Annotated in this window: 59 protein-coding genes (1 of these 59 cut by a window edge); 23 read left to right on the plus strand and 36 right to left on the minus strand. The window is 58.3% G+C overall.

Annotated features, from left to right (window positions below; translation table 11 throughout):
- From alr to ADS46_RS17740, 11 genes are all read right to left on the minus strand, one after another.
- Positions 1–834, minus strand: an 834-nt coding sequence (gene alr / locus ADS46_RS17690) for an alanine racemase (protein WP_066322383.1), incomplete at its 3' end; no start/stop codon positions are given.
- Positions 835–944: 110 nt separating this feature from the next.
- Positions 945–1,913: an RNA polymerase sigma factor RpoS gene (rpoS, locus tag ADS46_RS17695; RefSeq protein ID WP_066322384.1), complete on the minus strand. Its 969-nt coding sequence runs from the start codon at positions 1,911–1,913 to the stop codon at positions 945–947.
- Between the two features lie 147 nt (positions 1,914–2,060).
- Positions 2,061–3,092, minus strand: coding sequence for a peptidoglycan DD-metalloendopeptidase family protein (locus tag ADS46_RS17700; protein WP_066322386.1), 1,032 nt, complete (start codon positions 3,090–3,092; stop codon positions 2,061–2,063).
- Positions 3,093–3,099: 7 nt separating this feature from the next.
- Complete coding sequence (locus ADS46_RS17705) at positions 3,100–4,071, minus strand: DUF368 domain-containing protein (RefSeq protein ID WP_066322387.1); 972 nt, start codon at positions 4,069–4,071, stop codon at positions 3,100–3,102.
- Complete coding sequence (locus ADS46_RS17710) at positions 4,068–4,745, minus strand: protein-L-isoaspartate(D-aspartate) O-methyltransferase (protein ID WP_066322389.1); 678 nt, start codon at positions 4,743–4,745, stop codon at positions 4,068–4,070. Before ADS46_RS17710 ends, ADS46_RS17705 begins: the two co-directional genes overlap by 4 nt.
- Entirely contained in the window at positions 4,732–5,478 is a 747-nt protein-coding gene (surE, locus tag ADS46_RS17715; RefSeq protein WP_066322391.1) for a 5'/3'-nucleotidase SurE, read from the minus strand. The genes ADS46_RS17710 and surE overlap by 14 nt, the downstream gene beginning before the upstream one ends.
- 43 nt (positions 5,479–5,521) lie before the next feature.
- Positions 5,522–6,556: a tRNA pseudouridine(13) synthase TruD gene (gene truD, locus ADS46_RS17720; protein WP_066322393.1), complete on the minus strand. Its 1,035-nt coding sequence runs from the start codon at positions 6,554–6,556 to the stop codon at positions 5,522–5,524.
- Positions 6,549–7,037 carry a 2-C-methyl-D-erythritol 2,4-cyclodiphosphate synthase gene (ispF, locus tag ADS46_RS17725; protein WP_066322397.1) on the minus strand — a complete coding sequence of 163 codons (489 nt, stop codon included), beginning with the start codon at positions 7,035–7,037 and terminating at the stop codon, positions 6,549–6,551. The genes truD and ispF overlap by 8 nt, the downstream gene beginning before the upstream one ends.
- Positions 7,037–7,744 carry a 2-C-methyl-D-erythritol 4-phosphate cytidylyltransferase gene (gene ispD, locus ADS46_RS17730; RefSeq protein WP_066322400.1) on the minus strand — a complete coding sequence of 236 codons (708 nt, stop codon included), beginning with the start codon at positions 7,742–7,744 and terminating at the stop codon, positions 7,037–7,039. Before ispD ends, ispF begins: the two co-directional genes overlap by 1 nt.
- Positions 7,737–8,078 carry a cell division protein FtsB gene (ftsB, locus tag ADS46_RS17735; RefSeq protein WP_066322402.1) on the minus strand — a complete coding sequence of 114 codons (342 nt, stop codon included), beginning with the start codon at positions 8,076–8,078 and terminating at the stop codon, positions 7,737–7,739. Before ftsB ends, ispD begins: the two co-directional genes overlap by 8 nt.
- A 101-nt stretch (positions 8,079–8,179) precedes the next feature.
- A complete protein-coding gene (locus ADS46_RS17740; protein ID WP_066322405.1) occupies positions 8,180–9,325 on the minus strand; it encodes a GNAT family N-acetyltransferase in 1,146 nt (381 codons plus the stop codon).
- A gap of 241 nt (positions 9,326–9,566) precedes the next feature.
- Between ADS46_RS17740 and ADS46_RS17745 the strand changes: the two genes are divergently transcribed.
- From ADS46_RS17745 to ADS46_RS17755, 3 genes are read left to right on the plus strand one after another with little or no spacing between them, the layout of a single operon-like run.
- Positions 9,567–12,173, plus strand: a complete 2,607-nt coding sequence (locus ADS46_RS17745; RefSeq protein ID WP_066322410.1) for a GAF domain-containing protein — start codon at positions 9,567–9,569, stop codon at positions 12,171–12,173.
- The gene (locus tag ADS46_RS17750; RefSeq protein ID WP_066322414.1) at positions 12,170–13,927 is read left to right on the plus strand and encodes an EAL domain-containing protein; all 1,758 of its coding nucleotides are present in this window, start codon (positions 12,170–12,172) and stop codon (positions 13,925–13,927) included. The genes ADS46_RS17745 and ADS46_RS17750 overlap by 4 nt, the downstream gene beginning before the upstream one ends.
- On the plus strand, positions 13,927–14,787 hold the full coding sequence (locus tag ADS46_RS17755; protein WP_066322417.1) for a MurR/RpiR family transcriptional regulator: 861 nt from the start codon (positions 13,927–13,929) through the stop codon (positions 14,785–14,787). The genes ADS46_RS17750 and ADS46_RS17755 overlap by 1 nt, the downstream gene beginning before the upstream one ends.
- On the opposite strand, the gene ADS46_RS17760 is transcribed toward ADS46_RS17755, so the two are convergent.
- The gene (locus ADS46_RS17760; protein WP_066322422.1) at positions 14,784–15,143 is read right to left on the minus strand and encodes a RidA family protein; all 360 of its coding nucleotides are present in this window, start codon (positions 15,141–15,143) and stop codon (positions 14,784–14,786) included. The two genes, ADS46_RS17755 and ADS46_RS17760, sit on opposite strands and share 4 nt — an antisense overlap.
- 37 nt (positions 15,144–15,180) lie before the next feature.
- Complete coding sequence (locus ADS46_RS17765; protein WP_066322428.1) at positions 15,181–15,522, minus strand: TraR/DksA family transcriptional regulator; 342 nt, start codon at positions 15,520–15,522, stop codon at positions 15,181–15,183.
- 91 nt (positions 15,523–15,613) lie between these two features.
- On the opposite strand from ADS46_RS17765, the gene ADS46_RS17770 reads away from it, so the two are divergent.
- The gene (locus tag ADS46_RS17770; RefSeq protein ID WP_066322429.1) at positions 15,614–16,807 is read left to right on the plus strand and encodes an MFS transporter; all 1,194 of its coding nucleotides are present in this window, start codon (positions 15,614–15,616) and stop codon (positions 16,805–16,807) included.
- Here the strand turns inward: ADS46_RS17770 and ADS46_RS17775 are convergent.
- The gene (locus ADS46_RS17775) at positions 16,804–17,658 is read right to left on the minus strand and encodes a universal stress protein (RefSeq protein WP_066322430.1); all 855 of its coding nucleotides are present in this window, start codon (positions 17,656–17,658) and stop codon (positions 16,804–16,806) included. The two genes, ADS46_RS17770 and ADS46_RS17775, sit on opposite strands and share 4 nt — an antisense overlap.
- A gap of 149 nt (positions 17,659–17,807) precedes the next feature.
- On the opposite strand from ADS46_RS17775, the gene ADS46_RS17780 reads away from it, so the two are divergent.
- Positions 17,808–18,197, plus strand: a complete 390-nt coding sequence (locus ADS46_RS17780) for a fluoride efflux transporter FluC (RefSeq protein ID WP_234346875.1) — start codon at positions 17,808–17,810, stop codon at positions 18,195–18,197.
- Entirely contained in the window at positions 18,194–18,577 is a 384-nt protein-coding gene (locus ADS46_RS17785) for a fluoride efflux transporter FluC (protein WP_066322435.1), read from the plus strand. The genes ADS46_RS17780 and ADS46_RS17785 overlap by 4 nt, the downstream gene beginning before the upstream one ends.
- Before the next feature lie 21 nt (positions 18,578–18,598).
- Here ADS46_RS17785 and ADS46_RS17790 read toward each other — a convergent pair whose 3' ends face one another.
- From ADS46_RS17790 to ADS46_RS17805, 4 genes are all read right to left on the minus strand, one after another.
- Positions 18,599–19,570, minus strand: coding sequence for an arsenic resistance protein (locus ADS46_RS17790; protein ID WP_066322438.1), 972 nt, complete (start codon positions 19,568–19,570; stop codon positions 18,599–18,601).
- Between the two features lie 54 nt (positions 19,571–19,624).
- Positions 19,625–20,785, minus strand: a complete 1,161-nt coding sequence (cfa, locus tag ADS46_RS17795; protein ID WP_066322442.1) for a cyclopropane fatty acyl phospholipid synthase — start codon at positions 20,783–20,785, stop codon at positions 19,625–19,627.
- A 150-nt stretch (positions 20,786–20,935) separates the two neighbouring features.
- Positions 20,936–21,796 carry a universal stress protein gene (locus ADS46_RS17800; protein ID WP_066322632.1) on the minus strand — a complete coding sequence of 287 codons (861 nt, stop codon included), beginning with the start codon at positions 21,794–21,796 and terminating at the stop codon, positions 20,936–20,938.
- A 35-nt stretch (positions 21,797–21,831) separates the two neighbouring features.
- Positions 21,832–23,322, minus strand: coding sequence for a SulP family inorganic anion transporter (locus tag ADS46_RS17805; RefSeq protein WP_066322443.1), 1,491 nt, complete (start codon positions 23,320–23,322; stop codon positions 21,832–21,834).
- A 550-nt stretch (positions 23,323–23,872) separates the two neighbouring features.
- On the opposite strand from ADS46_RS17805, the gene ADS46_RS17810 reads away from it, so the two are divergent.
- Complete coding sequence (locus ADS46_RS17810) at positions 23,873–24,886, plus strand: isocitrate dehydrogenase (RefSeq protein WP_066322444.1); 1,014 nt, start codon at positions 23,873–23,875, stop codon at positions 24,884–24,886.
- Between the two features lie 12 nt (positions 24,887–24,898).
- Here the strand turns inward: ADS46_RS17810 and ADS46_RS17815 are convergent, their stop codons facing one another.
- Complete coding sequence (locus ADS46_RS17815) at positions 24,899–27,037, minus strand: heavy metal translocating P-type ATPase (protein ID WP_066322452.1); 2,139 nt, start codon at positions 27,035–27,037, stop codon at positions 24,899–24,901.
- Between the two features lie 68 nt (positions 27,038–27,105).
- Here ADS46_RS17815 and ADS46_RS17820 point away from each other — a divergent pair, with 68 nt between their 5' ends.
- Entirely contained in the window at positions 27,106–27,570 is a 465-nt protein-coding gene (locus ADS46_RS17820) for a MerR family transcriptional regulator (protein WP_066322455.1), read from the plus strand.
- Positions 27,571–27,582: 12 nt separating this feature from the next.
- Here the strand turns inward: ADS46_RS17820 and ADS46_RS17825 are convergent, their stop codons facing one another.
- From ADS46_RS17825 to ADS46_RS17835, 3 genes are all read right to left on the minus strand, one after another.
- Positions 27,583–28,362, minus strand: a complete 780-nt coding sequence (locus ADS46_RS17825) for a ZIP family metal transporter (protein WP_066322458.1) — start codon at positions 28,360–28,362, stop codon at positions 27,583–27,585.
- A 48-nt stretch (positions 28,363–28,410) separates the two neighbouring features.
- Positions 28,411–28,995, minus strand: coding sequence for a TetR/AcrR family transcriptional regulator (locus tag ADS46_RS17830; RefSeq protein ID WP_066322463.1), 585 nt, complete (start codon positions 28,993–28,995; stop codon positions 28,411–28,413).
- 222 nt (positions 28,996–29,217) lie between these two features.
- Positions 29,218–30,204: a sulfurtransferase gene (locus ADS46_RS17835; RefSeq protein ID WP_066322465.1), complete on the minus strand. Its 987-nt coding sequence runs from the start codon at positions 30,202–30,204 to the stop codon at positions 29,218–29,220.
- Between the two features lie 253 nt (positions 30,205–30,457).
- Between ADS46_RS17835 and ADS46_RS17840 the strand changes: the two genes are divergently transcribed.
- The 3 genes from ADS46_RS17840 to ADS46_RS17850 all read left to right on the plus strand — a co-directional run bounded on the left by ADS46_RS17840 (position 30,458) and on the right by ADS46_RS17850 (position 33,708).
- On the plus strand, positions 30,458–32,749 hold the full coding sequence (locus tag ADS46_RS17840) for a PqqD family peptide modification chaperone (RefSeq protein ID WP_066322467.1): 2,292 nt from the start codon (positions 30,458–30,460) through the stop codon (positions 32,747–32,749).
- Positions 32,750–32,806: 57 nt separating this feature from the next.
- Positions 32,807–33,058 (plus strand): hypothetical protein, encoded by a 252-nt coding sequence (locus ADS46_RS17845; protein ID WP_066322468.1) that lies wholly within the window; start codon positions 32,807–32,809, stop codon positions 33,056–33,058.
- A 77-nt stretch (positions 33,059–33,135) separates the two neighbouring features.
- A complete protein-coding gene (locus tag ADS46_RS17850) occupies positions 33,136–33,708 on the plus strand; it encodes a DinB family protein (protein WP_066322469.1) in 573 nt (190 codons plus the stop codon).
- Here ADS46_RS17850 and ADS46_RS17855 read toward each other — a convergent pair.
- Positions 33,674–34,498 (minus strand): sterol desaturase family protein, encoded by an 825-nt coding sequence (locus tag ADS46_RS17855; RefSeq protein WP_066322470.1) that lies wholly within the window; start codon positions 34,496–34,498, stop codon positions 33,674–33,676. The genes ADS46_RS17850 and ADS46_RS17855 overlap by 35 nt on opposite strands.
- Positions 34,499–34,512: 14 nt before the next feature.
- Entirely contained in the window at positions 34,513–35,169 is a 657-nt protein-coding gene (locus ADS46_RS17860; protein ID WP_066322471.1) for an ArsR/SmtB family transcription factor, read from the minus strand.
- A gap of 112 nt (positions 35,170–35,281) precedes the next feature.
- On the opposite strand from ADS46_RS17860, the gene ADS46_RS17865 reads away from it, so the two are divergent.
- On the plus strand, positions 35,282–35,626 hold the full coding sequence (locus tag ADS46_RS17865; RefSeq protein ID WP_066322473.1) for a DsrE/DsrF/TusD sulfur relay family protein: 345 nt from the start codon (positions 35,282–35,284) through the stop codon (positions 35,624–35,626).
- A gap of 86 nt (positions 35,627–35,712) precedes the next feature.
- Here ADS46_RS17865 and ADS46_RS17870 read toward each other — a convergent pair whose 3' ends face one another.
- A complete protein-coding gene (locus ADS46_RS17870) occupies positions 35,713–36,771 on the minus strand; it encodes a L,D-transpeptidase family protein (protein WP_082926140.1) in 1,059 nt (352 codons plus the stop codon).
- A gap of 256 nt (positions 36,772–37,027) precedes the next feature.
- Between ADS46_RS17870 and ADS46_RS17875 the strand changes: the two genes are divergently transcribed.
- From ADS46_RS17875 to ADS46_RS19135, 8 genes are all read left to right on the plus strand, one after another.
- On the plus strand, positions 37,028–37,585 hold the full coding sequence (locus tag ADS46_RS17875) for a carboxymuconolactone decarboxylase family protein (RefSeq protein WP_066322476.1): 558 nt from the start codon (positions 37,028–37,030) through the stop codon (positions 37,583–37,585).
- A gap of 60 nt (positions 37,586–37,645) precedes the next feature.
- Positions 37,646–37,954: an EthD family reductase gene (locus tag ADS46_RS17880; protein ID WP_066322477.1), complete on the plus strand. Its 309-nt coding sequence runs from the start codon at positions 37,646–37,648 to the stop codon at positions 37,952–37,954.
- A gap of 55 nt (positions 37,955–38,009) precedes the next feature.
- Positions 38,010–38,576 carry a sigma-70 family RNA polymerase sigma factor gene (locus ADS46_RS17885; RefSeq protein ID WP_066322479.1) on the plus strand — a complete coding sequence of 189 codons (567 nt, stop codon included), beginning with the start codon at positions 38,010–38,012 and terminating at the stop codon, positions 38,574–38,576.
- 156 nt (positions 38,577–38,732) lie between these two features.
- Positions 38,733–39,164, plus strand: a complete 432-nt coding sequence (locus ADS46_RS17890) for a DoxX family protein (RefSeq protein WP_066322481.1) — start codon at positions 38,733–38,735, stop codon at positions 39,162–39,164.
- 33 nt (positions 39,165–39,197) lie between these two features.
- Positions 39,198–39,458: a hypothetical protein gene (locus ADS46_RS17895; RefSeq protein ID WP_066322483.1), complete on the plus strand. Its 261-nt coding sequence runs from the start codon at positions 39,198–39,200 to the stop codon at positions 39,456–39,458.
- Between the two features lie 49 nt (positions 39,459–39,507).
- A complete protein-coding gene (locus ADS46_RS17900; protein WP_066322484.1) occupies positions 39,508–39,708 on the plus strand; it encodes a zf-HC2 domain-containing protein in 201 nt (66 codons plus the stop codon).
- 10 nt (positions 39,709–39,718) lie between these two features.
- A complete protein-coding gene (locus ADS46_RS17905; RefSeq protein ID WP_066322487.1) occupies positions 39,719–40,375 on the plus strand; it encodes a DUF3047 domain-containing protein in 657 nt (218 codons plus the stop codon).
- A gap of 238 nt (positions 40,376–40,613) precedes the next feature.
- Positions 40,614–41,885 carry a PAS domain-containing methyl-accepting chemotaxis protein gene (locus ADS46_RS19135; RefSeq protein ID WP_066322489.1) on the plus strand — a complete coding sequence of 424 codons (1,272 nt, stop codon included), beginning with the start codon at positions 40,614–40,616 and terminating at the stop codon, positions 41,883–41,885.
- Between the two features lie 90 nt (positions 41,886–41,975).
- Here ADS46_RS19135 and ADS46_RS17915 read toward each other — a convergent pair whose 3' ends face one another.
- Complete coding sequence (locus tag ADS46_RS17915) at positions 41,976–42,626, minus strand: peroxiredoxin (RefSeq protein WP_066322491.1); 651 nt, start codon at positions 42,624–42,626, stop codon at positions 41,976–41,978.
- Positions 42,627–42,781: 155 nt separating this feature from the next.
- Positions 42,782–43,834: a CNNM domain-containing protein gene (locus ADS46_RS17920; protein WP_066322493.1), complete on the minus strand. Its 1,053-nt coding sequence runs from the start codon at positions 43,832–43,834 to the stop codon at positions 42,782–42,784.
- A 634-nt stretch (positions 43,835–44,468) separates the two neighbouring features.
- Between ADS46_RS17920 and ADS46_RS17925 the strand changes: the two genes are divergently transcribed.
- The 3 genes from ADS46_RS17925 (at position 44,469) to ADS46_RS17935 (ending at position 49,035) form a co-directional block, all read left to right on the plus strand.
- On the plus strand, positions 44,469–44,831 hold the full coding sequence (locus tag ADS46_RS17925) for a hypothetical protein (RefSeq protein ID WP_234346876.1): 363 nt from the start codon (positions 44,469–44,471) through the stop codon (positions 44,829–44,831).
- A 21-nt stretch (positions 44,832–44,852) separates the two neighbouring features.
- On the plus strand, positions 44,853–46,961 hold the full coding sequence (locus tag ADS46_RS17930) for a putative bifunctional diguanylate cyclase/phosphodiesterase (protein ID WP_066322497.1): 2,109 nt from the start codon (positions 44,853–44,855) through the stop codon (positions 46,959–46,961).
- A 103-nt stretch (positions 46,962–47,064) separates the two neighbouring features.
- On the plus strand, positions 47,065–49,035 hold the full coding sequence (locus tag ADS46_RS17935) for a diguanylate cyclase (protein WP_066322498.1): 1,971 nt from the start codon (positions 47,065–47,067) through the stop codon (positions 49,033–49,035).
- A gap of 83 nt (positions 49,036–49,118) precedes the next feature.
- Here the strand turns inward: ADS46_RS17935 and phnE are convergent, their stop codons facing one another.
- The 9 genes from phnE to ADS46_RS17980 form a co-directional block, all read right to left on the minus strand.
- Entirely contained in the window at positions 49,119–49,919 is an 801-nt protein-coding gene (gene phnE / locus ADS46_RS17940; RefSeq protein WP_066322499.1) for a phosphonate ABC transporter, permease protein PhnE, read from the minus strand.
- Positions 49,920–49,930: 11 nt separating this feature from the next.
- A complete protein-coding gene (gene phnC, locus ADS46_RS17945) occupies positions 49,931–50,737 on the minus strand; it encodes a phosphonate ABC transporter ATP-binding protein (RefSeq protein WP_066322500.1) in 807 nt (268 codons plus the stop codon).
- A 113-nt stretch (positions 50,738–50,850) separates the two neighbouring features.
- The gene (gene phnD, locus ADS46_RS17950) at positions 50,851–51,732 is read right to left on the minus strand and encodes a phosphate/phosphite/phosphonate ABC transporter substrate-binding protein (protein ID WP_082926143.1); all 882 of its coding nucleotides are present in this window, start codon (positions 51,730–51,732) and stop codon (positions 50,851–50,853) included.
- A gap of 26 nt (positions 51,733–51,758) precedes the next feature.
- Entirely contained in the window at positions 51,759–52,808 is a 1,050-nt protein-coding gene (locus ADS46_RS17955) for a porin (protein WP_082926144.1), read from the minus strand.
- Positions 52,809–53,079: 271 nt separating this feature from the next.
- Positions 53,080–53,547, minus strand: coding sequence for an S-ribosylhomocysteine lyase (locus ADS46_RS17960; protein WP_066322502.1), 468 nt, complete (start codon positions 53,545–53,547; stop codon positions 53,080–53,082).
- 52 nt (positions 53,548–53,599) lie between these two features.
- A complete protein-coding gene (locus ADS46_RS17965) occupies positions 53,600–53,947 on the minus strand; it encodes a putative quinol monooxygenase (RefSeq protein ID WP_066322503.1) in 348 nt (115 codons plus the stop codon).
- Between the two features lie 87 nt (positions 53,948–54,034).
- Positions 54,035–54,493, minus strand: coding sequence for a DUF302 domain-containing protein (locus ADS46_RS17970; protein ID WP_066322504.1), 459 nt, complete (start codon positions 54,491–54,493; stop codon positions 54,035–54,037).
- Positions 54,494–54,509: 16 nt separating this feature from the next.
- A complete protein-coding gene (locus tag ADS46_RS17975) occupies positions 54,510–55,187 on the minus strand; it encodes a haloacid dehalogenase type II (RefSeq protein WP_066322506.1) in 678 nt (225 codons plus the stop codon).
- 115 nt (positions 55,188–55,302) lie between these two features.
- Positions 55,303–56,179, minus strand: partial view of an aminotransferase gene (locus ADS46_RS17980; protein ID WP_066322508.1) — the 3' portion only. It continues 557 nt past the right edge of the window; only the last 877 of its 1,434 coding nucleotides appear in the window; its start codon lies off the right edge, out of view; its stop codon occupies positions 55,303–55,305.

Genomic DNA, 56,179 nt, shown 5'->3' on the forward strand with positions numbered 1-56,179 from the left:
GTCGTAGCCATCGCCATAGCCCCCGGCCACCACCGCGATGCGCGAGGGACGCGGTGCCCGCCAGCGGCCGCCGTAGCCGACCGGTTCGCCCGCCTCAACGTCACGCAGGGCAATGATTTCAGAACGCAGCGTCATTACCGGGCGCAACCGGTCCGTGGCAGGGGTAGCGGTTTCCAGCGGATTGCTGCCATACAGCATAATACCGGGCCGGTTCCAGGCGCCGTGGGCCACCGGCCAGGCAAGGGTCGCGGGGGAATTCGCCAGACACAGCGGCGCATCAAGCTTAGTGGCAAGCGCTTGCAGCAGCGTCATCTGCTGTTGGAAGTAGCGGCTATCCGCGGCGTCGGCGGTGGCAAAGTGGCTCATCAGGTGCAGCCCTGTGGCCTCGGGCGCCTCGCTGAGCCGTTGCCAGACGGCGCAGACGTCTTCGGGGGCAAACCCCAGGCGATGCATGCCCGAATCCACCTTGACCCAGACGGGAATCGGCGCTCGCGGCGAAAAGGCCAGCAGCGCCTCAACCTGCCAGGCACTGTGCACCGCCATCCATAGCCGGTGGTCATCCACCAGCGCCAACTCGTCAGCACTGAAGATACCTTCCAGCAGGATAATCGGTGCTGTGATGCCACCTTCGCGCAGCGTCACTGCCTCTTCCAGGCACGCCACCGCGAATGCCGAGGCATCGTGCGCCAAGGCACGCGCGCATTCAAGCGCGCCGTGACCATAGGCGTCTGCCTTGATGACCGCTACGGAGCGGCTATGTGGCGCGCACTGACACGCCAGCTGATAGTTATGACGCAGTGCGTCCAGATCGATATGGGCCACCAGCGGGCGCATGAGTTTTCTCGCTTGTTGCTTGCCAATCGGGGTCGAACATTATCGCTAAATAAAGTCACCGGGCGCATGGCCCGGTGTTGGGGGAACTCACAAGGGTTAGAGAAAGACGGTTAACTTTCAAAAATCGACGACAGCGACAACCCCTGCTTCTCCAGCGACCGGCGTAGTTTCTTGAGCGCCTCAACCTGAATCTGACGCACCCGCTCTCGGGTCAAGCCGATCTCGGCGCCCACTTCTTCCAGGGTGGCCGCTTCATGGCCACGCAACCCGAAACGACGTACCACCACCTCGCGCTGTTTTTCATTGAGCTCGTCAAGCCAGTGGTCAACGTGTTCCTTGACATCGCCATCTACCAGGGAGGCCTCGGGGCCGTGGTCCTCCTCATCAGACAGCGTATCGATGAGGGGTTTGTCGCTTTCGCCGCCCATGGGGTAATCAACCGACGAGACCCGTTCGTTAAGGCCCAGCATTTTCTTCACTGTGCCAACCGGCTTGTCGAGGTGCTCGGCAATTTCTTCCGCCGTGGCTTCGTGGTCGAGCTTTTGGGTCAACTCACGGGCAGCCCGCAGGTAAATATTGAGTTCCTTGACCACATGGATCGGCAGACGAATGGTGCGTGTCTGGTTCATCAACGCCCGTTCGATGGTCTGCCGTATCCACCAGGTGGCGTAGGTGGAAAAGCGGAAGCCGCGTTCGGGGTCGAATTTCTCGACGGCCCGAATCAGGCCCAGATTACCTTCCTCAATCAGATCCAGCAGGGTCAAACCACGATTGAGATAGCGACGGGCAATCTTCACCACCAGGCGCAGGTTGGACTCGATCATCCGCGAGCGCCCCAGCGGATCCCCCTTGCGGGCCAGGCGCCCGTAATAGACTTCCTCTTCCGGCGTCAGCAGTGGTGAAAAGCCAATTTCGTTGAGGTAAATCTGTGTGGCATCAAGACTTTGATGCTGACGGTCCTCGCGCCCTAACGCTTTTTCGAAGGCCTCTTCAGCGGCGGTAACGTCCTCGCCGTCGTCAAGTGCTTCCTCCACAGCGTTCAGGTCTACTTCCTGTAGATCTTTTTCCAGCATACTCATGCGTCTTACCCCCGTTATATCGCCTATCCGCCCTTAAAAAACCAAATGGGTCGCTTGGGCTTCCCATCGTTATTGTTATACAAAGCGTTCACGCCGTTACCTGTCGAGTGGGTCGTGGCAACGCACGTTGTACATGGCTGATACCGGTTAGCGTGACGGTAGAAACTCCAGGGGATCTTGTGGTTGCCCTTCGCGGCGTACCTCGAAATGCAGTCTCACGTCTTCCGCGTCACTATCGCCCATAGTGGCAATGACCTCACCGGCTTCTACAACGTCGTTCTCGCTGACATTGAGGCTGTCGTTATGCGCATAAGCGCTGAGAAATTCATCGTTGTGCTTGAGCAGGATGAGGTTACCGTAACCGCGCACACCGCTGCCTGCATATACCACAATGCCAGAACCAGCGGCCCTTACAGGTTGCCCCTTTTCACCAGCGATATCAATACCGGCGGTGATGCTATCGCCCTGGCCAAACTCGCCTACCACATCACCGTCGCTGGGCCACTGCCAGTCGATGGTCTCGGCAGGCGTATAGGTGCGCCCATCGCGCTCGGATGATGCGTCATCCCGGGCGGCGGTTTGCTCAGTGGAATCATCAGCTTCGGGCGCCGACGCCGTATCCGCCTGGGACGGTTCGGTTTGACCGGATTCGCTTTCCGGCTCAGGGTCCGGCGCGGTTTCGGCGGCCACGACGTCTTCTCGGGGCGCCTCGGAAGCGGCGTCTTCTTCCGCGTCATCGGCCTCACGCTCGGCGCTTAGCCGTTGATTACGCTCGATGGCGGACTCGTCGGGCAGCAGCCAGTCCATCTGCTGGTCGTCGTTTGACGCCGCGGCATCGGGCGCCAGGCCTCGGGCCACGGCGCCGCTCGAGCCTGCATCGGATGATGCCGTGGCGCTTTGCGACGACGTTTCCGCTCCCTCGCGCAGGGCAATCGTCTGCCCGGGATAGATGCGATAAGGGGGGTCGATGTCATTGATTGCCGCCAGGTCACGGTAATCGAGATTATGCTGCCAGGCGATGCCGTACAGGGTGTCACCTTCCTTGACCTGGTATTCGGGGGAGCGCTCGACCGCTTCACGGGCGTCGCTCAAATCACGCACCTGCGGGCCGCCGCCCTGCTGATTGGCACAGCCAGCAACGGCCAGCGCCAGTGCGGACATCATCACTATCTTACGCATGCAAAGCCTACTCCTTTTCAGCAGCGGAAGCGGTTTGGGGAGACGTAGGCGGCGTGCGCCTCAGCCCACGCCGATGTAACATGACAACCAGCAAGGCGCCAAACGCCATCAGCGCGATGACACCGATTAACTGTGCGGGCTCGCCCGTCAACTGCGCATAGTCACCGGGCAATAAATAGCGATAGTCCAACGGGATCATTTCACCATCACTACCCAGTTGATACCGAACCAGTTCTCGCCACGGCCAAATAACGGGCAGTGATCCCACGATGAAACCTAACAATAATTGAAGCGTTGAACCACGATGGCGGCGCAGCAGCCAGGAAAGCACCCGTGAGAAAAGCGCCAGGCCAATGAGGCAGCCGCTCCCGAATAGCAGGATGGTCGTCATATCAAAACCGCGCACAGCTTCCATCACCGTACTGTAAAGCCCCATGGTGAGCAGTAAAAAACTGCCTGATACGCCAGGCAGCAACATGGCACTGATGGCAATACTTCCCGCCACTACCAATATCAGCGATTCATTACCCAATGTTGACACCAGGGGCATCAACCCAGGTAACCATTGAGCCAGCAGCAGTCCAGCCCCCAGTGGAAACAGGTAGCGCCACTTGAAGCGCGTTCGCGAATCACTCACCACGAGGGCCGAAGCGGCCACCAAACCAAAGAAAAAACCGTCCAGCAGCAGCGGGTGTTCTTCCATCAACCACAGCGCCAGGTGCGCCACGCTGAAGACGCTGATCACAATACCGGCAAGCAGCGGTACCAGAAATGCCAGGTTAAGGTGCTGGCTCAGCCCACGCAGCCCGCCATGACGCCATGCGCCAAAGGCGCTCGGGCCAAACTGCTTGATGGTCAGGATCAGTTCTTCATAAATGCCGCTGATAAATGCAATGGTCCCACCTGACACGCCCGGCACTGCGTCAGCGGCACCCATCCCGGCACCGGTTAATAACAATCGTACGGGTTGACGCTTCAATCGACCACTCCTTGCAATAAGGGAACAAAACGAACCGGTTCCAGGCGGCGTTTTTCAAACGCGTTGCCGACGCGTTTGATCTGGGTAAGCCATTGGCTGCCGTCGGATGCCTCTAAAGGGGCAATCAATACGCCATCGGGGCTTAACTGCTCGAGTAGCGGTTCTGGCAGCGTTTGGGCACAGGCGGTCAGCAGAATGACGTCAAATGGCGCGGCGCCGGGCCAGCCTTCGCCACCGTCAGCAACGGCCAGCGACGCCCGGGCCCCCAGGCGGCTAAGCCGGAAGGCCGCGCGCCGGTGCAGGGCCTCGATGCGCTCAAGGGAAAACAGCCTATCGACCAGTCGGGCCAGAATAAGTGTTTGATAGCCAGAACCAGTGCCCAGTTCCAAAACCCGTTTGGGCTCGGCACGCAGCACCAGTTCGGTCATGCGTGCCACGATGAGCGGTTGCGACAACGTCTGGCCAAACCCGATGGGCAGGGAGGTATCTTCGTAGGCGCGGTGGGCCAGCGCTTCATCCACAAACAGATGGCGCGGTTCCTTGGCCATGACCTCAAGCACCCGTGCATCGCCAATTCCTTGGCGCATCAGGCGTTGGACCATGCGGTCACGGGTACGCTGCGAGGTCATTCCAGTGCCGCGCAGCTCTTCCGGTGACAGTTCAGGCGAATGCATCCAGCCAGTCTCGAACGTCGTTGAGCGCCTGATGGCGCGTTAAATCCGTTTGCAAAGGGGTAATCGACACAAAGCCCGCTTCGACGGCCGCAAAGTCTGTATCGTCACCATCGTCGGCATTGGCCGCCACCGGGGCGATCCAGTAACGGGTGCGCCCGCGCGGGTCTTTAATGGCCTGCGGCTGCTCGGCAGGGCCGCGATAGCCAAGCCGGGTGACTTTAACACCCTTGATTTCCTCCCAGGGCACATCGGGTACGTTGACGTTGAGCAACGTGCGAGGCGGCAGCGACAACTGGTCCACCGCCCCCACCAGGCTCGCCGCCAGGTGGCCGGCCGTGGCAAAGTGCCGGTGACCGCAGAGCGACATGGCAATCGCCGACATGCCCAGGTTGCGCCCTTCCATGGCAGCGGCAACGGTCCCCGAATACAGCACGTCATCGCCCAGGTTACCGCCATGGTTGATGCCGGAAATCACCAGGTCGGGTTTTTCATCCCACACGCCGTTGACCCCCAGGTAGACACAGTCCGCCGGGGTGCCGTCGACACTGTAGAACCCGCTGTCCAGCGCGGTCATCGCCAGCGGTCGCGAGAGCGTCAGCGAGTTGCTCGCCCCGCTGCGGTCACGGTCCGGGGCAACGACACGCAAATTGGCGTGCTTGGTCAGCGCATCGTAAAGCGCCTTGAGCCCCGGCGCATGAACACCATCGTCATTGGATAGCAGCAAACGCCGCATGGAAAACTCCTTAGTTGGTTACACCCACCCCGGCTCGCGCCCATCAGTCCGGCGACGCAATCAATTCGCTGACCACTGCGGTGGCGAAACTACCCCGCGGCAGAGCGAATGAGAGTACCACGCTCTGGGCTTCCCGGTTTAGCTGTGGCTCGCTCAAACGCATGCGTAACGCCCGCTGCCCACGCTTGACCCCGCTGCGCAGCAAGCCCTCGCACAGCAATGGATAACGGTCCAGCAACACTGCCTCGTAGTCACCGGCCACCTGCTGGCGGGTAGTACCTACGCCCCACAAGGGGCCTGTCGGATGCACATCCAGTGCATCGGCACGCGCGCAAAGCGTGGCGTCTACCTGGTCGACATCGAACACGCTCCGGGTGCCGTCCAGCATCAGCGTATCGCCGTTAACTGGCTGTTGCCACTGGTCTTTCTCAATTCGTTCGCTAAGCAACTCGTTGAACAGAAAGCTGCGTGCGGTGGACAGCAGGATACCGTGACGATCGTCACGCTTGCGCCACCCGCGCGCCAGCAATGCTTCTGCGCGCTGTAGATTGCGCCCCGCTGGCCCGAAGCGTTGCGCCCCAAAGTAGTTGGGCACGCCCTGCTGACATAGCAACTGCCAACGCTGACTGACATCGTCCGTCTCTACCGCCTCACCGCTAAGCCGCAGTTGAAATCGATTGTAACGATGCACGCCCCGCTTCAGCTTGCGGGGGTGGCGGGCGTGCTGCAAAACATCGACGCCGCCATCGGCGAGAGCCTGCCTCAACCCCTCAGGCGCCTCCTTGCCGGGCAAATGCACGCTCAACCATTGGCGAGTCACCGCGACACGGTCTTTCATCCCCGAATAGCCCACGTCACGGGGCGCAACACCACAGCGCTGGCTGAGCATTTTAACGACCTCCAGGGTCGTCAGGTTGCGCTTTTCAATATTCAACCAAAGGTGTTCCCCGTGGCCTTCCGGGACAAAATCCAGCACCTCGTCGACCACAAAGTCGTCAGGCGCCAGACGAAACCGGCCGGGTTTTGGCGGGCCGAGTGTCGCATCAAGGCTGCGTTGCCAACGGGGCAATTCAAGCATGAGGCCTCTCAAGGGGGCCGAGCAGCACCACCGCTTCGGCAGCGATGCCTTCACCGCGCCCGGTAAAGCCCAGCCGCTCGGTAGTCGTGGCTTTAACATTCACCTGGCCCGTGGCCACACCCAGGTCCGCCGCGATCACTTCGCCCATGGCGCCCACAAAGGGGGCGAGTTTGGGCGCCTGGGCCATCACCGTGGCATCGATATTGATAACGTTATACCCTTCGGCACGCACCAGGGCGATAACCTGGCGCAAGAGATCGCGGCTGTCCGCCCCTTTCCACCTCGGGTCGGTGTCCGGGAAATGATGACCAATGTCGCCCAGTGCACAGGCGCCCAGCAGGGCATCGCTCACTGCGTGCAACAGCACATCGCCGTCGGAGTGGGCAATGAACCCTTGCTCAAACGCCACCTTGACCCCGCCAAGCATCAGGTGATCGCCGGGGCCAAACCGGTGGACGTCAAACCCATGACCAATGCGCATTAAAGGCTCCTCTCGGTGGTATCACGCTGTGAGGTAAGAATCGCGGCCGCCAGTGCCAGATCATCGGGGTGGGTCACTTTAAGGTTATCCCGTCGCCCGGACACCAGTTGGGGGGCATCACCCAGCGCCTCCACGGCGGAGGCTTCATCGGTCACCAGCGTATGCCGGTTTCGCGCCTCGACCAGCGCCCGGTAAAGCTGGCGATAGCGAAAGCCCTGCGGCGTCAAGGCATGCCACAGCGCGTCGCGGGGTTCACTACGCAGGCTGGCGCCGCTTGGGCTGGCGCGTTTCATGGTGTCGGCCACCGGCATTGCCAGCAGCGCGCCCGCAACATGGCGCTGCACGGCCTGGTGGAGCGCCAGCAGATCCTCACGGGTTACACAGGGGCGGGCAACATCATGGACAAGCACCAGATCGTCATCCCCCGCATCGATAACCGTGAGCGCGTTGAGCACGCTGTCCATGCGCTCTTCGCCACCGGTGACACGCTGCCAGTCGGCAAACGGCACCCATTCTTCGGCGAACCAGTGGTCGTCGTCATCCAGGCACAGCACTAGCCGTGCGTCCGGAAAGGCGCTATGCAAGCGTTCCAGGGTATGCACAAGCAGCGGGCGTCCCAGCAACGTCAGGTACTGTTTGGGCCTGTCTGCCTCCATGCGGCGCCCTTGACCGGCAGCGGGCACCACTAACCATAAAGGCTCACTCATCGGGCGACTCCGGCCTGACCACCGAACGGGCGTTGATGCCGATCAATTCTTCCTCGATGGCAACACCTGGCACCCAGAAAAACTGTTCGTCGGTGCGTACCATGCCCATATCGCTGCGTGCGCGCTCTTCAATCGCATCCAGGCCGCCCTTGAGATCGGTCACTTCAGCCGCCATTCGGGCATTGCGCTCGCGCAGGGGCACATTCTCTGCCTCCTGAGCGGCAACGCGCTGTTCGAGTCGCTGCAAGTCACGCCAGCCGCCATCGCCAAGCCAAAGCTGGTATTGCAGCATGCCCAGCACCAGCAGCAGCGCAATCAATAGCCATCTGCGCATGACCGCTCTCCTTAAAGCCGACTACCCAAGGTCATCGAACCGGTAATGTGGATAAATTGGCGCGCATTATGCCATTAAGCGGCTCGGCCAGCGAGTTGCTTTCACTTGTAGGGCAGCGCCTCAAAGGCGGCATCGCGGTAGGCGGCCACTTGTTGCCCCTCTTCGCGGCAAAAGGTCGCGACCGCGTTTGCCAGGCCAGGATGGGCCAGGTAATGCAAGGAGCGCACGCGCTGCGGTGCAAAGCCGCGTAGCAGCTTGTGCTCGCCCTGTGTGCCCGGATCAAACAGTGTAAGCCCTTGCTCCAGGCAAAACTCGATGCCCTGGTAATAGCAGGCCTCGAAATGCAGGCAGTCCGCCATTACTTCGCTGCCCCAGTAACGTCCATAAAGCGTCTGAGCGCCTCGAAAGTAAAGCGCGGCCGCTACGGGTCGCCCGTCAAGGCGCGCCTGCACCAAGACCAGCGACTCGGGCATGGCATGATAAATCCGGGTAAAGAAATCCTGGGTCAGATAAGGCGGCCGACCGCGTTCCTGGTAGGTAATGGCGTAACAGCGGTAAAAATGCGCCAGGTCAGCAGGCGTGATCTGCTCGCCGACCAAGCGCACCACCTCCAGACCCTGCTCGGCCACCAGACGGCGTTCACGCTTGATCATTTTACGCCGCTTGGACGTCAGCGCAGCGAGAAACCCGTCGAAGTCGCCGAAGTCTCGATCACGCCACTGAAACTGTACGCCCTCGCGGCTGATGAGCTCTGGGCACTGGGCCTGCCACGCTTCCACTTCTGACGTGTCAGCAAACAGCAAATGCCAGCTCGAAAGGTCCTGGCGCTGGCACTGCGCCTGCCAGCCCTGGGCCAGGGCCGCGTAGACGGCTTGCGTATCAACGCCTTGGGCCACCAAAGCGCGCGCGCCGGGCACCGGGGTAAACGGCACGGCACTCAGCGCTTTAGGGTAATAGTGCCCGCCGGCGCGCTCGAAAGCGTCGGCCCAGCCCCAGTCAAACACATATTCACCGTAGGAATGGTGCTTCTCGTAGAGCGGCATGGCGCCCACCAGCTGCTCGCCCTGCCACACGCTTAAATGGCAGGGCTGCCAGCCGGTCATTGGGCCTACCGAGCCGCTTGCCTCCAGGGCATGCAGGAAGGCGTGACGTAAAAACGGCTGATCGGCATCCACCAGGGCATCCCACTGGCTGGCCGACACCGCCTCCATGGCGGATAACACCGCAACCGATAGCGACGCTGGCATAGTCTCTCCCGAACCTGGCATTGGCTTCACTTAAGCTACTCTACACTATGCAGGCGCTTTTCCCTGCTACGATACAAGCTCGGGATTTAACGCCATAAACAGTCCCGCGCCTGCCGTCAGTCAACGTTATCCACCTTACCGGTGCTGGCCAGTAAAATTGTTCCGTCCCATTTAAGCCGGGGAGCGAGCGGCCGATAATGTTAATATAAGGTTTTATTGACACCTTCATCACGGAGCAAGGATGCCAGCACCATCACCCCCTGATAACGAGCCTCAGCGTCTGGCAGCGGTGCATGCGCTTCGTGTTCTTGACACCCCCGCCGAAGCGGCGTTTGACCGGCTTACGCAGCTTGCCCGCGAGTTGTTTGACGTACCGATTGCCATCATCTCGCTGGTTGATGAACACCGCCAATGGTTCAAGTCGCACCCGGGTCTCGATATCACCCAAACCGAGCGTGATACCTCGTTTTGTGTGCATACCATCATCGCCGATGCGCCATTGATCGTGCCGGATGCCCACCTTGACCCGCGCTTTGTCGACAACCCCCTCGTCCACGGTGAGCCGTACCTGCGCTTTTACGCAGGCTATCCGCTGCGCTCCGATGACCGCTTTGTCCTGGGCACGCTATGCCTGCTGGACAGCCGCTCCCGCAACTTTGGCGAGCAGGAATTAAGGCTGTTGAAGGGTTTGGCGGGCCAGGTGGAGGAGCTGTTTCGGTTGCACGCCATCCGCCACGACCTGACTGAGACGACCCGCCGCTATCATGCACTGTTTCACGGTAGCGCCACCGGCATCCTGAGAATCGACCGCAACGGTTTGGTCCTGAGTATTAACGCCTTTGCCCTGACACTGCTGGGCTATTCGCAAGACGAAGTCAGGGGGCAAAACGTCGCCATGCTGGCTCCTTCAGAGTCGCACCATCTCCTTAACAACTTTATTACGCGGTTTGTAGACGGCGCAGCCCCTCAGGCGATGGGGTGCGGCTGCGAGGTCGAGGTTCAACACAAAGCAGGCCATCGCGTCACGGTTCACCTGGCGGTCAATGCCATCAAGGACGAGTCGGACCAAGTCACCGAGTTCATTGGCCTTATCACCGATTTAAGCCAGGTCCAGGCTGCCAATCGGCGCACTCGAAAAGAACAGAGCCTGCTCAAGGTTCTGCATCAGGGGATTACCGATTACCAGGCGCTCATGTCCGGCGAACGGCTGTGGACCTTTTTGACGGAAGCCCTGAGCGAACTCACCGACAGCGAATACTCCCTGATTGGCGAGGTGCTGCCCGGCGACTCCCGCAATGCGCTGAAGCTCAATGCCATCAAAGGGCCGTTGTGGAGTCCCGAATCGCGTCATCACATCGAGCAACTGCTCAGTGGCGACAGGGTGCTCAAGAATCCAGACTCACTGTTGGGACGCGTCTTTGCCCGGGGTGAGGTGGTCATCGACAACGATGTCAATGAGTATACCCAGCGCAGCGAGTTCCCGCTTGGGCAGGTACAGTTTGATAACTACCTGGGCGTGCCTATTTTCAGTAGCGGTCAACTTATCGGCATGTTTGCCATCGCCAACAGCCGCCAGCAGTTGGACCAGCACTTGCTGGACTGGCTACAGCCCTTCACCGACACCTGCGTGCTACTGATCAATCTGTACCGCCAGATGGCTGAGCGCGAGCAGGTCATGCAGGACTTGGCCGATACCCGTGATCAAGCCGAACGCGCCAACCAGGCCAAGAGCGAATTTTTATCGTCGATGAGCCATGAACTGCGCACGCCGCTCAACGCGATTCTCGGCTTTGCCCAGGTACTCGGCCACAATCCCCGCGCCCCTCTGAATGACAAACAAAAGCGCCAGGTCAACCAGATCGAAAAGAGCGGCCACCATCTGCTTAGTTTGATCAACGACGTGCTGGATTTGGCAAAAATCGAAGCGAGCCAGCTGTCGCTTTCCATTGAAGCCATTGCGCTGAACAGCCTCTTTGAAGATGCCTGCAGCACCCTCGAGGCTAACGCCGGGGCCGCCGGTATCACCCTGACCTGTACATTACCCGATACCGACTTGAAGGTCAGTGCCGACTACACACGTACCAAGCAAATACTTCTCAATCTGCTGTCCAACGCGATCAAGTACAACGTTGCCAACGGGCGGGTCGATATTCTTGCGCAGCGCCAGAAAGATGTCGTCAGGATCAGCGTCAGCGATACAGGCCCCGGCGTCGAGACCGACCGGTTCAGCGAGCTGTTCGAACCGTTTAACCGCCTTGATGCTGAAGGCAGCCACGTGGAAGGAACGGGCATCGGATTGTCCATTACCAAGGAGTTAGTGGAACGCATGCACGGAGAGATCGGCGTCGACAGTCAGCCAGGCCATGGGTCGACGTTCTGGTTTACGTTGCCGGTGTCGACCTCCCCCGATGCTGAGCGCCCTGCAGGCCCCGAGCAACGACACCTGCCCGAGACCGCAAACCAGCAAACACTGCTGTACATCGAAGACAATCCCGCCAACCAACACCTGATGGAAGATATTGTCGACGCCATGGAGGGCGTGACGCTTCGCACTGCATCAAGTGCCGAGATCGGCCTGGAAATGATGCGTTACGCCATCCCCGCCGTGGTGGTAATGGACTTGCACCTACCCGGCATGAGCGGCTATGAAGCGCTGACCAAGCTGCGTGACACGCCCCTCTATCGCGATGTGCGCGTCATTGCCCTGTCGGCCAATGCGCTGCCCAGCGACATAAAAAAGGGCCTCAGAGCAGGATTTGATGCCTATTTAACCAAACCGATCGACATTAAACAGTTTACCGACACGCTTAACCCGTTGCTGGGAGCGCCCACCAGGCAGGAGCCATGACATTTTATTCCAAACACGTATTGGTCGTTGACGATAACCCCGTCAACATCGAGCTCATGATCGACTTGCTCGAGAACCAGGGTTTTCATAACACCCACGGCATCAGCGACCCCCGCGAGGTGCTCGCCTATTGCCAGGCGTCACTGCCCGATCTGGTATTGCTGGACATCCGCATGCCGCATCTGGATGGCTACGCGGTTATCGAGCAACTTGACGCGCACCTTGGCCAGCAGGCACCGCCGATTGTCATCCTCACCGCCCAGATTGACGATGACACCCGCCAGCGCGCGCTGGCGCTTGGCGTGCGCGACTTTATTACCAAGCCTTTCAAGCATGCCGAGGTGCTGCAACGCATTCTCAACGTGCTCAACGTCGAGCACCGCTACCACGTCCGCGACCGACAGGCCGACACCCTGGAACGCATGGTCAATGAACGCACTCAGGCGCTTTATCTTCAATCATGCACCGACCCCATTACGCAATTACCCAACCGGCGCGGCCTTACCCAAGCCCTCAGCGAAGCGGCAACACACAACGATGCCACCGGGCTATTGTTCATCGCATTGGACCGCTTTGATGATGTCATTCGGTTGCATGGGTACCGAATTGCCGAAAGACTGATGAGCCATATCGTCCAGCGCCTGGCTGAGCGCCTGGGCGACTCGCACACACTCGGCTTATGGGGTGGCAGCGAGCTGTTGGTGATTAGCGCCACCGATGACAAGCCCGAGCTTGTGTCGCTAGCCCATCACCTGATGGAAACGTTCGAAACTGACCAGCAGATTGACGATTTGCTGCTGCCGCTGGAGGCAAGAGTCGGCATTAGCCGAACCCGCGGGGCATTTGATATTGAGCGGTTAGTCCATATGGCGACCTTGGCGCTGCCCCAGAAGAATGGCAGGTCGGTCCAGTGCTATAGCGAAACGCTCGAGGCCCAGCAGCGCCATCGGCTACACGTCCTGCAAGCCTTGCGCGGCGCCACCGAGCGCGGTGAAATGTCGCTCGTCTTCCAGCCTAAGCTGCGCCTGAGTGATCAGCGTATTACCGGTGCCGAAGCGTTACTGCGTTGGCACCATCCCGACCTGGGGCACATATCGCCAGGCATGTTCATTCCCCTGGCCGAAGCCAGCGGGGATATCTTTTCGATTGGCGAGTGGGTACTGGAAGAGGCGATCAGGACGATTGCCGACTGGCGGCAGAAAAACGTGCTAGGTGATGACTTTCACATCGCCGTGAACGTAGCCGCCCGGCAGCTGGCGCGCAAGGATTTCGCCGAAAGCGTATTGCGCCAGTTGGAAGACCACCAGATCCCCGCGCGCTTCTTCGCCATTGAAGTCACTGAATCCGGTTTAATGAGCGATATGCAGAACGCCCGCCAACAGCTTGCGCAGTTTACCCAGGCAAATATCGCCGTGGCCATCGATGATTTTGGCACCGGTCACTCTTCGTTGGCGTATATCAAGACGCTGCCTTTTTCAACGCTGAAGATTGACCGCGCCTTTGTCATGGACTTGGAGGAAAGCGACGTAGAACGCCAGCTGGCGCGCACCATTGCCCAACTGGCGCATAGCGTGGGCAGTGACGTTGTCGCGGAAGGCATTGAAACCGCATATCAGGCCATGTACTTACGGGGTATTGGCTGTGAAACTGCTCAAGGCTACTATTTCTCGCGGCCATTACCGGCCAGCGAGTTTCTCGCCTGGTGCGATAATTGGCAGCCACACTTGCCACCAAAAGCCACGGAGACCGTTTAATGGCTCACGACTTGCTCGACCGGATACGCCAACGCCTTGAAGATCTCAATCGCTCGGAGCGTAAGGTCGCCAACGTGATTATCGATGATCCTGCGGCCGCCACCAGCCTGAGCATTGCCAGCCTGGCACAGGCGGCAAGTGTCAGTGAGCCAACGGTGAACCGTTTTTGCCGTAATTTTGGCGCCAAGGGCTACCCCGATTTCAAGATCAAACTTGCCCAGAGCCTGGCGGGCGGTACCCCCTACGTGACCCGGGCGGTAGAACCTGGCGATTCCGCCACCCAGTACACCCAGAAAATCTTTGGTGCCACCATTGCCGCCCTGGATGAAGCCCAGCGCGAGGTCGACATGGGCGCCGTGGAGCGCATGGTGGATTACCTGACCCAGGCCAAGCAGATCCACTTCTTCGGCCTCGGCGCGTCCGGTGCAGTGGCGCAGGATGCCCAGCACAAGTTCTTCCGCTTCAACCTGCCGGTCATGGTGCACATCGATGTGCTGATGCAGCGCATGATTGCCGCTGCCTGCCACACAGGGGATGTGGTGGTGATCATTTCCTACACCGGGCGAACCCGTGAACTGGTCGATATCGCGCGCGTCGCCCGCGAAGCGGGCGCTGTCGTGCTGGGCATTACCGCACCGGATTCACCGCTGGCGCTGGAATGCACCGCCACTCTTGAAGTCGCGACGCCGGAAGACACCGACCATTACATGCCCATGACGTCACGCGTGATTCAACTGACGCTGATCGATGCGCTGGCGACCGGTGTAACGCTCAGGCGCGGCGAGGATTTCCTGCCGCACCTTAAAAAGATCAAGGACAGCCTGAGGGAGACACGTTTCCCTGTGCCCAAAAGCTCCTAACCGGTCACTGCGGCGGAAACGGTAATCTCTACCTTGAGCTCGTCGGCCGGCATCGGCGCGCACACACAGGTGCGGGCCGGGGCATGGCCTTCGGGCACCCAGGCATCCCAAACGGCATTCATCGCCGCGAAATCGCTGCCGTCCTTGAGGTAGATCGTGGCGGTCAGCAGTTGTTCACGCGACGAGCCAATCTCGCTCAAAAGCGCATCCACCCGCGTCAGCATGCTTTCGGTTTGTGCCGTGATATCATCGTAACGCGCCTCTGGCCCGGCGACCTGGCCACACAGGTGGGCCACACCCTGATGGATGACCGCACGGCTCATGCGGGCTTTGGTGTCGTGGCGTTCAATCGTCATTGGTTTCCTCATTGTCGTTGAATCCGTTGTCATCCAGCTACTCAGCACAGTCGATGCACTTGAGCACCAGCGGATCGCTTTCCAGTCGTTTAATGTTAATCCATTCACCGCATTCGATACATTCACCGAAGACACCTTGCTCGAGACGTTGCAAGGCGCCCGCGATACGCGTCACGTTTTGCTGGCGACGCTGCTCTTCGGCCTTGGCCATGGCCTGCCCCTGAAGGGCGTCCATGCGCGACAGTCGGCCGACCGAGGTCTGATCCAGCGTCACCGTATCCCGAGCCTCGGCACTGCCAGCACTTTCATCGATCAGCGTCTCGCGCAGCGTGATTAAACGGGCCTTCATGGCCTCCACGTCCACATCGGGGTGGTTCATCGCCGCCTCCTTATGATCTGCTGTTATACTTGGTAAATTAACCTTTTACGAGCGCCCCTTCGCCCGCTTGTTTCGCAAAGGATACTGCATCATGGGCTATCGTAGCCTGCTGCGCGACCACCGTAGTGTGTTAAGTATCGCCTTTTTGGCGATGTTCAGCTCAAGCCTTGGGCAAAGCTTTTTTGTCGGGCTTTTTCAGGCGCCGCTGGCCGACCATTGGCAGTTCAGCGCTGGTCAGTTCGGTACCGCCTACACCGTCGTGACGCTCGTTGCAGGGTTTGTCATGCTGTATTACGGCCCTTCCATCGACTGGATATCCCCCCGCCGATTCGCGATTACCGTGCTGCTTGCCCTGGTGACGGGTGTCGCCCTGCTCACGCTTTCCCCCTGGTGGTGGCTTGGCGTTCTCGGCCTGGGCCTGGTGCGGTTGTGCGGGCAAGGCATGTTGACCCACCTGGGCAACACCCTCGCTGCCCGGGAGTTCACCACCCAGCGGGGACGTGCCATGGGGCTTGCAAGCCTGGGAATTCCACTCGGCGAAGCGCTGCTTCCGCCGCTTGTCGCGGCGACATTGCTTTGGCTTAGCTGGCAGTCTTTCTGGTGGTTGCTATGTGCCTTGCTGGCCTTGCCGTGGCTATGGCTGCTCAAGCGAGCCCCCTGGTCCAACGCGCCGGGCAAAAAACCCCAAAAACACGATGCCACCGGGCCGCAACCCTTTCGCGAGTTTCGCTTCTGGGCGTTATTGCCGCTGCTCATGTCGCTGCCGATTACCATGACAGGGCTGTTCATCTACCAGGCGCAGCTCACCGATGCCCTGGACAGTTCGCTTGGCGTCTATGCGCTGGCCCTTACCGGCATGGGGGTCGCCAAGCTTCCCGGGGCACTCTTGGGCGGCCGCTGGATCGATAAAATCGGCCCGGTACGCCTGGCCCGCATTTACTTGCTCCCTTATGCCGCGGCGATGCTATTCGCCACACTGGCCGGAGGGAACGCAAGCGTGTGGGCGTTGATGGTGGGAGGCGGTTTGGCCATGGGCGCTCAAGAGCTGATTGCCTCGGGCCTGCTGATCAAGCTGTGGGGCATCGAGCACCTGGGACGCGTACGCTCCGCGCTCAGCGCCGCCATGGTATTTTCCACGGGTATCGCTCCCGCCGCCATCGGACTCGCGCTCAGCGCTGGCATGGCGTTTCCGGCCATTCTTGCCACGATGCTGGCGTTTATCGTCGCCGCCTGGTGTCTTGCCCAACGCGTTTTGCAAATAGCCAACCAAGCGGCCAGCCCCTAGCGCAGAATCAGCACCGGCAATTGGGCCTTCCTCAGCATCGCGGTGGTGGTGCTGCCAACCAGCAAATGGCGAATGCGTGAATGGCCGTAGGCGCCCATGACCAGCATATCGATGCCATGTTCCTCTTTGTAAGCGCGCAGCGTTTCTTCGACATCACCCGCTCGAATCGCGCCTTCGGCCGTATGGCCCGCACTCGTCAGGCTCGTCAGCGCCCACTCCAGCTGTGAACGGTGCTCGGCGGTTTCCGCGCCGACGATGACAACGTGGCAGGTCGCGCCGTTAAACAACGGGCTTTTGGCGAGCATTTCAACGCCCTTGCGCGCTGTTTTGCTGCCATCGAAGGCCATCATGACGTTTTCGGGATGGGTGAATGTCCTGGGCACCATCAGGATAGGCCGGTGCACTTCGCGCACCACGCGCTCCAGGTTTGAACCTATATGGCCGCTGGCCTGGTGCGCGGTTTCGCCACGCTTACCCACCACCAGCAGGCGTACACTATTTTCCTGCTCGACCAGGGTTTCCACCAAGGTACCGTTGCGCTGCAGGGTCTCCGGCGCTTCGACACCCGCTTTCAGGGCTCGCTGCTTGGCATCGTCCAGCACAAGCCTGCCTCGCTCACGCGCCAGTTTGGCATGCTGCTCTTCGACGTCGGATAGCTTTTCCAGTAGATGCTCGCGGGTGCCAAGGCCCAGGTTGCCGGTCAGGTCAGGCTCGGAGACTTGCGGGCGGTTATCCACCACATGAATAAACGCGAGCGGTGCATCAAGCGCCTTGGCCGCCCAGGCAGCGTAGTCGCATACCCCTTCGGAAAACTGGGAACTGTCGATAGCCGCCAATACTCGATCAGACATTGATTAACCTCACTTGAGCGGGTGCAAGAAACATTATTGTTGTCGCCTACCTTTTTACACGAACTTATTGACCGGCAACAGCAACTGCCCCGACACCTCAACATGATAAGCTTGATGACCACTCGGGCGAATTGGCAAGGGGACGTATCTTGGGTATTAGCTGGGGTAGCATGATGCTGGTGGCGTTGGGCGGGGCTTTCGGCGGCATGGCCCGCGTCGCCCTCTCTAATCTATTTGCCAAATGGCTGGGTATCGCCTTTCCTTGGGGTACCCTGGCCGTTAACCTGCTGGGCGCTTTTGCCCTTGGCGGGTTGGCGAGTACTCTCCATCAGAGCAGCCCACCGTCAGGCGGTGTCTGGCTGATTATCGCCGTCGGGTTGCTGGGCGGTTTCACGACGGTCTCGTCCTTCAGCCTGCAAACCCTGGGCCTTTGGGAAAACGGCATGGGAGGCAAGGCGCTCGCCAATATCATCGGCACGCTGACATTCGGCGTGGCGGCGCTGGGGTTAGGTGCATGGTTGGTGGGGGGAGGCCTATGAAGGCGCTTGCCACCTATGCCGCGGTGGGCCTGGGCAGCGGTCTCGGCAGTGCGCTGCGTTTCGTCATCTCGTTATCGATGGTAGGCAGTTTCGGTAGCGCCTTCCCCTGGGGGACGCTTCTGGTCAATGTCGTCGGCTCAGGGCTGATCGGCTGGCTTGCCGGGCGCATTGCCCAGGCACCCGATGCACAACGCAAACGCTGGCAGCCCTTTTGGGTGGCGGGCTTCTGCGGCGGGTTCACCACCTTTTCTCTGTTCAGCCTAGAGGTCGTTTCACTTGCCCAGACCCAACCCCTCCTGGCGTTGGCTTATATCGCTGTCAGTCTGCCTTTATGGCTGGTGGCCGTGTGGGTAGGGCAACGCTGCGCCCATAGCGGTTAAGTCATCCAGCTTGACCCGCGCTTAACCGGCTCTCGACTCGGCCGGTGACTGCTTTACCAGCCGCGGTACCCAGGCGAGGTAGGCCACCATGCCCAGCAGTTCGACCAGTGACTGCAGGACAATGACCACCACCGCCGCGGCCCAGATATCGGGCAACGCAATCGCCAACGGGAGTACCACAAAGGAATTGCGGGTGCCGAGGCTGAACACCAGCGTCCGGCCGGCCGCCGCGGGAAGACGAAACAGGGTGTGGAGTGTCTTGCTGACCAGGGCTGCCGCCAACAGGTAGAGCACGAAGATCACGGCGATTCGCCACAGCACTTCTTGCGATCCAATAATCACATGCACTTGCGAGGCCGCAATCAAGAACACCACCGTGGCCAGCAGAGGCACGGGTAGCCACCCCATCACCTCAACGCCTCGCTTGAGTGCAGCGGATTGCGCGGCCCCTTTTTCGGTCAGCCAGGCAAGTAGTAACGGCGTCACGATCAGCCCTAAAAAGGCAGGCAACAAGTCGCTCAGCAGGTGGGCACCGACAAACTGCTCGCCCATCATTAACGCGACATAAAGCGGCAAAAGTACTATCTGCAGCAGAAGCAATACGGGTGTCGCGGCAATTGCCCTGGCACTGTCTCCCTGCCCAAGATGCGTAAAGCTGATAAACCAGTCGGTGCAGGGCACCAACAACACCAGCAGGACGCCGAGCAATACAGCACCCTCCAACCCAAAAAGCGTGGTCAATCCCCACACGACCAACGGCATGACGATGAAGTTGCCCAACGACAGCGCGCCCATAAAGCGCCGGTCTTTGAAGGCTTGGGAAATATTCAAAAGGGGCACTTGGGTAAAGGTGGCATATAGTAGCACGCCTAGTAGCGGCCAGAGAGCGACGTCCCATGCCTGAACCGTTTCCCAACGCGACCCCAAACCAATACCGGCAACAATGGCCAGCAGATAAAGCCAGACTTGATACTTTTCCAGGGTGTCGCGCATCAAGGTAACGTCTGCTCCTGAGTCAAATGACCTTCGCAGGGGCGCTGGCCCTGCCTAGCTGATGCGCTCATATCCGCCCAACACACCTTGCTTGCTGAGCACGAACTGCCATAGCTGGATTTCACGAGCGCGGAAAGCGCCGGCGCAGCTTAGCAGGTAATAACGCCACATGCGGTAGAAGGTGTGGTCAAACAGATCTGTGAATTGCGGCCAGTTGGCTTCAAAATTTTCATGCCAGGCCATCAGCGTCTTGTCGTAGTCAGCACCAAAATTGTGGACATCTTCGACCACAAATAACCCCTCCGCCGCATCGGTCACTCGGCCGAGGGTGGGGAGTTCACCATTGGGAAAAATATACTTATCAATCCACGGGTCGGTTGACGTTGTGCTTAAATTCTTACCGATGGTGTGAAGCAGAAAGAGGCCATCTTCTTTCAGGCAGCGGTTGGCGACTTCCATGTATTCGCGGTAGTTCTTGCGCCCTACGTGCTCGAACATCCCAACGCTGACGATACGATCAAACTGCTCGGTTTCATCGCGATAGTCCTGCAGGCGAAACTCGACGGGAAGATCGTTTTTCATCACCCGTTGACCAAACTCCGCCTGCTCTTTGGATATGGTCAGGCCCACACACTCAACGCCGTAGTGCTCCGCGGCATAGGCCATGAAGCTGCCCCAGCCACAGCCGATATCCAGCACCCGCATACCGGGTTTAAGGTCCAACTTACGACAAATCAAGTCGAGCTTGGCCTCCTGGGCATCATCAAGCGTTTCAGCGTCCTTCCAATAGCCACAGGTGTAAGTCATACGCTTGTCGAGCATGGCCGCATAGAATTCATTACCCAGGTCATAATGCTTCTCACCCACTTCCCAGGCCCGCTTGACGCTTTGACGATTGAGCAGCTTAGAACGCAATGAATGATAAATAAGCTTGGTAGGATTGACACGATGGTGAAGCTGGGCGCGCACGAGGCGGTAAAAGAACTGATCCAACGACTCGGCGTCCCAATCGCCATTCATGTAACTTTCGCCAAGCCCTAAGTTGCCTCGCGAAAGGGCGCTATCGATAACGCCTGGCGCTTTCAGTTGTATATCCCACGGCCGATTGCCGTTGATATTGATATCCGCTTGCTTCAACAAACCAGCGAAGAAGCGATGGGATGATGAGCGTTCGTCAAAAACCGTTTTCTGCGTGTCCAAGGTTGGTAAATTCAAGGTTACACCCCACCGTTGCCTATGAGTGAATTGGTAACACCTCTTCACTAAGCATAGAACCAAGATCGACGTTTGGTGAAGTTGGCGGCACTTTCTTCAGCCAAAAAAAACCGGCCCTCTGCCATCAGAAGGGGCCGGTTTGGGCAGTGCTTAACGCAATATCAGCACGGGAATGGTGCTCTTGCGCAGCATGTCGGTGGTGGTACTGCCCACCAACAAGTGGCGAATGCGCGAATGACCGTAGGCGCCCATGACCATCATGTCGATGTCGTTATCTGCTGCGTACGCATGCAGCGTGGCCTCCACCTCACCGGCGCGAATCGCCCCTTCGGCCTCGTGGCCCGCCTCGCGCAGCGTGGCAAGCGCCCACTCGAGCTGCGAGCTGTTCTCGCCGGTATCGGCGCCAACAATGACCACGTGGCAGGCAATGCCGCTGAACAGCGGGCTCTTGGCGAGCATTTCAATACCCTTCCGCGCCGTCTTGCTGCCGTCGAACGCCATCATGACCTTTTCCGGGGTTTTGAAACCGCCTCGCGGCACCATCAGAATCGGCCGATGCATTTCGCGCACCACGCGTTCAAGGTTTGAGCCCAGGTGGCCGCTGGCCTGGTCGGCGGTTTCGCCGCGCTTGCCCATGACCAGCAGACGCACATCGTTTTCAAGCTCTACCAGGGTTTCCACCAGGGTACCGTTGCGCTGACGGGTGGCGGGGTCGGCGATGCCGTCTTCAACGGCACGCGCCTTGGCCGCCTCGAGCATCAGCTTGCCCTGCTCGCGGTTGATCCTGGCCCGCTGCTCGTCAAGGTCGGAAAGCTCTTCCATGAGCTTTTCCCGCGCCCCGAGGCGCAGACTGCCCGATAGATTGGGGTCTTCGGGAGCTTGCGAATGGTTGTCCACGACGTGAACAAACACCAGCGGCGCGTTCAGCGCCTGGCTGGCCCAGGCGGCGTAATCGCAGACGCTTTCTGAAAACGATGAGCCGTCGATGGCGGCCAGTACCTGACCGGACATTGAGAATTGATCAGACATTGTGCACTCCTTGCTGGTTAGTGGCCGCCCATGAGTTTTTCCACCGCCACGGGGTCGTCGTGCACGGCGTAACGATCCACCACGGTGGCACTCGCCTCGTTGAGGCCGATCAGCTCAACCTCGGTGCCTTCGCGGCGGAACTTGATCACCACCCGATCCAGCGCCTGCACGGCGGTGATATCCCAAAAGTGGGCCCGGGAGAGATTGATGGTGACCTTGTCGATGCTTTCCTTGAAATCAAAGGCGTCGATAAAGCGCTCGGAGGACGCAAAGAACACCTGGCCCACGACCTGGTATTCGCGCTCGCTGCCCGCTGTGACTTCCTTCGAGCCGATATACATGATGTTGCCGACCTTGTTGGCGAAGAACATCGCCGCCAGCAGCACGCCCACGAAGACGCCAATCGCCAGGTTGTGGGTGCCCACAGTGACCACAACGGTCGCCACCATCACGAAGTTGGTGCTCATGGGGTGTTTCTTGAGGTCGCGGATGGACTCCCAACTGAAGGTACCCACGGCTACCATGATCATCACCGCAACCAGCGCCGCCATGGGGATCTGCGAGACCCAGTCGGCGAGGAACACCACCATCAACAGCAGCGCAACACCGGCAATCAGGGTCGAGGTACGCCGACGGCCGCCGGATTTAATGTTGATCACCGACTGGCCGATCATCGCACAGCCCGCCATGCCGCCGATCAGGCCCGAGCCGATATTGGCAATGCCCTGGCCTTTACACTCGCGATTTTTATCGCTTTTGGTATCGGTCAAATCGTCGATGATCGTGGCGGTCATCATGGATTCCAGCAGCCCCACCACGGTCAGCATCAGCGAGTACGGCAGGATGATCATCAGGGTTTCAAGATTCAGCGGCACGTCCGGCCACAGGAAGATAGGCAGGCTATCGGGCAATTCGCCCATATCGCCCACGCTGCGAATCTCCATGCCGGTAATCATGTAAACCGCGGTCAGTACCACGATGCACACCAACGGCGAGGGAATCATCCGGCCGATAACGGGCACATAGGGAAAGCCGTAGATGATCGCAAGCCCCGCCGCCGTCATGGCATAAACGTGCCAGGTCACATCGGTCAACTCGGGCAACTGCGCCATGAAAATCAGAATCGCCAGCGCATTCACGAACCCGGTGACCACCGAGCGCGAGACAAAGCGCATCAGGTCGGCAAGCCTCAGGTAGCCGGCGACAATCTGGAATACCCCGGTCAACAGCGTGGCGGCCAGCAGATACTCGAGCCCGTGTTCCTTGACCAGGGTGATCATCAGCAGCGCCATGGCCCCGGTGGCAGCCGAGATCATGCCCGAGCGCCCGCCGGTGAAAGCGATAATGACGCAGATGGCGAAGGAGGCGTAGAGGCCGACTTTCGGGTCGACCCCTGCAATGATGGAGAAGGCGATGGCCTCGGGAATCAGGGCGAGTGCCACCACGATACCCGCCAGGGTGTCGCCCTTGAGGTTCGAGAGCCAAGACTGTTTAAATTTTTCGTACATGCGGGGGTCCATAGTTGAAGGTTAACGACAGGCCGCAAGCGTGGGGCGTAGAACACCCGACAGCGGCACGTGAAGAGCTTGGGTAGTACATGGGTAGTACAAATGGTGCTTGTGAGAGCGACGTACGCTGACGTCAGGGCATGGCAAAACGGTACGCAAGGATACCGCCAGGCGATGACAGCCGGGTGAAGGCGTCATGCACAGCAAATAGGAAGGAAAGCCTAGGGCGGAGTCATCAGCCCTGAGGTGGCAAGTGCCGGTAACGTCATAAACAAGGTCACTGTGTCATCAACACGGATTTGTCGGTGGCCTGCCCTGAACCAGAAAGGCGCCAGCGGAAGGCGCAAGATTCTAACAGTAATTTTACCACCCTGCACCCGGTCATCGCCGTTGGCGTTCCTTGACGGCCGTCAGGCAGGCACCATGTTCGACGACTGCAGGGTGCCCAAGCCCACCACTTTGGCGTACCATTGCAATGCAATATACCGACTGATCGAGTCCCAACTTTCCACGTTGAAGCGGCCCCCCGCCGAGAGAAGAGGAGCAGTAGATGAGCCATTCCATAGCAGTGATCAAAGGCGACGGTATCGGCCCCGAAATCATGGACGCCACGCTACGCGTGCTGGATGCCCTGGATTGCGGTTTGGAGTACGAATTTATCGACGCCGGTCTGGGCGCGCTGGACAAACACGGCACGCTGATTCCCCAGGCATCGCTGGACGCCATCGAAAAACACGGTATCGCGCTCAAGGGCCCACTTACCACGCCGATCGGCAAGGGCTTCTCCTCCATCAACGTGCAGCTTCGCCGTCACTTCGACCTTTACGCCAATGTGCGCCCTGCGATCAGCTTTCCCGGCACTCAGTCACGCTACGACAACATTGACATGATCACCGTGCGGGAAAACACCGAAGGGGCTTACCTCGCCGATGGCCAGGAATACATCGACGATGGCAATACCGCCCTGTCGGTCATCAAGGTGACCCGCAAAGGCTCCGAGCGCATCGTGCGTTATGCCTTCGAATTGGCGAAAAGCAACGGCCGCAAGAAAGTCACCGCCGTACATAAAGCCAACATCATCAAGACCAGCTCCGGGCTTTTCCTGGACGTTGCCCGGGAAATCGCCGAAGAATACCCCGACATCGAATTCCAGGAGATGATCGTCGACAACGCCTGCATGCAGCTGGTCATGAACCCGCATCAGTTCGACGTCGTGGTGACCACCAACCTGTTTGGCGACATCATGTCGGACCTGTGCGCGGGTCTGGTCGGCGGGCTTGGCCTGGCACCGGGCGCCAACATCGGCGAAAAAGCGGCGATCTTCGAGGCTGTGCACGGCTCCGCGCCGGATATCGAAGGCAAGAAGATCGCCAACCCCTGCGCGCTGCTGCTGGCCGCGGCGCAGATGCTCGACCACCTGAACATGGACGACAAAGCCACTGCCATTCGCAAGGGGATTCGCGACGTGCTGGAAAACCGCCGCGATATGGTCACCCCGGACATGGGCGGCACCGGCACCACCGACACCTTTGCCGAAGCACTGGTCGACTACGTCGGTCGCTAATCCAGCTTCCGCTCACCGGCCTTGCGTAACGGCCGGTGAGCGAAACCGGTAGCCCAACAGACGCATCGCGTTAAGCGTCACCAACACGGTAGCGCCGGTGTCAGCCATTACTGCCACCCACATGCCGGTGATACCCAGTACGGTCGACACCAGAAACAACGCCTTGAAACCCAGCGCCAGCGCCACGTTGGTCTTGACGTTGTTCAGCGTCGCCCGGGACAGCGCGATGAGTTCGGCAACCCCCATCACACGGTTCTTCAGCAAGGCCGCATCGGCGGTTTCCAACGCCACATCGGTTCCACCGCCCATGGCGATCCCCACGTCTGCCGCCGCCAGCGCCGGGGCATCATTGATACCGTCGCCGACTTTACCGACAGGCCCAATTCCCTGTGCCTGCCAATCACGTACGCGCTGTGCCTTGGCTTCGGGCATCAATTCGCCCTCGGCCTCAATGCCCAGCTGCTCGCCCATGGCCGCTACCGTGCGCGCGTTATCGCCGCTGAGCATCACCACGCTGACGCCCAGGCGTTTGAGCGCTTCAATCGCGGCTGGCGTATCCTCGCGGGGTTCGTCGCGCAGCGCCAACACGCCAAGCGCGATTCCTTCAGCCAGCAACAGGACCACCGTTTTACCCTCTGCTTCCAGCGCGGCAATTCGCGCTGACTGGGTCTCGGTCCCCTGCCAATGGCGCGGACTTGAAAGGGTCAACGCCCGCCCCTCGAACCGACCGCTGACACCCTGCCCGGCCTGAGCCTGCCCCTCGGATGCCCTGCCAAGCGACAGCCCCAACTGCTCTGCATGCTGCACAATGGCCTGCGCCACCGGGTGGCTCGAGTCCTGCTCCAGCGCAGCGGCCAGGCGGACAACCTCTTGTTCACTGGGCTCGTCCCAGCCTTCCACATCGGTCACGCTGGGCGCGCCCGCCGTCAGGGTGCCGGTTTTATCCACCGCCACGCGCTGAAGCTTGCCAAGCTGTTCAAGTACGGCGCCTCCCTTGATCAACAGCCCATGCCGCGCGGCGGTTGAAAGCCCCGCGGCAATGGCGGCGGGTGTCGAGATGACCAGTGCGCATGGGCAGGCGATCAGCAGCAGCGCCAGCGCCCGGTAGACCGACTCGGACCAGGCAAGCCCGGTCAGCCAGGGCGGCACCACCGCCACCAGCACGGCCACCCCGACGACCAATGGCATGTACCAGCGGGCAAAGCGATCGATAAAGCGCGCCACGGGGGCTTTGGCGGCCTGCGCCTCTTCGACCAGATGGATAATCCGGGCAATGGTATTGTCGGCAGCTCCCCGGGTGACCTCTACCTCTAACGCCGCGTCGAGATTGACCGTGCCCGCCCAGATCTCCTCGCCGGCGGCCCGCTGCCGGGGCACCGACTCACCGTTGATGGGCGACTCGTCGAGCTGGGAGGTACCCGCGATGATACGTCCATCGCAAGGCACGCGATCGCCGGGGCGCACCAGTACCCGCTGGCCTGGCGTCAACGCATCCGCCGCTATCTCGCGGGTGGCCTCCCCCTCAAGCAGACGCGCCGTCGCTGGCGTCAGATTGCCCAGCGCGGCAATACGGCGTCGTGCCTGCCCGGCCGCCACGCCTTCGAGCAGCTCACCCACCGCGAACAAGAACACCACCATGGCCGCTTCAGCGGCGGCCCCGATGGTTAAAGCCCCCAGGGCCGCGATACTCATCAGCATTTCAATGGTCAGCGGATTGCCCATGCGCAGCGAGCGCCAGGCCACCTGCCCGATCGGCAGCCAACCGATCAGCGTGGCCAATACGAATGGCCAGGCACCCACTTCAGGCAGACCCCAGGAAAGCAGCCACGCCATGACCAGCAGCGCGCCACTGACCACCACCAGGCGTCCTTTGGTCGTGTTCCACCAGCGCGGCGTCGATGCCGTCGATGGCGAGGCTTCAATCACCGGATAGCCAAGCCTGGAAAGCGTGTGTTTCAAGCTGTCATGGTCCAGCGCCTGGTCGGCATAGGCGGTCACACTCACGGTACCGCTCATGCTGGAGGCGTTGACCTGTTCAACCTGCGACAACCCTTCAAGCGCTGCCTCTACCTTGCGCTCGCAGCCGCCACAGTCCATGCCCTGGACATTCAGGCGCGCGGTGTCGCGGGTGTCTTGCTGGCGAGTGGTCATGGCATCGTCCTTCCCAGTCAACTATATTGGGATCAGCCTAATACCTGTAGTCACTAGAGGTTCAAGCCATGACCAGCACGCCAAGCCAGGCCGCTATCGGCATCGGCGAACTCGCCAGCCGCACCCACTGCAAGCCGGAGACGGTGCGCTATTACGAGAAGATCGGCCTGCTGCCCGCCGCCCCGCGCAATGAGGGCAACCAGCGGCGTTACAGCGAGGCAACGGTGCAGCGCTTGATGTTCATTCGTCATGCGCGGGATTTCGGCTTCTCGGTGGAGGCCGTGCGGGAGCTACTCGATATGGCCGACCACCCGAGCCAGCCGTGCGACCAGGTCGATCAGCTGGCACGTCGGCACCTGGCGGAGGTGGAGTCGCGCATTCAGCGGCTGATGGTTCTGCGCGACGAACTGAAGCGCACGGTTGCCCAGTGCGACGGCGACAGCGTGGCCCAGTGCCGGATTATCGAGGTGTTGAGCGACCACCGGCTGTGTAGCCACGATGCCGCCCATGGCGGCGCGGAGGCGCTGCGTTGATGCGGCGGCGCGTTACGCCCCCAGCCACACGTCGAGGAACAACATGATCACAAGGCCGATGGCCAGGCCAAAGGTTGCCTTCTTCTGGTGCCCACAGCGGTGAGTCTCGGGGATGATTTCATGGCTGATCACATAAAGCATCGCCCCGGCGGCAAAGGCCATACCCCAGGGCAGCAATATCTGCGAGACGCTGATGATACTGGCACCGAACAGACCACCGATCGGCTCGATCAACCCGGTGAGCGCGGCAATCGTCCACGAGCGAACCCGTGAATACCCCTCACCCATGAGCGCAATAGCCACGGCCAGCCCTTCCGGTATGTTTTGCAGGCCAATGCCGATCGCCAACGGCATGCCGCCTTCGAGACCGTTGGCGCCGAACCCAACGCCCACTGCCATGCCCTCGGGCAGGTTGTGAATGGCAATGGCAAACACGAACAGCCATACCCGCCGCAGCGAGGCGGCTTCGGGGCCTTCGCGACCCTGCTGGAAATGCTCGTGGGGGAGGCGTTCATTGAGCAGGGCAATCGCCCCCATGCCCAGCAGGATCGCCGCGCAGACAATGGCAGCGGGAACCGGCCCACCGGCGTAATAGATTTCGGCGGCGTCCAGCGCCGGAATGATCAGCGAAAAGAACGACGCTGCCAGCATGACACCGGCGGCAAACCCCAGCGCCAGGTCACGAAACCCGCGGTCAGGGGTTTTGCCCAGCAATACCGGTAACGCACCGACGGCCGTCAACGAGCCAGCGGCAAGGCTACCCAAGAAACCGAGTAAAAAGGTATTTTCCATGCGCCAAAAGGGCCTTTTATCCAGAGGGTCAGTGCGACGGGGTTACTGCTAACCCAATCCGCGCAGAATAAAGTCGACGGTTTGCTGTGCCTGATGCTTCGAGGCACCGCTCTTCATCAATAACCGCAGCCCTGACATCGACAGTGTCAAAAACTGTGCGGCACTTTGCGGATCGCGGGTCTCACCGATACTGCCTTCGCGCTGGGCGCGCTTGATAACGCCATGAAAGAAAGCCGTCACGCTCGCCACGCTATCACGAGCGGTCTGCGCTGGCAGCGAGTCTTCTCCGCCCAGCTCGGTGGCGGAGTTGAACAGCAAACAGCCAAGCGATGCCTGCTGGCTGTCGGTATCGGCGGCTGAATACAACAGCTGCTCGATAAACGACCAGGCGCTATCGGCGGCGTCCAGCTGTTCGGACAGCGACGCCAACAGTTCTTCGCGGTAATTCTGCAGGGCTAGCAGGAACAGCGCTTCTTTGTTACCGAACGCCTGGTACAGGCTGCTGCGCGACAGCGCCATGGCGTCCAGCAGGTCGCGCATGGACGTATGATAGTAGCCAGAGCGCCAGAAGGTGTTAACCGCCGCCTTTAGCGCTTCTTCCGGCTGATGCTGTAAGGGTCTGCCGATGGTCATTGTCACCACTCTTGGAAACTGTCGCCCACGCTTCAACGGGACAAATCACTCTCTAGGCCATTAATTTAACATGTTGCAGGGGGATTAGGGGAGTCAGCGCCCCTTCGCGACCGCGGGGCAAAGAAAAAGCTGCGCGTGGCAGCCGAGGGGACACAGCAACGCTCCCCCCCGGCGCGGCCTGGCCGACCCGGGGATGGGATGCGTTTGGAAGCCGTTGAAGGCTTAGTTCAGCAGCTCTTTCACCTGCTTGATGCCTTCGCGAGCGAGCTGCACCGGGCGGGAATCGCTGACGGTCCAGGCGGCCATCGAGCCGTCATACATGGCGATGTTGTCGAACCCGGCGACTTCGCTGAGCACAAACCAGTCGGTCGCAGCCCAGTGACCGGTGTTGCAGAAGGCGATCGTGCGCTCGCTGCTATCCAGCTCCACGGCATTGATACGCGATTGCAGACCGGCGACGTCCAGGTAGTAGGCACCGTTCTGGTCGTTCAGGTGCGACTGGTGGGGCAGGCTCCGCGCGCCCGGAATCGTACCGGCCACCCGTGCCGCGGGGGATTGGTTGTCACCGGCGAAATAGTCGGCGGGCCGGGCGTCGACCAGCTGCGCTTGGCTTTCCCGGGCGGCTTCCACGTCCTCGGTTGACGCAATCAGCTCCTCGCGAAGCGTGGCATCGAATTCCGCGGCATCGTATGACTCAGGCTCGCCGCTTGCCACGTCAAAGCCCTGCTGTTCCCAGCCCGCAAAGCCACCGTTGAGGATGGCAACATCGTCGTGGCCGAGGACCTTGAGCGTCCAATACACCCGCGCCGCGCTGCCGAAATCGGTGGCGCCGGTACCGGCGGGTACAATCACCACCGCGCTGTCGTTATCGATACCCAGATCGCCAATCAGCGTTTCCAGATCGCTCACCTCGGGCATCAAGCCCGCTACGCTGTCGCGGGTTTCGCGCCAGCCGTCATCGGTGTAGCTTGAATAGCGGCTGCCCGGAATGCGGGCCTCGGCAAAGCTCTCGGCATCGCCGCCATCGTCGATGGACGAACGCACGTCCAATACCACAAGTTCCTCTTGATCAAGATGCTCGTTCAGCCACTCGGCATCCACCAGCGGCGTCATTTCAAGCGGCGTTTCTTCAAGTGGCTTTTCTTCAAGTGCTAAGGCCTGGGCGGAAAACCCCAGGGCGCCGATCAGGCCCAATAGTAAGCGGGACATAAAACCTCCATTGCGGTCGCGAGCAACGCTCATCGACTTCAGTAAAACAGGCGAAAGAACGTTTGGTACATTAATATGATAGTGGGTGATATAAAACCATTATCAAAATGCTTTTTTGGCATAACCGTATAGATAAAGGTACCAATGGTCGTGGCATCGATGCAGGGTCTGCTTTGCAAAATCGCTGAAAATGTTGTGTAAGCAATCGCGCTGATCGACCACTCACTGGTAACGACCCGACAAGGAGCCCAGGATGAGCGCGCACGCTACTCCCCCACCACGCTTTTGGCTGAGCGGCAAACGCCACGCCGAGCAGGACCTTTTTTTTCGTCAGACCCTGGAAGCCGAGGGCTGGGAGCAGGGCGACGAAACGCAGTGGCAGGCGGCCTGGGTCACCGGCATGCCGCCCAGGGCGGCGTTCAAGGCAACCTCCCCCCGCCAGGTGATGAACCACATCCCCGGCAACGCCGCGCTCACGGTCAAAAGCCGCCTGCATGCGGGCCTGAAGACGCTGCGCGAACGCACCCGGCGCCACTTTGGGGAAGCGCACCCCAACACGAAGCGGTTGAATTTCTTCCCCCGCGCCTATGAAATGCCCCACGACTACCCGGCGCTGGTCGAAGACGCCGCCGCGCATCCCGATAAGCGCTGGATCCTGAAACCGACCAATGCGTCCAAGGGCCAAGGGGTTCAGGTGTTGCGCGATCCGACCACCGCGCCACTGGAACCCAACTGGCTGGTGCAGGAATACGTTGCCAACCCGCATACCATCCGCGGCCACAAGTACGTGCTGCGCCTGTATATGCTGATCGCCAGCATTGACCCGCTACGCATCTATCTCTACGACCAGGGCTTTGCCAAGCTGGCCTCGGCGCCGTGGAGCCCGGATGACATCGACAATCCCTTTAGCCAGCTGACCAACCCCGACATCAACGCGCTCAACCTGGATGCCGAGATTCCGGTGGAGTTTATCGACCTTGACCGCTATCGCCACTGGCTTCGCGAGCAGGGCCACGACGATCAGGCACTGTTTGACCAGTTGCAGGATCTGGCCACGCTGACCGCGCTCTCCGGGGTCGAAGCGATGCGCGCCCGCTCCCGGGAAGACGGCGCCGACCCGCGGGGCTGTTACGAGTTGATCGGCCTGGACTGCCTGGTCGACGACCAGCTCAAGCCCTGGATTCTGGAGTGCAACCTGAGTCCTTCGCTGGGCACCTGCGCCAAGCCCGAACACGGCGGCGTGGTCGAAGAGGCCGTCAAAACCGGGCTGGTGGAGGACATGATCGCCCTGACCGGGCTGACTCAGCCGCCCCGGGAGACGGCCACCTTCGATGCCGCTGCGCTGGCGGCCGAGCGCGAACGGGCGGGTGGCTTCGTGCCGCTCTACCCGACCCAGGACGCCCATCGCTACCTGCCCTTTGTCGGGCTACCCAGCCTTGCCGATTACCGGCTGGCGACTGAACTCGCTCCGCTGAGCCTGTCTTTCCAAGGCCAGGACGTCAGTGAGCTGATCGATGACGATCGTCTGGCGCTTTATCACCACCCCAGCGGGTGCTATTTCCAGCTTAACGACAGCGCGGCACTGATCTGGCTGCTGGTCAGCGAAGGCGCGCCGCTCGAGAGGGTGATTGAACAGCTCCAAGAGGCAAGCAGCGGGCAGGTCGATGCCGACACCCTGGCCAGCGACCTCTGGGCGACCCTTGCGCAATGGTGGCAGCACGGCCTGCTGACGCCCGGGGATGGCGACACCTCCGCGCCCGACACGGCCTCCCCCGCTCGCGAGCGTCCCGCCACCTGGCGCAGTACGCTGTTCTTCGATCAGCGCCGTTGGTCGATCAGCGCGCCCGAGGGCCCTGTATCAGCCATGATTGCCGAGACACTGACGCCGCTGCTGGACACCGACGGCAACGCCGCCGACACGTCGCTGCATGTCCTGGAAAGCGCCAACGGTTACTGCCTGACCAGCGACAGCCGGGTGATTCGCTCGCGTCTGCGCCTCGACAACATCGTCCCCGCTATCACCCAGCACTGCTTGTCCCACGCCGTGAGAGACGGGCAGCTGGTACTCGACGTCGTCCTGCTGAGTCGGCCGGAGGGACATGTCGTCTGCGTTGTGCCCGCCCAAAAGTCTGCCCAGGCGATGGACACGCTGAAAACCGTGGCGGCGCAGAATGGCCTTGCCCTGACGCGCGGGACACGCCTCTCGCTGGCCGCACCGGACAGCCTGGAACCGCTTAATCTACCGCTTGAGGGTGCCGGGTTCCTGTTTCAGGAACGCGGCCCTTGCGTTGGGCTTTTATGGCTTGATGACGCCCCGAGCGACAGCTCCGAAGCACCGTCGTCGCTCGAGTTGCTCGGCGCCCTGCTGCCCAGGGCCCAGGAAACAGCAGATCAACCGCAAGGGTTAAGCCCTGACGCCTTGACCGCGCTGCAGCACATGACCCAGGGCGCGCACCGCGCGCGGCTGGCCAGCACCCAGGTCGAGGCCGTTACCCAATGGCTTGACCGGACACCGCTTTTACCCTCTTCCCACGCCGCGGTATAGCGGCAGGAAGTCGCGCCATCTGGCGCATTTACTTATGACACTATAAGGAGAAGCCTCATGTCTCAACAAGAAGCAAAACGTCGTTTACTGAGCCGCCTTGGTCGCCGGTTCGGCTATACAGCGCCTGCCCTGGCGCTGGTCGCGGGTGGCCTGGCCTTTCAGGCCCAGGCCGACGAACCCACTGACGGGTTCAGTTCGATGCAGGAAGCGCCCATGATGCTGGCCGAAGGCGGTGCTGAAGGCGCTGGCGAAGGCGAGGAAGAAATGGAAGGTGAAGGAGAAGGCGAAGGCGGTGCCGAAGCCGGTTAACACCGGCCCTGCCCGTCAAACTAACTGCTTCTGTGCCGGTGTCCGCACCGGCACATTTCACCGGGAGGCTAACGACCATGTCGACATCATTGCTGTCGCCACTGATTGACGAAAACGTGCAAACCCTCGCGCAGCTCGCCCAACTGCTGGGCCGCGTGTCTGCAAAGGATTACCAACGCCCGCTCGGCGCCAAGGGGACTCAGTCGCTAGGCAAGCACGTTCGCCATATCCTTGAGCACTACCAGACGCTGCTGGATGCCTGCGCGACGACATCTACCCAGGCGATCTTCGACTATGAACAACGCCCGCGGGAAGCGGCGCTGGAAACCCGGCCCGGTTACGCGGGTGAGCGCGTCGAAGCGCTGCAGGCGGGGCTCAAGACATTAGCGACCATGCCACACGATGCCGCCCTGACGCTGAGCTATCCGGTTGAGATGGGTGACGCTGACAGTTCGGTGCCACTGCCCACCAGCCTGGGCCGGGAACTGGCGTTTCTGACCAGCCACAGCATTCATCATATGGCGCTGCTAGGCACGCTCTGCGAACAGCTGGGCATCGCGCTACCCGAGCATTTCGGCGTTCATCCATCGACGCTTCGCTACTGGGCGCGGCAGGCTAGTCATCACGGCCACGCCGCGGCGTCTGCCTGAGGGGCTGCAAGAGCATGCGATCCAGACGCAGTTCCTTGGCGTTGCGAAAGTCCTCGATGCCGATCGTCATCCCCAGATGGCCCTTTTCCGGCTGGTCGCGATAGGTGCCGAACAGCTTGTCCCACCAGGGCAGATTGAAGCCGAAATTGCTGTCGGTTTCGCGCCGTATGATGGAGTGATGGACGCGATGCATATCCGGCGTCACCACCAGCCAGCGCAGTCGACGATCCAGATTGCGCGACAGGCGGACGTTGCCATGGTTGAACATCGACGTTGCATTCAGGAGCACTTCAAACAGTAGGACCGCGGCAGCGGGTGCGCCCAGCAGCATCACCACCGCCATCTTGATCGCCATCGACAGCACGATTTCCAACGGGTGAAAGCGCAGCCCGGTAGTGAAATCGAACTCCAGGTCGGCATGGTGCATACGGTGCAACCGCCATAGCCACGGCATCGCATGAAATAGGCGATGTTGAAAATAGATGGCCACATCCAGCACCAGCACTGATACCACCACTGCCAGCCAGACCGGCACCGCGAATACGTTAAACAGCCCCCACCCCTGATCAGCGACCAACAGCGCCGTACCGACCGCCGCCAGCGGAAACGCTACGCGCACCGCCAGCGTATCTATCATCACGATCAGCAAGTTGCTCGGCCAGCGTTTGCCCCGCCCGATACGTTGGGGTCGCCGCTGCGCCACTACCTCCCAACCGGCCATGGTCAACAGCACCACCACAAAGGCCGTCCCGCGAATCAGCGGCTCGTCGTCTAAAAGCAGCGCTTGCATGGCAACGCCTCCTCTTATCCCAGCGGTAACCCCGCTGCTTTCCACTCGGGAAAGCCTTCGGCAAACCGCCTGACCTGAAAGCCGCGTTCGCGCAGCCACATCTCGGCTTGATGGGAAAGCGCGCAGTAAGGGCCCCGGCAGTAGGCCACGATTTCGCGATCACGAGGCAGTTGATCCAGCATGGATTCCAGCGATGCCAGCGGGATATTCAGCGCCTCGGGCAGGTGGCCCGCTGCGTACTCCTCTTCAGGCCGCACATCCAGCAACACCACCTCCCCGCGTTCGAGCCCGGCCAGCAGTTCATCCCGTGAAACGGCCCTCATCACCCCGCCTGCATCGTCGTCGGCGAACAGTTGACTGACCAGACGCTCCATTTCAGCCAGGTTGGTTTCGGCGACCTGCCGCAGCAGGCTCATCAAGGTGACGATGCGCTCATCGCTGAGGCGATAAATCATCTGCTTGCCCGAACGGCTGGCGGTCACCAACCCCGCCCGACGCAGCTGTTGGAGGTGCTGGGAGGCGTTGCCTACGGTGAGGTTGGTTTTGCTGGCCAGACTTTCCACCGGCGCGCCCATCTGTGCCAAGCGTTCCAACAGGGCCAGCCGGTGGCCATTACCCATGGCCCGGGCCACCTGGGCCAAGGTATCGAGTACGTCTTGTTGCGATGTCATCGTGTCTGCTCCCTGGATTTTCGTCGCGTTCAAGCTTGACAGCTAATAAGTTTATTACTCAGACTAAAAATCATTCTATTGATTAATAGAATGATACTCAAGGAGAAACGCTATGCAAACATTAATCATCATTAACGACCCTCCCTACGGCACCGAGCGACTCTATAACGGCCTACGCCTGGCCCATGCGCTACTCAAACGTGAAGCAGAAGTAAACGTCTTTCTCATGGGCGATGCGGTCTCGGGCGCAAAAGGGGGCCAGAAGACACCAGACGGTTTCTACAACGCCGAACGCATGGTCAAACGCGTGATCAACAAGGGTCGCGTGCTGCTATGCGGCACCTGCATGGATGCACGGGGAATCACCGAGGAGGAGGTGGTCAAGGGCGCCGAACGCAGCACCATGGACGAACTCGCCGAGCTTACCGAGCAGGCGGATAAAGTACTGATCTTTTAACTTTTTCTGTAACAATCACTTGTCGACTCAAGACATGAAAACGCTGGTTGCCAAAAAATGAAGGCGGGGTCCTTAAAGCGTTTGCGCTAGCAGCTTGCCGCTGCTGGCTCGTCCATCAAGCTATAAACTGTCATGACATCGGTCTCGCTAGGCGGCTCGATCACCGCTTGATAAAAGGACGATAACGAATGTATCCGGTCGTCGGGTTCAGCAAAATGCGGCAGCAGCCGAACCTTGTCCAGGAGGCCTCCCCCCTGCTCCTCAATGACACCTCTCGTTACCAGCATGTCCTCTAACTGCTCGATGCCCGATTCGACGCCCTCGACGCTCTTGAAGACCTGAAAGTAGCTGTTCCCCTGCTCGTCCTCCCCCACCTTGATTGAGTGGTCGATGATATTGACCTGGGTATTGGTGGGCACTTCATCAAAGACGGATTCGATATCTTCAGGGTACATGCGGATACAGCCACGGCTGGCCCGCATGCCGATACCGTCGGGCTGGTTCGTGCCATGAATCAAATAGCCAGGGATATCCAGCAGGATGGCGTACTCGCCAAGGGGGTTATCGGGACCGGGAAGCACGACCTCTGGCGGTGGGTCACCCCGCTCGGCCGCCTCCTGGCGCATCGAACTGGGGGGATACCAAGCCGGCTGTTCCAGCCGCATGATGGTCTGGGTAATGCCCAGCGGCGTATCATACCCCTCTCGCCCAATACCGATGGGGTAGGTCGCCACGCGCGATGGCTGCCCTTCGCTTGTCTCGGGATAGTAATAGAGCCTCAACTCGGCAATATTAATCACCACACCCTTGCGCTCGACGTCAGGCAGGATATGCCGACGCGGAATCGTCACCGACGTACCTTCGCCGGGCACCCAAAGACTGACGTCGGGATTGGCGGAGCGGATTTCCTCGTAGCCAACATTATGTTCCCGGGCGATATCCAAAAGCGTATCGTCTTGATTGGCGATGACTTCGTAGTCCTGCCCAATCAGTTCGCCCTGCGCCGGTATCGCATAATAACCGTCCGCATTCGGGTCTGGCTGGGCCGTGGCCATCCCGGGAAGCATCAACGCCCCCACTATCAAGGCGACATGAGTTCGCTTGGGGGCATATTGACGGTCTACTGGCATTATCACTCGACTCATTAGGCTTCTTTACTCGGCATTGAGGGTCACTCGGGACGGCGCGCTAGCCTCTCGACAGCGCAGCCGGTGCGGTGCAAAGCCGCTCGCCATGTGTTGGTGAGGCATCCGGCCAAAACTTTACAGATTTTTCAACTACGGCAGCTAATTGGATTATTGTCGTTGACCATTGCCATTTTTGAACCAATTGTTCCATAATCAAGGAGCACAATGCAGCAAGCCTGCATCAACTGATTTTTATCGATCCAAGGAGAGCGAAATGGCCGATTTTCCATTACATACCGCCGATAGCGCACCCGAAGCAGCGCAAGCGAACCTGAAAGCCGCCGAAAAGAAAATGGGCTTCCTGCCCAATATCTTCGCCAAGATGGCCGAGGCGCCGACGCTTCTCGAAGCCTATATGACCCTTGACGGCATCTATGCCAAGACCAGCCTGAGCCCGGTGGAACAGCAGGCGGCCCTGCTGGCCATCAGCGCTGACAACCACTGCGCCTTTTGTGTCGCTGCGCATACCGGTGGCATCAAGCAAGCCGGAGCCGACGACGAGATCGTCAAGGATCTGCGCGACCGCAAGACGCCCAACGATGCCAAGCTGGCGGCCGTGACGCGTTTTGCACGCCACTTGAACGCTCAGCGTGGCTGGGCTGAGCAAGCCGAGCTGGATGCTTTCCTTGAAGCAGGTTTCACCCACCAGCAGGTGCTCGAGCTGGTCATTGCCTGCGCGCTGAAAACACTCTCGAACTACACCAACCACCTTGCCGGCACACCGCTCAACGAAGAGCTCAAGCCGCTTGCGTGGGAAGCACCCGCGTCATAAACCGCGTTAACTTGTGGTCGCGAATGCGGCCACAAGCCTATTTTTTAGCTGGAGAAATTGATGATTGACGTCATGGTTGCCTACCCGAATACAGATACGCTGTCCTTTGACGATGACTACTACCTGGAAAAACATGCACCGCTGGTAAATTCACTGCTGGGCGAGCGCGGTTTACGCTATCTTCGTGTCCACCGCCAGATCGACCCTCAAGCCCCCTACCATCTTGTGGCGCACCTGGGGTTTGACTCGGCTCAACGCTTTGAAGCGGCGTTCGCAGAAGTCGGCAATCAGTTGCTGGCCGATATCGCCAACTTCACCAATGTGGAGCCGGTTCTACAGGTAAACGACGTGATCGATACACCGGACTAGACTGGCGTATAAGCTTGAACATTTCTGCCATCAGATCTTGTCGTTGAGGACTAACGTGATAACCGCCACGCATTCACCCGATGAACATATTGCGGCGCTAAGACCCAAGCTTGTCGCCTTTGCTCGCTTACAGCTGCGCGATAACGCCGCCGCCGAAGATACCGTGCAGGACACGCTGGTCACTGCACTGGAAAAACACGATACCTTTGCCGGGCGTTCCGCTTTTGAAACCTGGGTCTTCGGCATCCTCAAAAACAAGATACTCGAAAGACTCCGCCAGCAAGGCCGCTATGTCGCGTGGCAGAGTGATGAGCAAAGTGACGACGACGCGCTGGAAAACCTGTTTCAGGACAACGGCCGCTGGCAGGCGACGAAACGTCCAACGCCATGGGGCGACCCCGATCAAGTGCTCGAAAATACGGCTTTCTGGAAAGTGTTGGATGCCTGCCTGGTGGCATTGCCGGAAAACACGGCCCGCGTGTTCACGATGCGTGAACTCATGGAGCTTTCAACACCGGAAATATGCAATGTGCTCGATATCTCAGAGTCCAACTGCTGGGTCATCCTGCACCGCGCAAGGCTAAAGTTGCGCGACTGCATCGAGAAAGGCTGGTTAGCCTAACGTTTCCCTCCCCCCTCAAAAATATTCGATCCGCTGTAAAGTTTTACGCCTCTCCACCACCAAGACACGTATAGCAAGGGTTGATCGCTTTTAAGGCTAGCGGTCAACCATCGCTAAGAGATCATTAAGGTTTGGCATCGGGGAGGAGACAATTACATGCAAAACGACGCGACCACACGCTCTATAGACGTACTTGGAATAGAACGCCATGCACACTGGCTGCTGCGTCTGGGCCTTGCAAGTGTCTTTGTTTACATGGGGGTCGACAAATTCATGGGCTCAGGGATTGCCGCATTTTCGACCATGATGAACCTACCGCTCATTCTTGGCGTTCTTGTGGCCCTGGGTGAGATTGGCACCGGTTTGCTTGTCGTCCTGGGTGGGTTGATGAAGAGTCGCTTGGGCGACCTCATAACTCGCCTGGGCGCGCTGGGTATGGTGCCCATCCTGCTCGGCGCCATCTTCATGGTGCACTGGGGGCAATGGCACTTCATGGCCACATCTTCGCATCCTTTAGGAGGCATGATGTTTCAGGTGACGCTGGCAATGATGGCAACCTATATGCTGGCCAGAGGTAACAGCGCTTAACAACTAAACCTATACCTTTGCAAAGGAGGCTTTATGCCAAACGATAAACGACAATCGCTGCTGGATCGCCTGTCCAAAGGTTGTGCCTATGCGGTCCCCGTTCTGGCTCTGGTCGCCGGTGGCTCAGCAGTGCATGCCGTCTACTCCGACGTTACCACTGAATCCGGTTATTACATGATGGCCGCAGCAGAAGGTGGAGCCGAAGCTGAGGGTGGCGCTGAAGCTGAAGGTGAAGCCGAAGCTGAAGCCGAAGGTGAAGGTGAAGGTGAAGGTGAAGGTGAAGCCGCCTCATAAAGGTCAAGCTTAGCTCACCCTGATTGCTCAACTAACCAAGGAGTCTTCTATGCTGATGTGCCGTGAAGCCACACGCTTGATGTCGCTCAAACAGGATCGGGTGCTTACCCTCCGGGAAAAAACAGCGTTGCGTTTTCACCTTTCCATGTGTGGTGCCTGCCGTGCCTGCGCGCGTCAGTTCGATCTTCTGCATGCCATCGGTGAACACCATCCTGCTGCCTTGAAACCGTCATCGACACCGGATGACTAGGAGTTACCCTATGCGCCCACGACAAAGCGTTGCGGTTATCGCCGGTTTGCTGATGATCAGCAGCGCGGCCACGGCAGATATCTTGTTGACACCCAACCAGATCATGACCTGGCCCACCCGCAGTTTTGACGGTGAGACCCATTACGAGATCGTCGAAAAGGATGGTGCCAGGGTACTGATGGCCCAATCACAGGGCCAGGCATCGGCCCGCTACCTGGAACGCGAAATCGACCTCGATGAAACACCCTACCTGCACTGGTGCTGGCAGGTGGACTCCACCTACCCGGGGCTCGATGAGACCACCAAGGCGGGCGACGACTACCCTGCTCGTGTCTATGTGGCGCGCAAAACGGGGCTGCTGCCCTGGCAAGTTCAATCCATCAATTATGTCTGGTCGTCGACGCAGGACGCGGGTAGCACCTGGACGAATGCGTTTACCGACCGCGCCGAGCTGATGGCACTACAAGGGGGCTCATCGAGGGTGGGCGAGTGGGTCGCCGAAGTACGCGACGTGCGCGTCGACTTTGCTACCCTTTTCGATGACTCGGTGACGACCATCGACGGCGTCGCCTTGATGAGCGATGGCGATAACTCAGGCAATGACGCCACCGCCTGGTTTAGCCAACTCGGGTTCTCCGCGACGAGAAAGCTGCCAAACTGCCCTTAAAAACTGTTTCTCGCATTCCCCTAACACCTGATAGCAGACGTCTCCATACCAGCCATCGATAGTACCTTTATCGATAGTACCTTTAAGGTATATAAACAGTTTTTTGACCTGCCGCTCGGTCTTCAAGGTGACAGAGGATGTCAACCTTGCCGCTTTCGTATAGGATATGTATAACTATTAAAAAAAGTAGCAATACGCTAATTACTCAGGCGGTTTAGAAGACACCGGGACTTACGACATGATTTTTGACAACACGAATAACGTCCATCGACGTGCCTTGATGCAACACACCGCCTGCATCGAATTTACCCCTGACGGTATTATTCTGGACGCCAGCCAACACTTCCTGGATGCGGTTGGCTATTCGCTGGACGCCATCAAGGGCCAGCATCACAAACTGTTCTGCACTGAAAACGAGGCGGGGTCTTCCGAGTATCGATCATTCTGGCGTTCGCTTTCTGAAGGAGAAAGCCATCAGGGTACGTTCAAGCGCATAGATGCCAGGGGGCAGGACATATGGCTTGAGGCTACCTATGTGCCTGTTTGCAACCGACGCGGGCGTGTCGTGAGCGTCCTCAAGGTCGCCAACGACGTGACGGCCAAGCACCAGGAAGCGGCGCGCAAGGACGCTGTTCTGCAGGCGATTGATAGCTCCATGGCAGTGATTGAATTCACCCCGACAGGGGAAATAATCAACGCCAATACCAACTTCGAGAAAGCGGTCGGCTATACCAACGAGCAGTTGGCAGGTTCGCATCATCGCCAGTTGTGCCCACCCGCGTTTTACCAACAACACCCGCATTTCTGGGAAGAGCTGGCCAGAGGCGAGTTCAAGCAAGGCAAGTTTGAGCGATTGAACTCGCAAGGCCACAGCCTCTGGTTGGAGGCGACTTATAATCCGATTACGGATGCCAACGGCGAGGTGTTTAAAGTGGTCAAGTTTGCCACCGATATCACCTCGGCCATGCAGGAAGCCCATGCTGCCAATCAAGCGGTATTGACGGCGCAATCGACATCATCGGAAACCGAGCAGATTGCCCAGAGCGGCCTGTCTCACTTGCAGCGTGTACTTGAGGACGCCCAGCAATCAGCCCAGGCCCTGGCTGAAGCGCAACGCTTGGTTGAATCGCTCAACGAGCAGGCAAAAAATATCAACATGATTACTGGGGCCATCGCCAATATTGCCAACCAGACCAATTTACTCTCGCTTAATGCGGCGGTGGAAGCCGCTCGCGCCGGAGAGCAGGGGCGCGGCTTTGCCGTTGTTGCCAATGAGGTTCGCCAGCTGGCCAAAGGGTCGAGTGAAGCGGTCGACAGCATTACCCTGGTGCTCAGGGAAAACAGTGACCTTGTTACACGCACCACTCAGACCATGAAGCAAGTCATAGACCGCAGCGAGTCGAGCCAGGCAAGCATCAGCGAAATAGAAACGATCGTAAATGAAATACTGACAGGGTCGCGTAATGTATCGTCATCCATCGACCAACTAACGCTCAAGGCAGCCAGCTAGCTTTCCTGGCCACAATAAAAAGTGCCAGCCTTTCAAGGGCTGGCACTTTTTTCTGGGCAGGTTTTCATTACCCCGCCTTCAAGATGCAACTTATTTCAGTGTGGTTTTACGCAGATACGGCAGCACTGTCTCGTAATCGCCGAATTTTTGCTTGGCGTCTTCGTCTGACACGCTGGGCGGAATAATCACATCCTGCCCGACTGTCCAGTCTGCCGGTGTCGCCACACCGTGCTTGGCCGTGGCTTGCAAGGCATCCAAGGCGCGCAGGATCTCGGCGAAGTTGCGGCCTACGGTCATCGGGTAGGTCATGGACAGCTTGAGCTGCTTGTCCGGTCCGATGATGAATACCGAACGCACCGTGGCGCTGTCAGCGGGCGTGCGGCCATCCGGTAGATAGGCGTCTTCCGGCAACATGTCGTAAAGCTTGGAAACGGTCAGCCCGTCATCGGCAATGATCGGAAAATCAACGTCGCTGCCGCTCACGGTTTTAATATCATCGCCCCAGCGTTTGTGATCTTCCACGCCGTCTACCGAGACGCCGATCACCTTGGTACCGCGTTTTTTCCACTCCTCGCTTAACGTGGCAACGGCACCAAACTCGGTGGTGCAAACGGGCGTAAAGTCCTTGGGGTGAGAAAACAGGATCGCCCAGTTGTCGCCAATCCACTCATGAAAACGGATGGGCCCCTGGCTGGTCTCAGCCTCGAAATCGGGAACCACGGCATTGATACGTAGTGACATGTTCTCCTCCTGTGGGTCAAAAACCCTAATGCTTTAAGCGTCTTTCAGGTCCATCACTATAGAACATAAAGTGCTAAGCAAGCCAATCAAAACCGCCTCACCGTGATAAAAAACGGCCCAGGCGAAGGCATGGAGTCACTGGACGATATAAAAAACTAGTTGCTATGCGAGTCAGCCGACTTTTCAGCGGCTTTTGTCTCTCGCTTGACTCGCTTGAGCCATACCTGTTTGGCGTAGCTGCGCAGGTTATCGACGTTGTCAGTTTCGTCGACGATATCCTGGCCAAGAATCGTTTCGATAATGTCTTCCAGGGTGATCAGGCCGACAAAGGTGCCATGCTCATCGTAGATCACCCGCATGTGCAGGCGGTCATGCAGCATCGAGGCGAACACCTGTTCCACGTTGTGCGACACATCCACACTGGCGATGGGGTGCATCATGTCCTTCATGGTCTTGTGCTCATCAGCGTGATACATATCGGCTTTATGCACGTAGCCAAAAGCCTGCTCTCCATTATCCATGACCGGAAATCGAGTGAACGGTGTATGGCTATAGGCTTCTTCAAACTCGCCCACCGTAAGATGCGGCAGCACCGTCTGACAGACGGTTCGCGGCGTCATGGCCTTGCCCACCGGGATATCGTGCAGGTTAAGCATGTTGACGATGGTGCGCGTTTCGTCGGCATCCAGCACTTTCTCTTCCAGCCCTACTCGCGCCAGCACCTTGATCTCATCACGCAGGTCTACATCGTGCTCGGACTTGCCAAGGCGGCGGGTAATCTGCTCGGACATCCAGATGAACGGCAGCAAAATGACGATCATCGGCTTGAGAAAACGTGGCAGCAGCGGCGACAGCCCCCGCCAGTAAGTCGCACCAATCGTTTTGGGAATGATCTCGGAAAGCACCAGGATCAACATGGTCATGACCGCCGACACGATGCCGATGGATGACTCACCAAAAACCACCGCCGCTTGCGCACCTACCGCAGTGGCCCCTACTGTATGCGCAATGGTATTGAGAGTGAGAATGGCCGCCAACGGGCGATCAATATTGTCCTTTAACTGCGTCAATGACGCATGGAGCTTGGGCTTGTCTTCCTTCAGCCTGGCGATATAGCTCGGCGTGATAGATAGCAGCGCTGCCTCCAGGACAGAACACAAAAAGGAAAACCCGATAGACAGTGCAGCGATGGTGATGAGAAGGACCATGGGAACCTATGGTGATGGATGATTGAGCGTTTATAGGGGCAACCTGGCGCGGTGTCAATGCGCAGACGCACTCTTTGATGAAGGCGTTATACACACGCCACACCATCAAACTCACAGGCTGAGGTAAATGACGCCAACAAAATTATTGAGAAGGGTGATATTAGCGAATTTACAAGGTCTCAACTTCTGGTCATGAACCCGATCATATGGTGCTTATTAACCAAGGGCTGAGATACAAAAGGCCTCACATATCGATATATCTGCCCAGTAATAGAATGTAAGTACTGCCAGAACAACCCGAACGAAACAGTATTATTAAATCGGCTTCAACGCCTTGCTTTTGAACCACACCTGGTCACCGACCACGAGGCCTTAGATAGCGCAGTGCAGAGAGTCTGACCGCTCAGTTCAAACATACACCGGTGAAAGGCGTTAGTGAGGTTCTATCGGTGCTGGCCGACCAGTAAGTTAATCGTTGAAAAACCGCAAAAACGTGAGAATTTCGCCTTCTTTGGGAGTGGTTTCACTTACCTGAGAACGCTTTTTCTTCCGAATTTAAGGGTAATTGCCGATATTGATCCCCTCCCATAGCCCGCAAACTAGCCCCGCTGACAAAATTTCTGGTAAAGAAGGCGTGCAGAAGTCTGAGCGCAGCGGCGAAGGAATGGATGAGACGGTCAAGGCCGTTACGCAAGTGACCGACCTGATGCAGGAAATTGCGCTGGCCGTCAATGAGCAAAAAAGCGGTATCGACCAAGTCAGCACGGCCATCACCCAGATGGATTCGGCAACTCAGCAAAACGTCTCGCTGGTGACCCAGACCAGTACGGCGGCCGCGTCGCTGCAGGACCAGGCGGATCGGCTCGCCGAACTGATTGCCAGCTTCAAACTACCCAGTGAGCGAAAGGAATCGGCAACGACCAACGCACTGTCACCCGCCAGCTTACCCAACGCTGCGCGCCGCGACCAAGGTGAGCCGACGTGGGAATCCTTTTAACGCCACCCTCGGGATAATGCATTGACCTCTTCTTTTGCCCATCGTGCCCGCTCCGCCGCGGGCCACTCTCCTCCTGAAGGAGAAGTAGACCTTCAAGCACGCTATCAGGCGCTGTTCACGCATTACCCGGATGGGCTTTGCGAAATCAACCTTGACGGAATCATCGTGCGGTGCAGTAACGCGCTTGCCCTTATCACCGGCTTGCCTCAGGACAAGCTGGTGGGTGCCAGCCACGCCCAAATATGCGTGCCCACCGACCAGCACCGGGCCCAGCAGGCGTTTGAGGGCGCCTGCAGCGGTGTCCATCAGCCTATACAGGTAACCGGCCTGGATGTTGCAGAGCGTGCGCTCACGCTGCATATCACCTATGCGCCGATTATGGCTGAGGGCGTTGTAACCGGGATTTACGGCCTCTGCCGTGACGTTACCCAGCAAAAGCGTGACGAAGACGAGCTCCGCCTGCTCAAGCGTGGCATTGAGGCCAGCCCCAACGGGATGGTCATGGCCGATGCCAGCCAGCCGGACTTACCGCTGGTGTACGTTAACGAGGCATTTACGCAGATTACCGGCTATAGCGCGGAAGACGTGCTTGGCCGCAACTGCCGTTTCTTGCAGGGGAAATTATCAAGCCCTCGGGCGATCGCCGCTATTCAACATGGCATCGCCAACCATGAAGACGTGCAGGTATTGCTGCGCAATTATCGGCGCGACGGCAAGGTTTTCTGGAATCAGCTGTCTATCAGCCCGGTGTTTAATGAGGCGGGCGAATGCACACACTTTATCGGTTGTCAGCAAGACGTGACCCGCCAGCGTGAACAGGAGGTACGCCTTGCTCACCAGCAGGCGCACGATACGCTGACCGGGCTGCCCAATTTAACGGCGCTACAAGCCCGCCTGGCACAGGCACTGAAAGAGTGCACACAACAGCATCAACACCTTGCCCTGCTATATATCGACCTTGACGACTTCAAGCCGGTGAACGATGCCTTTGACCACTGGACGGGCGACCAACTCCTCAAGGCGATTGCGCAACGTCTGCGCGAGAATGTTCCTCCAGGTGGTGTCGTGGCGCGTATGTCCAGCGACGAGTTTGTGGTTATGCTGCCCGCCTATCCCAGCGAGCAAGCAGTCATCAACTTAACCAACCAACTGCTAACGGCGATTGCCCAGCCCTTTACCCTGAATGACCTGTGCTTGCACATCAGCGCCAGTATTGGCATTGCTACCAATAACAGCCGTACAAGTCGGCCTCAGAGCTTACTGCACCAGGCCAACCTCGCTATGCAGGAGGCCAAGCGCCAGGGCCGCAACACCTGGCAGTGGTATTGCGGCGACGCGGTGGCCAACGTGGCAGAGCACGTCATCATTCGCCGTGAGCTGCAGGAAGCCATTCAAGCCAACCAATTCGTTGCCTACTACCAGCCCATTGTGGATGCCGTTGACAGCACGGTGCGTTGTGTGGAGACGTTGATTCGTTGGCAACACCCCAGCAAAGGGCTGGTGTTCCCCGGGTTCTTCATGCCCATCGCGGAGCAGACCGGCCAGATTATTGCCATTGGCCAGTGGGTGCTCGAGCGCGCCTGCTACGATATCGCCAAGCTTAATCGCCACCGCTCGCAGCCGCTCAAAGTTGCAGTCAACATCTCGCCGATGCAGTTCCAGCGCAGCGGCTTTCTGGATGAGGTCAAGGCGGCATTGAAAGGCAGCGGCCTGCCGCCTGCGCAATTGGAGCTGGAGGTCACGGAAGGAACCCTGATGACCCATACCGATCAGGCAATATCGCTCCTGAAGGAAATCTGCGAGTTGGGCATCAGCGTTGCGCTCGACGACTTCGGTACCGGCTTCTCAAGCCTGAGTTATCTGCGCGACCTGCCGATCAGCAAGGTCAAGCTTGACCGGCAGTTTATCCGCGAGATTGCGCAAAACGAAAAGAATGCGGCCATTGTTCAGGGCGTAATCACTATCGCGCACCACTTGAACCTGACCGTGGTCGCCGAAGGGATCGAAACCCACGAAGAACAGCAGGATCTTCAGCAGCGTCGCTGCGATCTGCTGCAGGGTTTCTTGTTTTCGAGGGCTGTCCCAATCGAAGCACTGGCGGCACTGCCTGAACAGCTGCTTGACTGTTGAGTTCAGGCCAAAAAAACGAGGCCAACACTATGCTCACCGCCTACCGTCTATTGAAACTGACATCGCCGGGAACACCAAACTGCCTTTCTTTACAACAGGAAACATGCGATTGACTTTGCCTCGCCTTTATCTTCGCCTGTTACTGGCCGTGTCTCTACCCTTCATACTGGTCACGTCTACGCTTTGGCCTGTGCTGAACATGCACATGGAAGCGCGCCTGGACGGTGTTCGTAAAGAGACAGAAGCCATTTTACGAGTGGGCGAGGATGCCCTGGTCCGCGATATCAATGAAACGCTTAACTACGCGCTTGCCATCGCCGAGATGCCCACCCTCCAGCAGCAGTTGAGCGACACGCCTCTTCAGGTCGAGAACGCGTCTTCCCTTCGCGACTCTTCAAGGCTCGACACGTTTTTAAGCACGTTGATCCGTCATTCACCGCGCTATAGCAAGCTCGTGCTGATGGATAACGAGGGTAACGAAGTACTGCGTTCCCCGCGGGATGCTCTGGCCAACCCTCGTTTTGGTGCCAACAACCATGCCCATACGGATTATTTCAAAGGGGCCAGCAAGCTACTCCCGCGGGATATCTATATATCACCACCGGGGCTTAACCTGCAGTACGAGCTGTTCAGCGGCGAAATCATCCCCATCGTCAATGTGGCCACGCCGATTTTCAATGACGAGGGGGAGCGTCAAGGGGTCGTGCTGCTGAGCCTCAATTGGCAGCACTTGACGCAATCGCTGTACCAGTCAATGCATATTGACCCTCAGGCCAACGTTCTGCTCGTCGATGCACAGGGGCGCTGGCTGTTAACCCAGGGGTCCCATCAATTCCCGGACCTGTCGTTTGGTGATGACTATGCCAGGACCGCCCAGGACCCTTGGCAATTACTCAGCGGCAGCGTTGAAGGCTATGTGACGCTTGATGACCGCTTGCTCCATTTCAAAACGGAAGACCTGCGTACCAAGCTCTACCGTGGTCTTGCCGGGCGCATCTTCAGCACGGGTAATACCTTGCCCTGGGTACTTGGTGTCAGCCTGCCGACGCCCACCTGGCAGCAGCTGCTCAAGGAAGAGACCGCGGTATTGTGGTTCTTAGGCCTTATTTACGCCACCGCTGTAGCGTTTGGTGTGTATTGGGCGTTCAGCAGCCATCAGCAACGCAAGCTGCGCAAAAATGCCCAGCAGCAGGCGGCCGAAGTGCGCGACCTGTATGAAAACGCGCCCTGTGGCTATCATTCGTTGAACGCCGACGGCACCATCATCAAAATGAACCAGACCGAGCTGAGCTGGCTTGGGTATGCCGCCCACGAGGTCATCGGCCGCCTGCGTTACCGGGACCTGATTTCTCCCGAGACACGGGAGGCTTTTGATACGGCCTTTGTCAACGTTAAAGCTGGCCAGCCCGACGAGGCGGAATGCACGCTTGTCACCCGCGAGGGCAAACAGCTCCGCGTGGTGATTCAGGGGTCGGGGTATCGGCAGAAGGGCCGGTTTATCCACTCAAGAGCCACCGTGTTCGATCTCACTGAACGCAAGCAACTCGAAGAAAAGCTTCGCGCTCAGGCAATGACCGATCCGCTCACCGGGGTATTCAATCGGCGCTACTTGCAGTCGCAGGCCAGCAATGAGATGTCACGCGGGCTAAGACACAACACGCCACTTTCATTGATTGCCATTGATATCGACCACTTCAAGCAAATTAACGATGAGTACGGGCACGATGCTGGGGATGAAGTGCTTAAACGCTTTACCCTTGTCATTCGAGAGCTGCTTCGACAGGAAGATTTGTTGTGCCGGGTAGGCGGAGAGGAATTTGCCATTTTGCTGCCCAGTACAGCGATTCCCCAGGCGCAACAAATCGCCGAGCGTATCCGTACCACCGTTGAGGAAACGCACGTCGAGATTGAGCACGAAGGCGGTGAGCAAACGCTACGAATCACCGCCTCCTTCGGGGTGACCCATGTATCACCGCATGAAACCACCTTGAAAGCCGCCCTCAAGCGTGCTGATACGGGCCTTTATGAAGCCAAGGAAACCGGACGGAATCGTATTGTGGTGAAGGGGGATTGACGCCCAATCCCCTTCAGCGCCAGCTGATGACATTCGTCTGGCGCTGAAGGCGCACCACGGCAGGTTAATGCCGTAAGCTGGGGTTAAATAACGCGTTTACGGATGGTGGACGATAGTTGCTCAAAGCCGATCACGACAACCAGGATCACGAGAATGATCGTCAGTGCTTCATCATAATTAAATAACCGCATCGCGGCGGCCAGCTCCACACCAATTCCTCCAGCCCCTACCAAACCAAGGGTCACCGCTGAGCGCAGTGCTTTCTCAACGCTATAGAGGCTTGTTGCCGTCATTGAGGCAAACGTCTCCGGCAGGATTGCGCCGCCAATAACCGAAAGGCGACCTGCCCCGGTTGCTGTTAACGCATCCGCAGGGCCTGAGTGAACTTCCTCAATGCGTTCTGAAAAAAATCGAGCCGCAAAACCGATGGTGTCCATCATGATAGCCAGCACCCCAGCCATCGGGCCCAGCCCTACCGCCACAACGAAAATCAGCGCCCAGATGAGGTCGGGAATCGTGCGCATGGTAGCGATCATGAGACGCACAAGACTGCGTATCCATGGTGAAGGCGATGTATTACGCGCCGACAGTAATGCAAAGGGAAGACTCAGCAAGACACCCACCACGACACCGACAATGGCAATATTCAGCGTTTCAAACATTGCCCATGCGATAGTATCCAGATCTTTTAGATTAGGAGGAAAGGCGCGGCCTATGAAGTGAACAAGATTCACGGCACCTTTCAACAATCGTTCCAGGGTGATTTCCGTTGCCATCACCCCTTGCACGAATAAGCCAATGAAGATGACCACGATTCCCCAGGCAGACGGAGAGGGCTTACGAAAACGAGGGGGCATATGCGCCATAAATCGTTTTGATTGCATTGGGAAAATCTCTATTTGAGGGCTGGAGCCGGTGAATCAGCGGGTGTTTGGCTGGCAAGCTTATCGACCCGCACATCGCCTTGATAAAGCTGCTTCATGGTGTCGATATCGGTCGAGCGACGGGGGCTATCAAGCTCGATACGGCCTGCTTTCATGCCTAACACCCGATCACCGTAATGGTTGGCCAGCTCTAACTGGTGAAGGGAACACAGCACCGTCAGCCCGCGTTCCTGCACGATATCGATCAGCAGGTCCATGATTTCACGGCCTGCTTTAGGGTCCAGGCTCGCGACGGGTTCATCGGCAATAATAATGTCGGCGTTCTGCATCAAGGTCCTTGCAATAGCGACGCGCTGCTGTTGCCCTCCTGATAGCTGCCGACAGTTAAAATCTGCCTTGTCTTCCAGCCCGACGCGAGTGAGGCACGCCATTGCCTGGGTGCGTAACTCGTCACTGGCTAACGGCGCTAAGGTTTGAAGCAATCCGAAAGGTTGCCTTCCCATAGCACCGTTCAATACATTCTGAAAAACACTGACATTTTGTACCAAATTAAACTGCTGAAAAACGACACCTATACTAAGGCGCAAACTTCGCATTTCCCTTTTTGACAACGCTTTAAGAGATTGCCCATTAATATGTACATCACCTGCGTCATGTTGAGCCAGGCCATTCAAACAGCGCATAAGCGTCGATTTACCACAGCCATTGGCACCTAAAAGTATTACACACTCACCTTTATCTATTGAAAAATCGATACCCCTTAAAACATGTGTAGCACCGTAGTATTTCTGCAATCCGCTTACATTGATAGCCTTCATTTCGCTACCTCTTTTTTTATCGCAATATTGTCAAATAATCGTTTCATAATTCTCTCGAAAAAAATGGCACGTCCATGTGCCATAAAGAAACAGTAAGCATAAAGGTGCTACATTTACAGGTCGATACCAGCCGCTTCATACGCTTCGCGAACGACTTGGTAGTCTTCAGATGTACGTCCAAAACCCATTGAAGAATCGCGATTAAGGAACTTATCTTCATTGCGCTCAGTGGCAATCAGTGACTCCCAAAGCACGTCGGCATTAGCTTCCAGCGTGTCGCGAAGTGCGGTTTTGCATTCCTCTGCAAGCGAGCCGCGCATGATCACCGGATCACCAGGCAACACATCACTCTTGGCAATGACACGGTATTCGCCTTCGGGATCCATGGCTTCAATTTCTTCTATATCGCGGTTGCCGCCGCCCATGGCATCTACATCACCATTAACCAGCGCCGCAATGCGGGCATCACCTGCCATGGTAATTTCCAGGTCATCATCAAGGTCTAAACCAGCATCCACCAACATCTTGCTCGGGAAGATATGACCGCTGGTAGAACCGGTGTCTTTCAATGCAACATGCTTGCCTTCCAGGTCTTCAAGCGACTCGATATCACTCTCGGCGGGCACGAAGAAGCTGCTGCCGTAATGCGGGCGTTCGATGGCAAACAGGATTTCAATGTCGCCTTCTTCCTCGAACAAAACGAACTCGGACGGGCCAGCAAAGACGAGATCTACGTCGTCATACTGCAGCGCATTTCCTGCCGCCGTGCGGTTGCTTAGGCTGAACATTTCCAGTTCAAGGCCAGTGACATCCTGGAACGTCTCAGCAAAGGGACCAAACGCCTCTTCCAGCGGACCCATGCCTTCAATGCCGGTATCCGCCATGCGAATGGGGTTGGGGCATACGTTGCTGAGATCGTCATTGGCTTGCGCCGTGGTCGTGGCCAACATTGAGGCTGCCGCGGTGGTTGCCAGTGCAATTAGTGTTTTACGCATGGAAATATCTCCTGATGATTGGGCGTTTAAAATTCGTAAATCGCGCCGACTTCAAATTGCGTGTCGATATCGCCAACGGCATCGTCAGCTGGATCGTAGCTGCCGTATTCGCTGTAAACGACCAGGTTCTCGACCACGTCGTAGTTGATACCGGCGGCGAACTCAGTACGGTCTTCCCCTTGATCAGGGTCTACCTGCTGCATGGCGCCGTAGACACTACCCATTCCATAGTTGTAGTTAAGTGACGCGCCATAGAACGTGGTATCGTCACCTTCGGCTGAACCTTCCAAGTTTTCCTGGATGCTCATACGCGCGGCGGCATCGACCGTTTCGGTAAGTGCAACGGCAACCCCCAGGCCGTAGACTGGATCCTGGGAAACCCACTCACCGTTAACCTCTTCCCCTTCGGCACCGCGGTCGTCAACACCGGCATGGACTGCCCAAGTGTCGGCACTGTATTTAACAACGCCGGCCATGCCCGTTTCATTGCTTCCTGATTCGTTTACATTATCGCCATCGCCGATGACTCGGGCTTGTAACTCGAACGTGAAGCCGTTGAAGTCGGGGCTGAAGTAGGCAATCAGATTGTCCTCTTCCATCACCGATTCTTCGCTCAGGCTGGCCGTTTCAAAGGGATCGACCAAATCATAGAAAGCGTTGGTGTAAATGCTGTCAAAACGCCCGGCGCGTACTTCACCGAAATCACCAATTAAACCGGCAAAGGCTTTATCGGTTAACACCTCACCGCCATCGCTTGAATCGTTCGCGTTATGTTCAAATTCGATTTCAGCGTAACCCGACATTCCATTGTCGAAACGATGCACGGCCCCAAAGCCAACGCTTGAGCCATTATCTTCGTAGGCGGAGGAGCTTTCTGTGCTCCCGTCAGTATCGCTGATTTCATCGGCTGTATTGTATTTAAGCTCAATCGCCCCGAATAACGATAAGGTCGTTTTATCGCTTACTTCGAAGGTTTCTGCTTGAGCAGTCGAGGCAGCAGCAACAGATGCCACAAGTGCGAGTTTCGAAAATAGACGCTTCATTATATTCCCCAGAATATCAACCGCAGAAGACATAAGTTCTTTATTGCAAGAAACTGAACTCAACGAGCTCAAGGGGAATACTGAGGGCTAAAGATGAATATGGAGTTTCAGGCAACTTACAATTTTATAAAAATTAAAAAACAATAAGAGCCAATTACCACAACTAAATTACGTTGAAATTAAAGAATTAATATAAGGATCGTTACCACTAACACATTTCATGCGAGTTAATAAAAAATGACACTTAAATAAAAACGCCGAACCCTTAGTAAAGTTCGGCGTTTTAAGGTATTACTAATGTTGATCAGGCAAAAACCTGCGTCCACTCGCTACGTTTTTCCAGCAGGGCCTTGGCAAGCTCCTGGGCACCTTCCAGGCTATGGCTCGCTGCCCAGCCACACTGCATTTCGTTGCAGGCAGGTACTTCGGTGGCTTCCAGTACATCGTTTAGCGTTTTCTCGACGATGGAAACCACTTCATCGTAGTCATCGTGATTGATCATCGCGATGTAGAAGCCGGTTTGGCAGCCCATTGGGCTGATATCCACCACTTTGTCGGTGTGGTTACGCGACTTTTCGGCCAGCAGGTGCTCCAGCGAATGCAGCGCTGGCATGTCCATATGGCCTTTATTGGGCTGGCAAATGCGCAGGTCGTATTTGTGAATACGATCTCCGTTTTCGCCTTCTTTGATATCAGCTAAACGGATGTAGGGCGCTTTCACCTTGGTGTGATCCAGGTTAAAGCTTTCAACGTTCATTTTTTGCTCGGCCATGTTGGCTCCTCTCCGTTTGCGTATTGGCTAAGTCTTATTCTACACCTTCAAGCTACACCTTTGGCGCGTCGAAGTTCCAGGGTTCGTCGGTGTAAACACAGACGTTGGCATCTTCAATATCGCCATCGGGGGCTTCAACGTGCTGGGCAAAGAAATCCTGAATTTCCTTGCGCTGGCAGTGCGCCTCGAACTCTTCGCGGCTGGCCCAGATTTCATGGAACACAATCGGGTAACTGGTGCCCTGCGCGAAGGGGTTTTCGATCTGCCGCGTCACGGTGTAGTGGATGCAGGCATCTTCACGATGCGCATTGGGTTCTAACGCCTGCAGCGCTTTAAACACCGCTTCTTCTTTACCGGGCTTGGGCTTGAAACCCGCCACACAATAGATTTTTTCTGACATGCTTGGATCCTGAATCATTGAACGACTGACTATTATGCGCTTGGTCACGCTACCTGGACAATGTGACTCGGCCAAGGTTCGGCCGTTTTACTGAGCGGCACTCTCTGCGACGTCGCGCAGTACATCCGCCACATTATCGAGGGGCAGATCGCACTCTTCCAAACCGTGGCGTTCAGCAAGATAGTGAGGGTCGTTCCACTCCAGACGTACACCGTCGTCGGTTTCGCGCACCACCATCTTTTGCGGGAGGTCCAATGCGACGCTTCCCTGGCATTGCATCATGGGGGTACCGGCCTTGGGATTACCAAAGATAAACGTCATGGTAGACGGTAGCTCAAGGTCGTTGTTCGCCGCGTTTTGCCCGTGATTGACGGTGGCCATGATGTTCAAGCCATTATCCTCCAGCGCCGTATTAAGCTGCCTCACGACGGTGCTGTAAGCTGAATCACTGGTGACATGTTCAATGCCGTTGTCACGCTCGGCCAGAACCGGCTGGCTCAACAGTCCGCCAAGTACCGCAATTCCCAACCCATAAAAAGGGCGCATAGTTCCTCCTTGTCAATTATTTGAGCAGCCGGTTGGCCAGGGTTTCCAGATCGGTGACCGTCATATCGGGTTCGATGCCCCAGGGGTCGAAGGGGGCATCAGAACTGCGGCGTACCCAGGCACTGCGCAACCCCGCATGGGTTGCCCCGATCACATCAAAGGGATTGCTGGAAATCAGCCAGGTATTTTCAGGGCGGGTTTCCAACCGGGTTCTTAAAAACGCATACACCGCCGGGTCGGGCTTGAAGCGTTTGATGTCATCAACGCTGACAACGTCATCCATATGCTGGTCAACGCCTGCGCGTTTCAACAACGCCGAGACGGCGTCAGACGTGCCATTGGAAAAGGCCACGCAACGCATACCGGCATCGCGGAGCTGGTCAAGCGCTGGCACGACATCAGGAAAGGCGGGCAATTCGGCATAAACCGCCATCAGGTGATCATAGTCGTTATCGGAGAGGCCGGTCTGCAAGGCCCGGTCGGTGAACACCAAGGCTTCCCGGGTGCATTCCACAAACGGTACATAGGCGCCCATCAAGCCATGGCGAAAGCTGTACTCCAGCTGCTTGTCGCGCCAGCGGCGGGCGAATTCGGCCGCTTTTTCCCGGTCGGGCAAACGTCTTTCGAGCTCGACCTTGACCCCCTGGGTATCAATCAGCGTGCCGTATACATCAAAGGCTAGTACGGGCTGCATGGAAACTCCTTAGATTTACGGACGTGACGTGTATTTAGCATAGTCGACGCGTTGAAAAACAAAAATGCCGCTGCCCTGTTCACAGGCAGCGGCATTATCTTGTCGACCCTCTCAATCACACCGTGAACGCGGCTTCTTTTTCACCGGTTTTCAGGTCACCTGCGCGCACCAGCTCATCGGTAACACGGTCGATGGCGCGCTTGGCGCGGCCGATCATGTCGTCCACCTCTTGACGGTTGATGGTCAGCGGCGGCGCAAAGCCGAGAATATCGCCCTGGGGCATGGCGCGGGCAATCAGGTTCTCTTCCATGGCGGCTGCCGCCACACGAGGGCCCACTTTCAGCGCCGGATCGAAATGCAGGCGCTGCTTGGCATCCGGCGAGAATTCGAGCGCGGCCATCAGGCCAACACCACGCACGTCGCCCAGCAGCGGGTGGCCTTCAAAGGTGGCCTTGAGTTGCTGCTGGAAGTAGGCGCCGGTTTCGGCCGCGTTGCCCACCAGGTTTTCACGCTCGATGATCGCCAGGTTGGCAAGTCCGGCCGCACAGCCCAGCGCATGGCCGGAGTAGGTCCAGCCGTGGCCGATGGGGCCATACTCGCCGGTGCCCTGCTCGAGCACCTGCCAGACTTTCTCGCCAACGATGACGCCGGAGAGCGGTTGATAAGCGCTGGTCAGGCCCTTGGCGATGGTCACCAGATCAGGCTTCATGTTGTAGTGGTGGCTGCCGAAATCGGAGCCGGTGCGACCGAAGCCACATACCACTTCGTCGGCAATCAGCAGCACATCGTACTTGGCCAGTACGGTCTGAATCGCATCCCAGTAGCCTTCCGGCGGCGGTACGATCCCGCCGGTGCCGAGTACCGGCTCGCCGATAAAGGCAGCGACGGTATCCGGGCCTTCTTCCAGAATCATCGCTTCCAGCTTGTCGGCGCAGAAAGCGGAGAACTCAAGTTCGGACATACCGTGCTGTTCGGCGGCACGCAGGTAGTAG

It is taken from the genome of Halomonas sp. G11 (genome assembly GCF_001663515.1).
Lineage (GTDB): Bacteria > Pseudomonadota > Gammaproteobacteria > Pseudomonadales > Halomonadaceae > Vreelandella.

Bases quoted from the DNA above. Each gene is read 5' to 3' on its own strand.
- ADS46_RS17970 (WP_066322504.1), bottom strand. From the start codon at position 54,493: ATGCGCCCTTTTTATGGGTTGGGAATTGCGGTACTTGGCGGACTGTTG.
- ADS46_RS17810 (WP_066322444.1), top strand. From the start codon at position 23,873: ATGAGCCATTCCATAGCAGTGATCAAAGGCGACGGTATCGGCCCCGAA.
- ADS46_RS17935 (WP_066322498.1), top strand. From the start codon at position 47,065: ATGCGATTGACTTTGCCTCGCCTTTATCTTCGCCTGTTACTGGCCGTG.
- ADS46_RS17855 (WP_066322470.1), bottom strand. From the start codon at position 34,498: ATGCAAGCGCTGCTTTTAGACGACGAGCCGCTGATTCGCGGGACGGCC.
- ADS46_RS17965 (WP_066322503.1), bottom strand. From the start codon at position 53,947: ATGTCAGAAAAAATCTATTGTGTGGCGGGTTTCAAGCCCAAGCCCGGT.
- ADS46_RS17790 (WP_066322438.1), bottom strand. From the start codon at position 19,570: ATGCGCGACACCCTGGAAAAGTATCAAGTCTGGCTTTATCTGCTGGCC.
- rpoS (WP_066322384.1), bottom strand. From the start codon at position 1,913: ATGAGTATGCTGGAAAAAGATCTACAGGAAGTAGACCTGAACGCTGTG.
- ADS46_RS17850 (WP_066322469.1), top strand. From the start codon at position 33,136: ATGTCGACATCATTGCTGTCGCCACTGATTGACGAAAACGTGCAAACC.
- ftsB (WP_066322402.1), bottom strand. From the start codon at position 8,078: ATGCGCAGATGGCTATTGATTGCGCTGCTGCTGGTGCTGGGCATGCTG.
- ADS46_RS17740 (WP_066322405.1), bottom strand. From the start codon at position 9,325: ATGCCAGCGTCGCTATCGGTTGCGGTGTTATCCGCCATGGAGGCGGTG.
- phnC (WP_066322500.1), bottom strand. From the start codon at position 50,737: ATGAAGGCTATCAATGTAAGCGGATTGCAGAAATACTACGGTGCTACA.
- ADS46_RS17955 (WP_082926144.1), bottom strand. From the start codon at position 52,808: ATGTCTTCTGCGGTTGATATTCTGGGGAATATAATGAAGCGTCTATTT.
- ADS46_RS17835 (WP_066322465.1), bottom strand. From the start codon at position 30,204: ATGTCCCGCTTACTATTGGGCCTGATCGGCGCCCTGGGGTTTTCCGCC.
- ADS46_RS17700 (WP_066322386.1), bottom strand. From the start codon at position 3,092: ATGCGTAAGATAGTGATGATGTCCGCACTGGCGCTGGCCGTTGCTGGC.
- ADS46_RS17830 (WP_066322463.1), bottom strand. From the start codon at position 28,995: ATGACCATCGGCAGACCCTTACAGCATCAGCCGGAAGAAGCGCTAAAG.
- ADS46_RS17860 (WP_066322471.1), bottom strand. From the start codon at position 35,169: ATGACATCGCAACAAGACGTACTCGATACCTTGGCCCAGGTGGCCCGG.
- ADS46_RS17800 (WP_066322632.1), bottom strand. From the start codon at position 21,796: ATGTCCGGTCAGGTACTGGCCGCCATCGACGGCTCATCGTTTTCAGAA.
- ispF (WP_066322397.1), bottom strand. From the start codon at position 7,037: ATGCGCATTGGTCATGGGTTTGACGTCCACCGGTTTGGCCCCGGCGAT.
- ADS46_RS17825 (WP_066322458.1), bottom strand. From the start codon at position 28,362: ATGGAAAATACCTTTTTACTCGGTTTCTTGGGTAGCCTTGCCGCTGGC.
- ADS46_RS17775 (WP_066322430.1), bottom strand. From the start codon at position 17,658: ATGTCTGATCGAGTATTGGCGGCTATCGACAGTTCCCAGTTTTCCGAA.
- ADS46_RS17875 (WP_066322476.1), top strand. From the start codon at position 37,028: ATGGCCGATTTTCCATTACATACCGCCGATAGCGCACCCGAAGCAGCG.
- ADS46_RS17880 (WP_066322477.1), top strand. From the start codon at position 37,646: ATGATTGACGTCATGGTTGCCTACCCGAATACAGATACGCTGTCCTTT.
- truD (WP_066322393.1), bottom strand. From the start codon at position 6,556: ATGCTTGAATTGCCCCGTTGGCAACGCAGCCTTGATGCGACACTCGGC.
- ADS46_RS17975 (WP_066322506.1), bottom strand. From the start codon at position 55,187: ATGCAGCCCGTACTAGCCTTTGATGTATACGGCACGCTGATTGATACC.
- ADS46_RS17895 (WP_066322483.1), top strand. From the start codon at position 39,198: ATGCCAAACGATAAACGACAATCGCTGCTGGATCGCCTGTCCAAAGGT.
- ADS46_RS17760 (WP_066322422.1), bottom strand. From the start codon at position 15,143: ATGACGATTGAACGCCACGACACCAAAGCCCGCATGAGCCGTGCGGTC.
- ADS46_RS17865 (WP_066322473.1), top strand. From the start codon at position 35,282: ATGCAAACATTAATCATCATTAACGACCCTCCCTACGGCACCGAGCGA.
- ADS46_RS17915 (WP_066322491.1), bottom strand. From the start codon at position 42,626: ATGTCACTACGTATCAATGCCGTGGTTCCCGATTTCGAGGCTGAGACC.
- ADS46_RS17770 (WP_066322429.1), top strand. From the start codon at position 15,614: ATGGGCTATCGTAGCCTGCTGCGCGACCACCGTAGTGTGTTAAGTATC.
- ADS46_RS17710 (WP_066322389.1), bottom strand. From the start codon at position 4,745: ATGCATTCGCCTGAACTGTCACCGGAAGAGCTGCGCGGCACTGGAATG.
- ADS46_RS17750 (WP_066322414.1), top strand. From the start codon at position 12,170: ATGACATTTTATTCCAAACACGTATTGGTCGTTGACGATAACCCCGTC.
- phnD (WP_082926143.1), bottom strand. From the start codon at position 51,732: ATGCGTAAAACACTAATTGCACTGGCAACCACCGCGGCAGCCTCAATG.
- surE (WP_066322391.1), bottom strand. From the start codon at position 5,478: ATGCGGCGTTTGCTGCTATCCAATGACGATGGTGTTCATGCGCCGGGG.
- ADS46_RS17845 (WP_066322468.1), top strand. From the start codon at position 32,807: ATGTCTCAACAAGAAGCAAAACGTCGTTTACTGAGCCGCCTTGGTCGC.
- ADS46_RS19135 (WP_066322489.1), top strand. From the start codon at position 40,614: ATGATTTTTGACAACACGAATAACGTCCATCGACGTGCCTTGATGCAA.
- ispD (WP_066322400.1), bottom strand. From the start codon at position 7,744: ATGAGTGAGCCTTTATGGTTAGTGGTGCCCGCTGCCGGTCAAGGGCGC.
- ADS46_RS17785 (WP_066322435.1), top strand. From the start codon at position 18,194: ATGAAGGCGCTTGCCACCTATGCCGCGGTGGGCCTGGGCAGCGGTCTC.
- ADS46_RS17820 (WP_066322455.1), top strand. From the start codon at position 27,106: ATGACCAGCACGCCAAGCCAGGCCGCTATCGGCATCGGCGAACTCGCC.
- ADS46_RS17890 (WP_066322481.1), top strand. From the start codon at position 38,733: ATGCAAAACGACGCGACCACACGCTCTATAGACGTACTTGGAATAGAA.
- ADS46_RS17870 (WP_082926140.1), bottom strand. From the start codon at position 36,771: ATGAGTCGAGTGATAATGCCAGTAGACCGTCAATATGCCCCCAAGCGA.
- ADS46_RS17815 (WP_066322452.1), bottom strand. From the start codon at position 27,037: ATGACCACTCGCCAGCAAGACACCCGCGACACCGCGCGCCTGAATGTC.
- ADS46_RS17755 (WP_066322417.1), top strand. From the start codon at position 13,927: ATGGCTCACGACTTGCTCGACCGGATACGCCAACGCCTTGAAGATCTC.
- ADS46_RS17765 (WP_066322428.1), bottom strand. From the start codon at position 15,522: ATGAACCACCCCGATGTGGACGTGGAGGCCATGAAGGCCCGTTTAATC.
- ADS46_RS17920 (WP_066322493.1), bottom strand. From the start codon at position 43,834: ATGGTCCTTCTCATCACCATCGCTGCACTGTCTATCGGGTTTTCCTTT.
- ADS46_RS17900 (WP_066322484.1), top strand. From the start codon at position 39,508: ATGCTGATGTGCCGTGAAGCCACACGCTTGATGTCGCTCAAACAGGAT.
- ADS46_RS17960 (WP_066322502.1), bottom strand. From the start codon at position 53,547: ATGGCCGAGCAAAAAATGAACGTTGAAAGCTTTAACCTGGATCACACC.
- phnE (WP_066322499.1), bottom strand. From the start codon at position 49,919: ATGCAATCAAAACGATTTATGGCGCATATGCCCCCTCGTTTTCGTAAG.
- ADS46_RS17840 (WP_066322467.1), top strand. From the start codon at position 30,458: ATGAGCGCGCACGCTACTCCCCCACCACGCTTTTGGCTGAGCGGCAAA.
- ADS46_RS17905 (WP_066322487.1), top strand. From the start codon at position 39,719: ATGCGCCCACGACAAAGCGTTGCGGTTATCGCCGGTTTGCTGATGATC.
- ADS46_RS17805 (WP_066322443.1), bottom strand. From the start codon at position 23,322: ATGTACGAAAAATTTAAACAGTCTTGGCTCTCGAACCTCAAGGGCGAC.
- ADS46_RS17745 (WP_066322410.1), top strand. From the start codon at position 9,567: ATGCCAGCACCATCACCCCCTGATAACGAGCCTCAGCGTCTGGCAGCG.